This is a genomic window from Runella zeae DSM 19591 (genome assembly GCF_000423565.1).
In the GTDB taxonomy this organism is placed as follows: Bacteria; Bacteroidota; Bacteroidia; order Cytophagales; family Spirosomataceae; genus Runella; species Runella zeae.
Map to the genome: position 1 here is coordinate 57,672 of NZ_AUIF01000017.1, position 57,671 is coordinate 115,342.

Consider the following 57,671-nt stretch of genomic DNA (forward strand, 5'->3'; position numbering starts at 1 on the left):
TCGATTGAGTTTTCATGCACTGGGCGAATTTCCAGATATGCCCTACCGCAATGCAGGCTATCAAAAAGTAGCCCAAGATTGTGAATTAGTCAAAAACGAAATCCGACGCTTTGCCGGAGAAGCCGTCATGGGGCCTGTCACTACGATACATTGGGGTGAGGCAAACGTAGAAGGGTCGCGGGCTTTGCGCGATGCTGGTTATGTGGGTCAATTAGGCTACTTCAATGTCGACGACGACCTACCAGCGGTATCTTATTATCTGACTGTAGAGCAGCGCCGCCGTCTCAAAAAGCGTTTTGTATGGCACGATACCGCCGAAAACATCACGTTTATCAGAAGCAGTATTGTAGTGGATAAAAAAGAGCTAGACGAGATTGTTCCTTACCTCAATCATTACGAACAACTACCTTCGGGACAGCCTCCGTATGTGGATTTCTTGGTACATGAGCAATATTTCTATCCTTTTTATGAAGCCTATCAGCCCGATTTTCGTGAGCGGATTGTGGCGTGTGTCAAATGGGCCACTGACAAAGGATATACCCCCGCTTTTTTGGGAGATTGTATTCTGTAGGCAAAAAGAAAAACGACTATTTCTAAACACTCAAATTAGCCCCTTACAGAGTTAAAAACTTTGTAAGGGGTATCTAAAAACATGGAAAACAACCGTAGAAACTTCTTAAAAGCCGCAAGCGCTACAGGGTTGGGGCTGATGGCAGCCAATCCATTTTCTGCCTATGCCCACACCCCCGACGAATGGACCCAAGTCCACGAACAAGCCACTCGTACCCGTGTTCAAAAATTCAATATGAGTGGTTACGCAGCTCCTAAATTAGAGACGGTACGAGTGGGTTTTATTGGAATTGGTAATCGAGGAATGGGTGCTGTGGAGCGCATGAACAAAATTGAAGGTGTGGAGATAAAGGCACTCTGTGATTTAAGAGCCGAAAGGGTTGATAAAGCCAAAAAACTAGTCGAAGCCTCGGGACATCGCCCTGATACTTACGTAGGTACCCCCGAAATCTGGAAAAAACTCGCCGAACGTACCGATTTAGACCTTATTTATATCCTTACTCCTTGGGCTTTTCATACCCCAATGGCCGTATTTTCGATGGAACACGGCAAACACGTCTGCGTAGAAGTACCTGCCGCTAAAACCATAGAAGAGGCTTGGAAACTCGTAGAAACTTCAGAACGCACCAAAAAACACTGTATGATGGTCGAAAACTGTTGTTATGATTTTTCGGAGCTCCTTACCCTAAATCTCGCCCGCAATGGCTTTTTTGGGGAGATTGTGCACGGGGAAGCTGCCTATATCCACAATTTACAAGACTATGTATTTTCCAAAAATCATTTCTATCAACTTTGGGAGCTTCATGAAATGTATCAGCGCAAAGGCAACCTTTATCCCACACATGGTTTAGGGCCTATTTGTCAGGTAATGAATATCAACAGAGGCGACAAAATGGAATACCTGACTTCTATGTCGAGCAACGATTTTGTGCTAGGAAATTTGGCTAAAGAATTGGCGGCTAAAGATGATTTTTATAAACCTTATGTAGGAAAATCTTTCAATGGAAACATGAGTACGACCACCATCAAAACCAATAAAGGCCGTACTATCATGGTCCAATATGACGTATCTTCTCCTCGTCCTTACTCTCGGATTCAGCTTGTAAGTGGAACCAAGGCCGTGGGGCTCAAATATCCAGAACCTGCACGTTATTCTACGGGGCATGAATGGATGAGTGCGGAAGAATACAAGGCGTTGGAACAAAAGTACCTTCCGCCGATTGTGAAAAAAATGGGTGAAGTTGCCAAGAATGTAGGCGGACACGGAGGGATGGATTTCTTGATGGATTGGCGTACGGTCGATTGCTTACGCAATGGCCTTCCGCTCGACCAAGATGTGTATGATGCTGCCCTTTGGAGTTGTATTGCGCCTCTCAGTGGCTGGTCGGTTGCAAATCGTTCCAATTCCATTGACGTTCCAGATTTTACGGGTGGGTCTTGGAAAAACAATGCTCCCGTTGATATTTCAATGACCAAAGGCGGCACCACCAAAGCCAAAGTATAATCTCCGCTCAGCTCGTTTTGGAGACTAATTAGGTATTTTTGAAAAAGCGTTATATTTTTGAAGAAATAACGCTTTTTCAAAACATGTTATCTACATCTACCCGCCTTTTTACTTTTCTTATATTTTCTTTAAGCCTCTGCGTCACCGTATTTGCCCAAGTGCCTGATTCTTCTTTACGCAGACGCACTTTTCTTTTGGGCGAAGTTTCGGTGATTGGTCGCCGTGCTTCAGATACGCTTTTAGTGGCATCTTCTGCCCAAATGGAGGCTTTCAATCGCTTAGATGTAGGAAGAGCTTTGGCGCTTTTGCCAGGTGTCAATTTATCCAATGTAGGTGCTCGTAATGAGTCTATGGTGTATATAAGAGGTTTTGATTTGCGACAGGTTCCCGTATTTGTAGATGGTATTCCGGTATACGTACCCTATGATGGCTACGTAGATTTGGCAAGATTTACAACTTTTGATTTGGCCGAAATCAACATATCCAAAGGGTTTACTTCTGTTACTTATGGCCCCAATACCATGGGAGGTGCTATCAATTTAGTGTCGCGCCGTCCCCAAAAATCTTTAGAATTTGACGGAAAAGTAGGGGTGTTTAGCGGCAATGGCCGACGACTCAATCTCAATCTCGGTTCTAAATTGGGGCGTTTTTATATTCAAGGCTCCGCTTCTCAACTCAAACAAGATACCTACCCTCTTTCTGCCGATTTTGTGGCTAAAGCTCAAGAAGACGGCGGCGACCGCCAAAATGCTTTTCGGGATGATATTAAATATAGTGTGAAAGTAGGCTTTACTCCCAATGCCACTGATGAATATGCCCTCAGCTATATCAATCAACAAGGTACCAAAGGCACACCTCCCTATGTAGGAGATGATACCCGCCAAAATCCTCGTTTTTGGCAATGGCCTTATTGGGACAAAGAAAGTTGGTATTTTATCTCCAAAACTCGTATTACAGCCAAAAGCTATTTGAAAGCAAGGGTATATTATGACCGCTTCAAAAATCTCCTCAGTGCTTTTGACGACAATACTTACACCAAACAAACCCGTGGCTCTTCTTTCAATAGTTATTATAATGATGATACCAAAGGAGCTTCTCTTGAATTGGGTATTCAAGAATGGAACAAGCATACCCTCAAAGCCTCGGTGCATTATAAACACGACCATCATCGTGAAAACAACCTAGGCGAACCCGTACGGAATTTTATTGACCAAACTTACTCCATCGGTATCGAAGATGTAATCCGCCTTGGCAATAGCTTTACGCTCGTGCCGGGTTTGAGCTTTAATTCCCGACAAAGTGACAAAGCCGAAAATTATGCCTCTTCTACCAAAACGATTACCCTTTTTCCGAAAAACAATAGTCAGGCGTTCAATGCCCAAGCAGGGCTTTTTTATAGCCCCAATGCGGCTCGTCAATTAAGTTTTACGGTAGCGCGCCAAACCCGCTTTGCTACTATCAAAGACCGATATTCGTATCGAATGGGAGCAGCGATTCCTAATCCTGACTTGAAAGCCGAAGGAGCGTTGCACTTTGATGCAGGTTACAATGAGCAATTTGCCTCTTTTCTAAAACTTCAAGCCAATGTGTTTTACAGCCGCATTTCGGATGCCATTCAACAAGTCCACAATGTACAGCCTAATATTTACCAATTTCAGAACACAGGAAAAGCGGAATTTTATGGCACTGAAATCAGTCTAAATGCTTCTGCACACAATTGGCTGCAAGGCGGAATACAATACTCATATATCAGCCGCAAAAACCTCAGTAATCCTGATTTAAAATTCATCGATGTTCCCCCTCACAAACTTCTCATTTTTGCCCAAGCTCATTTGCTCAAAAGGATTTCGTGGCTTGCAAGTGTAGAATACAATGCCAAACGTTTCAGCACAAGCTATGGTACCGAAGCCGCTTCTTTTGTGGTAGCCAATACCAAATTGTCGGCAAAAGTGTGGCGTTTTATTCAGCTAGAAGGAGGAGTCAACAATATTTTTGATCGCAATTATGCCTTAGCAGAAGGCTTCCCAGAAGCGGGGCGAAATTATTTTATCAACCTAGTTTTCAATAATTTATAATCACAATGAAAATCTTAAGATTAATACATACTTGTTTTTTTATAGGCTGTGTTTTGGTGGGAAACTTCTCGGTAGTTGCCCAAACGCTTTCTATCACTGGCGAAGTAAAAACCCCGCTCACTTTGTCAATCAATGATCTGAAAGCAATGCCGCAAACTCAGGTAAAGGCCAAAGACCGTGATGGAAAAGAGCATGAGTACGGTGGCGTACGTTTAGTAGATTTGTTTCAAAAAGCAGGCGTGACACTTGGTGGTGAACTGCGTGGAGAAAACCTCACTAAGTATGTCATCGCAAGGGCTGCCGACGGCTATGAAGTTTTATTTTCTTTAGCAGAAATTGATGAAGAATTTAGCGGACGCACCATCTTACTAGCTCATACGGTAGATGGGCAAGCTTTGCCTCAAGGAATAGGCCCTTTTCGCCTTGTCGTTCCTGATGAAAGAAGACCCGCGCGGTGGATTCGTGAAATCAAAACCATTGAAATACGATTTGCCAAATGAAAATTTTAAGGGTTATCGTGAGTTTATTAGTGTTTTTAGGGGGATTGGCGGCTCTCAAGGCACCTCATGTTGCCCATTTGCGCCCTTATTCGTTGGTATATCCTTCTTCTTTTGGAAGTCGATTTACGATTCCTGAAAACAACCCTCTTACCGAAGAAGGAGTAGCATTGGGCAGAATGCTTTTTTATGAACCCTTGCTTTCCAAAACCAATACGGTTTCGTGTAGTAGCTGTCATCAGCAATCGCTTGCCTTTTCTGACAATCGTCGCCTGAGCATTGGTGTATCGGGCAAGCCTACTCGTCGCAATTCAATGTCGTTGGCTAATTTATTGTGGGTTAAAAACTTATTTTGGGATGGACGTGTCAGCGGGCTAGAAGCACAGGCGGCATTTCCACTTACCCATCCCCACGAAATGGGGCAAAGCCTTGAGATTTCGGCCAAAAAACTCTCAAAGACGCGGCTTTATCCTCCCCTATTCAAGGAGGTATTTGGAGGGGCGACGATTACGGGCGATCAAATCACCCAAGCATTGTCTCAATTTGAGCGCACACTCATCTCCGCCAATTCGCCTTATGACCGCTACTTGGAGGGCAAGTATCAACTCTCGGCTACCGAAAAGCGAGGCTTAGAGCTATTTATGCGTGGCCCCGCGCCTGAGCGTGGCGTAAGAGGAGCCAATTGTGCTCATTGCCACGGTGGTGTAAAGCTTTTTCAGGAAGTATTTCATAACAACGGCTTAGATAGTATTGCCGTACAAGACAAAGGGCGGCAAGAAATCACTGGAGAGGCATCAGACAATGGCCGTTTTAGAGTACCCACTTTAAGAAATATCGCCTTGACTGCACCTTACATGCACGACGGGCGTTTTGCCACCTTAGAAGAAGTGCTCGACCATTACAATGAAAGAATGTTTCACCCTTCCAACCTCAGCCACGAACTGCGCACGGCTACCAACGTAGAAGGCGGAAAAACGTTGGGGCTTACTTCGGCCGAAAAAAAGGACATCATTGCTTTTCTTCATTTATTGACGGATTCTACCTTCATTACCAATCCTGCTTTTGCCAATCCACACCCCAAAAACAAGCCCATTAGGTAGAATATCCGTTATTTTGTTTGCACTATATTCATAATTGGTATAAATTGTGAATCAGAATATGATTTTTTATTAAACACTAATAAACAAATGGCAAATCCAACCTTATCCGAAAAATCTTTCATCAAAGCAGCACAAGAAGGCGTCGGTCAGAGTGCTATGACAGTCCAAGGTACTGTCAATAAAATCATCATTATGGGTGCGCTTGTTATCGCATCAGCGGCGGCTAGCTGGTTTTTGCTTGTGGCCAATCCCGGGCTTATCATGCCTTTGGCAATTGGAGGCTCTATTGCAGGCCTTGTAGTGGCTTTGATTCTTGCATTCAAGCAACACCTTGCGCCTACTTTGGCACCTCTATATGCCGTAGTAGAAGGTGTTTTTGTGGGTGCGATTACTTTGGTATTTGAGCGTATGTATCCTGGCATTGGGATGTCGGCGGCATTGCTTACGTTTGCGATTTTGGCCGGAATGGTAGGTTTATACAAAGCAGGAGTCATTCGGGCTACTCCTACATTCAAAAGAGTCATTTTTGCGGCTACTGCGGGCGTGGCTATTTTTTATTTGGTGGCTATGGTACTTCGCATGTTTAGTATCGATGTACCCCTTATCTACGATTCAGGCTGGTTTGGCATTGGCTTTTCCTTGTTTGTGGTAGGTTTGGCTGCCTTCAACTTGGTGATTGATTTAGATACTATCGAACAAGGAGCCGCTTACGGTGCTCCCAAATACATGGAGTGGTATTGCGCCTTCGGTATGATTGTCACGATTGTTTGGCTATATGTAGAAGTGCTCCGTCTATTGGCCAAGCTTTCAAGCCGCGATTAAGCGATTTTATTTTTTACTCAAAGAGGCTGCTCTAATAAATTTAGGGCAGCCTCTTTTTTATGTGTTTTAAGGTGGTGGAAATATAAAAATAATTATATTTTTTAAAATAAAACAAAGTTGACTATTATATTTTGCAATATTTTATTCCATAAGTTTAAAAAATTCATAGATACTGTGGAGGAAAATTATAATTTCTCCAATAATTATTTTTAAATATTAAATTTTTGTAAAATTTAATTTGGATATGATATTTAATAAATCTAAAATTGCAGCGTCTGTTACCAAGCAATAACTCTTCTCCGTTCTTTTAAAATCAGGTTTTTGAATTCGAAATGGCCGCAAACTATTAAGATTCCAAGACGCTTTCTTACCAAAGAAATGCGTCTACAAAATTGGAAAAGTACAATTTTTATCCGATAACTTAATACTTACAATGCCCATGAGAAATTTTTTTACAAAAACCTGCTTTTTGGTCTTCACGCTTTTATGCTTTCATAGCTATGCACAAGACCGAACATTGAAAGGACGGGTGCTCTCCAAAGACGGCACAAGCCTCCCCGGTGCCAGCATTATAGTCAAAGGCTCTGACCGAGGTACAAGTGCCAACGCTACGGGAGAGTTTACACTCGCAGCCCCTGCCAATGCCACTCTTGTAGTCTCATTTATTGGTTATAAACCCCTAGAAATTGCAGTTGGCAATCAAACCTCCTTTGATATTTCGTTGGAAGAAGACGCTTCTATTCTTAATGAAGTAGTAGTGACCGCTCTCGGGATTGCCCGCGAGAAGAAAGCCTTGGGTTATTCTGTACAAGAAGTAAGCGGTAAGCAAATGACCCAAGCCCGCACCACCAACTTCGTCAATGCCTTATCAGGAAAAGTAGCAGGGGTACAAGTCACTGGTACCAATGGCGCTCCTGGGGCTTCGTCGCGTATACTAATTCGCGGAGCTAGCTCTATCGGTAGCAACAATCAGCCTTTGTTTGTGGTTGATGGTGTACCTATCGACAACGGTAACTATGGCTCAGGAACGGGCGTAGATTATGGTAACGGCGCCGCTTCTATCAACCCCGATGATATTGAAAATGTGAGTGTTTTGAAAGGACCAAGTGCCGCCGCTCTTTACGGTTCAAGAGGTGCCAATGGTGTGATTCTTATCACTACTAAAAGTGGAAAAGGTTCTAAAGGAATCGGCGTTTCGTTTAACTCAAATACCGCCTTTGATACTCCATTTCGCCTACCCGAATGGCAAGATGGCTATGGTCAGGGCAACAAAGGCCGTTTTTCGTTTGTGGATGGAACTGGTAAAGGTGTAAACGACGGGGTGGATGAAAGCTGGGGACCTAAAATGGACGGGCAGCTTATCCCGCAGTTTGATTCGCCTATCGCCGCAGATGGAACACGCACTCCTACGCCTTTTATCCCTCATCCTGATAACGTGTCCAATTTCTTTGAAACAGGAAAGACCTATACCAACAACATCGCTATCACGGGAGCCAATGAAAAAGGCGATTTTCGTCTTTCTTACACCGATTTGAATCAATCAGGCATTCTTCCTAACACTGACTACAAAAGACGTACTTTGTCGTTGAATGCGGGTTGGAACGTTACCAAAAAATTGAGCATCAGAGCTACTGGAAACTACGTAGTAGATGGTAGCGACAACCGTACCAACTGGGGACTTTACTTTATCTGGTTTGGTCGCCAAGTAGATATGGAAAAGTTGAAAGACTATCAAGCTCCGGGTAGTATTTATCAATACAACTGGAACTACAACTACTGGACCAATCCCTACTATGTGCTTAATTTGAGTACTAAATTTAATCAACGTGATAGGGTGTATGGCAATGTAGCTGCTACTTACAAATTTACAGATTGGCTTACGCTTACAGCACGTACCGGAACGGATGTGTATATTGACCGACGCAAAACCAAAAACGCTGCTCGTATCGACAACTTAAACGGTGCTAAACAATACGATAGCTACAACGAAGAGCAAATCTTTATCAGGGAATCTAATTCCGATTTCTTGTTGACTGCCACGCACAAATTTGGGGAGTTTGACTTAGCCGCCAACCTTGGAGCCAACCACCGTAGCAATTATTACCAACGCAACTACATGGGCGCTACCGAATTGGCGATTCCTCGCGTGTGGAATTTAGGTAACTCACGTCAAGCCAAAGTAGCTGAAAACTCTTTTACCGAAAAAGTAGTCAATAGTGTTTATGCCGCCGCTAATATTGGTTTTAGAAATTATTTATTTTTGGATTTGACCGCTCGCAACGACTGGTCGAGTGCCCTTCCATCTGACAACCGCTCTTATTTCTATCCTTCAGCCGCTTTGAGTGCCGTATTGACCGATATGCTCGGCATCAACTCACCCGTCTTGTCGTTTGCCAAAGTGAGAGCGGGTATTGCGCGTGTCGGAAACGATACGGATGCCTATCGCTTAATTCAAGCTTACAAATACGAGAACCCTTGGGGTAGCACGCCGTCGTTGTCTGAAAACAACGCCATGCTCAATGCCAACCTTAAGCCTGAGCTTACTAATTCATACGAGATTGGGGCAGAAGTAAAACTTTGGCGTAATCGCGTCGGATTGGATGTGACTTATTACAACAAACAATCTTTTAACCAGATTTTGGATGTTAATATTTCTCAATCTACTGGTTTTACATCTAAACTTCTTAACGCTGGTAAGCTTGAGAATAAAGGGGTTGAAATTCAATTAAGTGCAACGCCTGTCATCGCTGGACCTTTCCAATGGGATGTGTCTGTCAACTGGGCTCGCAATCAAAACAAAGTAATCGAACTAGCCGAAGGTCTTACCACTTATACTTTGGGTACAGTACGCGGTATGGCGATTGAGGCGCGTGTAGGTCAACCTTACGGAAACTTCTTCGGGCAAGGATTTGCACGTGACCCTAATGGCAATATCATCTATGACAAAAGCGGCTATCCTACTCTTAATCCTACCCGTCGTATCTTAGGCAATTTTACCCCCAAATGGATAGGTGGTCTTCAGAATACTTTTACGTATAAGAAATTGTCTTTGAGTACCTTGATTGATATGAAAAAAGGTGGAGATATTTTCTCTCAAAGTGTAAACATCGGTCGCTACACGGGAGTATTGAAAGAGACGCTCATGGGTAGAGAAGAAGGTATCGTAGGAGAAGGTGTAGTAAACACTGGTACCGCTACTGAGCCTGTGTATGTGCCTAATACTACACGCATTACGTCAGAAGAATGGCATCACAAATACTATGCCCTTACCAACAACGAAATGACGATTTTTGATGGTAGTTTCGTCAAACTTAGAGAAGTAAAACTCACTTATATGATTAGTGGTCAGGTATTTAGAAAATTGCCTTTCCGCGATATAGCTATCTCGGTGGTTGGTCGCAACTTACTATTGTTGCACAGCAATGTTCCACACATCGACCCCGAAACGAGCTATTATAACGATGGCAACCTACAAGGTATCGAAAATGGTCAAATCCCTACTACTCGTACCATGGGCTTTAATATTAGTTTTAATTTGTAAACAACCCTTGGCTACCACAAAATAGATAGCCAAAGTATTTACCTTAAAACAACATCTCAAAATTTTTGATGAATTATGAAACGTATTTTCTCTTCTCTCCGACATATATCCCTTATTGCGGCATTTACCCTTGGCGTATCTGCCTGTACCGATAAATTTGACGAAATCAACACCAACCCCAACGCACCTTCTACCGCAACGGCAGATTTGTTTTTGCCGCATGGTATCCAAAGTGCCGTAGATGCTTACTGGGGTGGGTCGCTTGGGATGGACATTGGTAACTTGATTTCGCAATATTGGGCTCGTATCCAATACACTGATATTGACCAATATCTCGTCTCTAGCGATGTATACAGTGGGGCTTGGCAAACTTTCCACATCGAAGCATTAGCTGACTATCAGCGTATTTATAAATTGGGCGTCGAAACCAAAAACCCCAATTACCAGGCTGTAGCGCTGATTATGCGTTCGTGGGTATTTTCTCTTATCACCGATATTTACGGTGACATTCCTTATAGCCAATCTATTCAGGGGTTAGAAGGTATCCTTCAACCCAAATATGATACCCAAAAAGAAGTGTATGCAGGTATCGTCAAAGAATTGAAGACAGCCAACGACCTCATAGATGCTACCGACAAAACAAAGGCCATTGCGGGAGATATTCTTTTTGCGAATGATTTGACCAAATGGAAAAAATTCGCCAACTCACTTAGCTTGCGTCTCCTCAATCGGATGTTGGACAAATCGGATGCGGGTATTGATGTAAAAGCCGAAATCAATCGTATTTTGAGCGATCCTACCAAGTATCCAGTGATTAGTTCGGTTTCGGACAATATCCAATTGAATTACATTGATGCTACCAACAACAACAACCCTATTAATCAAAATCGTAAAACCCGTGATGACCACCGCGTAAGTGCGACTTTGGTAAACAAACTAGCGGAAATGAAAGATGCGCGTTTGGCGGTATATGCCGATAAGCCTGCCGATGGTGGAGATTATAAAGGCGTGCCCAATGGTCTTTCAAATGCCGATGCCAATGCGCTAGGTTTGTCCAAAACCTCAAAAGTGGGTGCTTATTTTGTAGCCGCCACTGCTCCCGGAGTCATTATGAGCTATGCCGAGTTACTATTTATCAAAGCCGAATTGGCCTACAAAGGAATCACCGCTGCCGGAACTGCTGCTACCAACTATACTGCTGCTATCACGGCCTCTCATAGCCAATACAAATTGACGGTAAGCCCTGATTACTTAGCGGCCAATGCCCTCAAAACTGGCAGCGATGGCTATACGCAAATCATGGAGCAAAAGTGGATTGCGCTTTTCGGACAAGGGGTGGAAGCTTGGACGGAGTTTCGTCGTACTGGCATTCCGGCTCTCAAACCTTCCGTGATTAATGTAAATGGGGGTGTGATTCCAACCCGCTTGCCTTATCCTGGCTCGGAAGAATCCCTCAATTATGAAAATTTCAGTGCGGCTCTCAAACAACAAGGTGGAACCAACGATATGAAGCTCAAACTTTGGTTTGCCAAATAACCTCAGACGGGTAAGGAGTTTTGTCTCTTTACCCGCTTTTTATTTTATCATTTTCAAACTAAATCATTTCATGAAAACCCTTATCCGTTCTACACTCATTTCGTGCTTTGCCTTGAGTACCTCTGTAGTAATGAGTCAGGAAGCAGACAAAGCTTTGCTCAAAAAAGCAAAAAAAATCCACGAAAAAGCTTTCACTGTCGATACTCACGCTGATACGCCTATGTTGCTTTCACGTGGAGGATTTGATATTACCAAAGACAACGACGCCCGCACGACCAATAGCAAAGTAGACTATCCACGTATGAAGCGCGGTGGACTAGATGCTATCTTTTTTGCGGTTTATTTGGGTCAAGGCCCGCGTACTACTGAAGCACATGAGGCCGCTAAAAAACGCGCGTTGGATATTTTTGAAGCCGTCAATACTACGCTGAAAAATACGAGTTCAGAAGCGGAGTTGGCCACTACACCCGAAGAAGCTTACCGCATTGGAAAAACGGGTAAAAGAGTTATTTTCATTGGTGTTGAAAATGGCTATGCAATGGGTCATGATTTGAAAATGCTCCAAAAATTTTATGATTTGGGCGCACGCTACATGACACTTTGCCACTCTAGCAACAACGACATTTGTGACTCTTCTACCGACCCTAAAGGAGCCGAATATCAAGGTCTTAGCCCATTGGGGGAGCAAGTAGTAAAAGAAATGAATCGTTTGGGGATGATTATCGACGTATCGCACGTGTCTGATTCTACCTTCTATGATGCTATTCGCCTTTCTAAAGTTCCTATCGTAGCCACTCACTCAGGTGCTCGGGCTATCTGCAACCACCCCCGTAACCTCACCGATGATATGCTCAAAGCTCTGGCTAAAAATGGGGGCGTAATTCAATTGAATTTGTTGAGCGATTATATCAAAACGATTCCTCCTAGCCCCGAAAGAGAGGCTGCTATGAAGGGCCTTTATGAAAAATACAACATCAAAGACCGCCGTGGCATGGCTACTTTGTCGGAAGAGCAGCAGAAACAAGCCCGTGCTGAGTTTATGGAATTAAACAAAAAATATCCCGTCCAACTCGCTACTGTCAAAGATGCAATCGACCATATTGACCACATTGTCAAGCTCATTGGTATCGACCACGTAGGTATGGGGGCTGATTTTGACGGTGGTGGTGCGTTGGCCGACTGCTTTGACGTGAGCCAATACGAAAACATGACTATTGAATTGGTACGTAGGGGTTATTCCAAGAAAGACATCGAAAAGATTTGGAGCGGCAATTTTTTCCGTGTCATGAAAGCGGTCGAAAAAGGTAAAACCCAAGAAGTAAGCCTCAAATAAGGTTTATTGCTAATATAGAAGCATGAGTCATTAAGATTTAGATGATTCCTAAAAAAACCTTCTGATTTTTGTTCGAGTAGGTAAACGCTCAAATGTAAACAGAAGGTTTTTTTATGCGTATTAGGACTTGTTAGCTACAAACTTTGAGCCTCTCCGAGGCGAATTTGAGAATGCTATTGTGAAAAAAGGCTTGGGAGAAACTCAATCTTTGTAGTATTCTGAGAAGTTAAACCTAAACTTAGAAAGTTAATTTCCCAAACGAACCAAGTTTTATAACGTCGCTTTTTTGACCTCAAACGTCGCGGTTTTACTGCCAGCTTGACCGTCGTTTGTGAGTCCTTGCACCACTATTTTGTAAGTTCCGAGCTGTTCGGAAGCATAAAAATTCACCGAAGCTTTTCCTTCGGCATTGGTCATCAATTGCGGCGACCAATGGAGCAAATTTCTAAAATCTGGCACACGTGTTTTTTGGGCGGTTTCGGTATCATAGCGAGGAGCATAAAATTCTTTTTTGCCTTGCACTCCTTCGTAAGATAGCACCAAAGCGCGTGGGTCAATGGGAAACCCTGCCATATCACCTTTGTAAGTAGTATAGCTCACAATTCCCGAAAAAGACATGGTTCCTAAATAATAAAGCCCGTCTATCACTTCCAATTTTTTAACTTTCAAGGGGTCAAAAGCGATGATTTTGTCGGTATCAAACACCGGCACTCCGTCCATCAAAACCAGCGGTTCTTCCTCAAAAAGTACGTTGGGTTGCAATAAATCAACGACGCGAAAACGAAATTTGCCTTGTCTTTTCCGAACTACCACCCCTGGCACATATTCTCTCATTACTTCCTCCATCGTCGGGAATCGGGTATAGGCATCAAGCAAATACCTCTCATCGGGTTTGCCAAAAAACGCCAGTGTGTCCGTCTCTCCAGTGGTCATTTGTTGGGCCCATTTGGGCAAAAAAGCATTATAAGTCTGCATATTGATGCTTCGGGCCTGAAGGTTGTTTTTCCAAGTAGCATTCCACGCAAAAGACGGCAAAGTACGTACGCCAAATTTGTCGGAAAAAGGGCTTAAAATTTCGATGCGAGAAGTAGTGTCTACTTGGGTATTGGTCTGCACGACCACTTCTTGCGAACCAAAAAAATGTTTCATTTCAAAAGCGATTCTTCCTTGCGCATCGCTGGTAGATACAAACAACTGAGGTCGTTTGGAAGGCGCTGCAAGATAGGTATTAACCCACGGCACGGGTGCGCCCGTTTGGGGATTTACCACTTTGCCTCGTATAAAATGTCCTCCATTTTCGGGTATATAATCAAATGAAAGCTTTTGTTTTTCAAGTACTTCATCCCAATTAAAACGCCGCCATCCGTGGGTAAGCATCAGATTGTCAAGGGCAGTGTTGGCGGTTTCGTCGGTATTGTTGAAATAATATTGGGGCGATTCAACATTGCCTTTTAAGTCAGACGAAAGCCCAAGGTAGCTTTCAATCATGGGATGATTTTCGACAGGCAGCGAATCTACCAGATAAACCGACACCGACAAATCCGCTAAAGTAGGGGTATTTCCCTTGCCTGTGGTTCCCAAATCAAGTTCAATTTTTTGGCGAGGGGCGTATTGACTTTTGTCAGTTTTGGCACTAATACTCAGGTTTTGAGCGGGGCGTTTGAAGTAAAGGCGTTCGCACAACGGTTTTTGGAGTTCGTCAAAAAGTGTAATAGAAGTGATGCCATCGGCCAAGTCGCTCTTGTTGATTAAAAACACCGACTGCCCCTCCTTCAATATCTTTTTTTCAGCGTATTTGGGGCTTCCTTTGGTATGAGCCAAGATATAAACGGAAGCATTGGAAGAAGCATTGGACACTACCTCCACCTTGAGCCACCGCGCCGTAGAGTCGGTGACTTTCAGTAAAAATCCTTTTTCTTGAACCGTAGGAAGATTATAAACTAGCCATTTTTTTTGCGCATCTTTCAGTAATACGCGGTACTTTTCACCCATCTGAGGTTTGAATTGAAAAGAGCCAATCCCAAACTTTAAAGGCTCAAATCGCACTACAGTATCGTTTTGCTGATTGACTATGGTGCCATCAAATTTGATTCCTTTTCCTGCTATATCTGTAGCTCTAAATCCTACCTTGCTTTCTAGACCTTGCACCAACTGCCCTCCTTCGGGAAATAACTGCAAATCATAGGTTAAAGTAGGCGCTGCTGAAGGGATAAAGGTAGGCTTACTGAAAGGATTGGCAATGGTAATGGTGGTTTCAAAATAAAAATCAGGGCTAAAGTTTTTCATCCAGTTGGTATAACACCTTACAGAGTAATGTCCACTCTGCAAAAAAGGCGGGATGAAAAGCGAACCATTTCCTTTACCTTTTTCAAGAGCTATTTTGGTTTGTAAAACTGGGTTATGCTCTTTGTCCAATACATCAAGGTAAGCTACTTTGCTCATGTCTAATGGATGATGTAGCAAGGCATCTACACAAATGGCCTTAAACCAAATACTTTCTCCTACCACATAAAGGGGCCTATCAAGATGGACAAACATCTTTTCTTGCACAGCCCGCTGACTATGTTGGGTAAGCTTTTGGGGAAGATTTTGTTCTTGGCTTTTAGAGAGTGTTGGCATTCCTAAAAGGCTTAAAACCAACGCTATTTTGGCTTTCCAAGAGATATTTTTAAACGAAAAAAAAGTTTTCATAAAGAGCATTTTTATTGCCAAAAACTAGGTCTAATGATGGTGCCACCTCGCGTGCGGCAATCCGTGCAAGCATGGTCGCCTGTGATATACTGCGGGACTCTTGCTCCCTCAGGCCAATACTCCGACAAAAGAAGGTCGGGACTTTTGATAGCCTCTGCTGCACTGAGGGTATCTGTCGGCACGCACCATTCGTATCGCCCCAATGAAGGAGTGATAAATATCCGTTGCTCTTGAGGTGCAACAGCACTAAAAAAACCAAATATCAATTCTTGCGAATCACTAGTAGATTTGATATTGCCTGTGACTTGCGAAGGCTGCGGGTCAAACAAGCTGCCCGTAGTCTCGGTGGTTTTGGCGAGATTGGTCCAGTATTCAAACCCTTCTTGCGTAAGTCCGTATTGTTTTACCAAAATGCTATACTTAACAAGCATTTTATTGCTCGAAGTCGGGACATTGGTGATAGGAATATCTCGAATCAAATCTTGCGTAAGCTTTACAGTAGAAGCCAATAGAATCGTAGAAGGTTTTTCTGTACTCCAGCAAGTATTGATATTGTCGACTCGGTCTATGATGGCATTGTTTTTAACTTCATACAAAGAATAGAGCGACATCCGGTATTCCCAAGTTTCTTCAAACTTCCACCGATAAAAACGGGTTTTGGCGCGCGGGTCGTGGGTATTGATGTTGATTTGGACGGCGCTTTTGTCGGCAGCTATTTTGTAAGTAATGCTATCAATAGGTGGGGTTTGTTTGACCTCTACATACGATGAGACATATTCTTTACGAGTGGAAGTGCGGATACGAAGTCTAAACTGCTCGGCTTCATTAAAAGTCCTAGGAGCCAATCGATAAAGCCCTTTTCCTATTTCGGTAAAGTTATACACGCTTCCTTTATTTCCTTCTACAATTACTTGCGCTCCTACGGCAGCCGTAAAAGCGTTTTTGTTGGTCACGAGCTGTGTATAACTAAGCTGAATACGGCTACTGTCTTTTGCTCCTGTATTCAGAAATCCATCTACTACCAAAAACTTGTCAGCGGCCGTAACTTCAGGAGGTGAGAAGGGCACAATACAACCTTCTAATCCTAGCATCCCTATCAATACTGCCACAATCCCAAAAAAGGTTTTCATAAGCTCTAAAACTAAAATCTAAAATTATAAGTAATGGTTGGGATGGGTTGCCCAAAAATTGAAAGCATATATCCGTTTACGACTCCATTTTGGGTACGGAAATAAACAGACGAAGGATTTTTACGTCCCAATAAGTTAAACACGGCAAAGGTCCAGGAGCTATGCGCTAGTTTTTTGATTTTGTGATTTCCTTCCACATTCATTGAAAAATCGACCCTGAAATAATCAGGAATCCTGAATTGGTTGCGGTCGGCATAATAAATCCGTGGCACACCTTCAAGTACATATTTGCCAATCGGTGGGGTATAAGGGCGGCCACTGCTATAGGTCATATTGAACGAAAGACTAAAGCGGTGCGAAAACTTATAATTGCTCACCAGCGTAAAATCGTGCGGTTTGTCATAATTGCTTGGATAATATTCACCTTTGTTAGGTACATCTGAGGCGGTGGGGTCATCTGCTTTGAGCAGAGAGCGAGCATAGGTATAGCTTACCCATCCGTTGAGCTTACCCGTAAGTTTTTTCAGCATCAATTCTACCCCGTATGCTTTTCCGGTGGTAGAAATGACTGCCGTCTCAATACGATGGTTGAGAATCAACGAATCGCCTCCTTTATAATCCAGAAAATGCTGAATGTTTTTATAATATGCCTCAATAGAAATCTCTAGTTTGTTGCCCCTCATGTTGCGATAAAGCCCCAAAGCCCACTGACTTCCTACTTGGGGTTTGATATAAGGGTCGCTCAGTTTCCAAATGTCTGTTGGCGACATTACCATTGTATTGGTCAACAAATGAATGTACTGACGGGTGGTATTATAACTTACCTTGAGAGAGGTAGAATTATTCAGAAAATACCGCCCCGATACTCTCACCTCTGGTCCTTGGTAGGTTTTGATATTTTGGCCTGCTTTGTAAGTCTCGCTACCTGAGGCATAAGCCTTTTCGATAGGTAATCCTTCGGTATAAGTAGTGATGGTTTTGGGGCCTAAATAATTGAACATCGAAAAACGAATTCCACCCGCTAACGAGAGTCGAGGGCTTACATCAAACCTATCTTCGATATAAATCGCACTTTCGACGGCTTGCTCCGCCTCCATAACGTCGGGTATCAACAACGACTCCCCACCCGTCGGCTTGAGCGTGCCAGGGTGTAGTTTATAATGCGTAGAGGTAATCCCAAAATCGAGGGTATGCTGCCGATGCAAAAAGTAAGTAAAGTCTGCTTTTCCTTGAGTTTGGCTAATATCAAATTTCAAATTGAAGGCATTGATAGGAACCCTCTCACTGCCCACCGAATACTGATAATGGCTATACGCTCCTACGAAAACCCCATAAAGTTTAGAATTGAAAGTGTGCTTCCATTTGATAGATGCCAGATGATTTTGGTAACTATAGGCCGTATCCCCAAAAAGCTTGAATTGGTCTTTGCTCAGATAGCCCGTCAGAGAGATACTATTTTTCTCATTGATTTCGTGATTGACCTGGAGATTTATATCATAAAAAGAAGCAGTACTCTTATTAAAAGAATTGTTGTCTAATCTCCTAAACAACCAGTTTGAGTACGTAGTACGTCCTCCCAAAATAAAAGATGATTTTTCTTTGATAATGGGTCCCTCTACCGCAAACCGTCCTGTAAGGAGGCCTATTCCGCCGGAGCCCACAAACTTTTTCTTATTACCGTCGCGACTATTAATTTCCAATACCGACGATAGACGCCCGCCGTACTTGGAAGGAATGGTGCTTTTGTAGAGTTCAACTTCTTTAATCACGTCAGGATTAAAAGCGGAGAAAAAACCAAAAAGGTGAGAAGGGTTGTAAACGACTGCGTCGTTAAACAAAATCAGATTTTGATCCGTAGAGCCACCTCTTACGTTGAGTCCTACGCTACTTTCACTCACGGCCTTTACTCCCGGAAGGGTAAGGACTGTACGCAATAAGTCTGTTTCGCCAAAAGCCGTAGGAACCTGCTTCATGGTCTTGATATTGAGCTTTACTTGGCCCATTTGGGTACCTGCTACGTTGGCATCTTTTCCCGCCGTAATCGATACCTCTTTCAAAGCCATTACACTTTCTTGCATTTCAATATCAAGCTTGCCATCGCCATATAGCACAATACGCCGATAGGTATCTCTCATGCCTATACTTTTTACTTTAAGGGTATGCTTGCCGCGCGGAATTGTCAACGAAAACAGCCCTAGCGCATCTGTCGAAGCTCCTATTGAGGGTGATTCGATATATACAGAAGCTCCTATGACAGGCTCACCCGTTTGAGAATTTCTCACATATCCTGTAAGCGTAGATTTTCCTTCAATGATTCGTTGACGTTGCACGCCGATATTATACGTTTTGCTTTCTGCCGTAGACAGTAGCCTATCTTGCTCTTCGGTAGTAGGAGCTACGTACAGGTTTTTATCGGTTTCTTTTTCGGAGGTATTATTTTCAAACAAATCGGCGGGGAGCTCTGTAATAATCGCTTGGTCGGCTGTTACAAAAACCCGGTCTTTGTCATCAATCGAAAATTTGAAGTCAGTACCGTTGAATACCTGCAACAAGACCCTGACTAAAGGCTCATTATTGGCCGTTAGGGTTATTTTTAGACTATCAAGTTGCGAAGGGTCGTAATAGAAATAACAACCTGTTTGGGTTTCGGCTTCTTTGACAAACTGCTCAAATCGCACGTCATTGAAGCGTCCTGTTATGTGCTTTTCGGATTTTGACTGAGCAAAAACTAAAGCATACCCAAACACAAAAAATAAAGTAAGAATCGTATAACGTTGTTTCATGGGTGAAGTTTGTCGTACTGAGTGGCTATTTCGATAAGCGCAAGTTCTTTGGCTTTACGGTATTTTATTTTTTTGTCTCTCAAATGCCGTTTTAAAGCCCTTTTTTCCTCTTTCAATAGTCCCAAAACCGCTTGTTTAGAGCGTACGATATGATATTTGTCGTCTTTTTTGAGATAATAAAATGTTTTTTCTGGGAAGCTTACGGTCACTTTATTATTCTCTATTTGCTCCTGCCTTTGCTTGGTTCGGCGTACGATAAGCGCTGTTTTGCCACCGTACAGCAAATCATAAAAACCAGTTACACTGATTCCACTTTCCGGGTTTGCTTCTAATCTTACAAACTGATGCTCCAATACCCTAAAGCTTTTGATACGCTCACTTTGAAGCTGCACCAGACCGATTCTTTCTTGGTGACGGACTACCACTTTGTCTTTCACAATGTCGTAGAGCATATTTACAGGTTCATACAGCTGCCCGTCGTAGACTACTGAACCTTGCTCCCATGATTCGGTTTCAAAAAATTGATGGTCTTTAGAGCGACTGTCATAAATATGGTAGCGATTGCCATTATACAAATGAGGTGACAGGCGAGTTTCGGCCTTGTAAAGCGCCAGAGGAGTATCGGCGATTGTGGCAGAGGGTACATTTTGCCCCTTTAAAGAAAGCACTGCGCAAACAGAGTACCCTAAAAACAGTAGAGTTTTGTGCATAGAGTGTGAATAAAGCCGTTTTTTATTAAAAGTAGTAAAACTTTTATTTTACTTAGCTATAAATATAGTTGATTTTCAAAAACTTGAATATTTATTAGTGCTTACGCTTTCCAAGGGGAGGATGTTGCGTTTTTGTGTTTGTAAATAAGATTAAAATTTTAATTGATAATATTTTTTTACGCGGAGTTACATCGCGTTTTTTTTAATATTTCCTGTGAAACTCCGTTTCCGCTGTGGTTATAAGTATTGTTAAATAATTGCTTTTTTAAAAATACATACAAGTGATTAGGGGCTTAAAACACAATAGCGGTGGCTCTAAATAAAAGCCACCGCTGACGGTATAAACATTCTAACCTAAAACGCTCTTTTAAAACTCCCACCTACCTTTTTGGTAGAAGTCGATGATTTGCCGCTGTAGGGCATATTCATAACGCGACCGAATTTCGTTGGCCTGAGCTCGCGCCAAATTTGCCTTGGCCAAAGTATATTCAAAAACATTGGCCGTACCAGCCGCCAAACGGCTTTCGGCAGCGGCAAAGTTGGCCGTTAGCGATTCTACTTGACTTTTAGCCGCCGCATAGCGGTCAGTGGTAGCGGCTAGTTGTTGGGCTCCTTGCTCAATAGATTGACGTAGCACCTGCTTTACTACATCTACCTGATTACGTGCCAATTGCTGCTGGGCTTTCACTACATCCACCCTTGGCCTAATCTGCCAACGCCCCATGATAGGTATATTCAGACCTAAGCTCAAGGAGCCGTTACGGGTTGCATCTAGTTGTTTGAAATAACTTCTTTCCGAATTAGAAGAGGCATAAAAAGCGCCAAAACTAGCCGACAAATCCACCGAAGGAAGCGCCGCTGCTTTGACAGCCTTAATCTGACTGGCAAAGCTACTAAGGCGTAGCTCGCCACTTTTTACCTCTGGAAAAGTCTTAATAGCATCTTCATAAATAGCCTCGGCCGATGGGGGAGCACTCAAAGCGGTAGCCGCATCTTCTACGGGTTGGAAAACGGTGCTTTTATCGGGGGGCAAATTCATCAATTGAAAAAGAGTAAGACGAGCTATTTCTTCGTTGTTTCGAGCCGTCACTTCGTCAAACTTATCATTGGCTAGTTGAGCTTTGATTTCATAGAGGGTATTGAGTGCCACAGTGCCCGCATTTACTTGTTTTTCGACCCGCTCTACTTGTTGCTGCGACGATGCCACCTGCTCTTGCGCTGCTTCATAAAGTGCTTTTGTGGCCAACACTTGCACATAAGCTTGTAACAAGCGAATAATTTGCTGATTGAGGATAGCCTCTTGGTTTTTCAGCGCGGCATCTCGCAGCGCAATACCTTGCTGAATTTGGTGCTGAATCTGAAATCCTTGAAAAATAGGCATTTGCATTCCTACTCCTATCCCGTTGGTATTGTACACTTGGTCGATGTACGAATTAGTAAAACGATCAATACTACGACCAAAATTTAGGTTTTGACCGGCATTGAAACCTAGCTGGGGAAGCTGAAGCGATTTGGTCTGCTGCAACTGCGCCCCGGCACTTTGCGCCTGTAGCTGACTTTCGCGGTAAGTGAGGTTGTTTTTGGTTAACAATTCAACACACTCTTTGAGCGTCAAAGTCTTTTGTGCATAGCCACTCAAGGCTTGTAATAATGCACAACATAAAAGAATTTTAATTTTAGATGCTTTCATCATCCTGACAAATATACAATTAGACTACTACGTCATTTTTTAGGCAATCCAGCCATCTTTTAATCTTATCACCCGATTACCGTATTCGGCATTTACTTCTGAGTGAGTGACTTGTACAATCGAAACGCCATCTTTTTGATTAAGTTCTTTAAACAACTCCATGATTTCTTTGGCTTGTTCGGAATGCAAGTTGCCGGTAGGTTCATCAGCAAAAATGATTTTAGGCTCATGTACAATCGCTCTGGCAATACCCACAAGCTGCTGCTGCCCACCCGACAGCTGACTAGGGAACAAATCTTTTTTGGCAACGATATTGAAACGGTCGAGCAATTCGGCCACCCGACTTTTGCGCTCTGAGGAGGAGGTTCCTTTATACAACAAGGGCGTCTCTATGTTTTCATATACCGTGAGTTCATCAATCAAGTGATAAGCCTGAAACACAAATCCGATACGATGCCTGTGAAGCTCGGTACGTTTTTTTTCGCTAAGCCTATCTACTTTTTCGTCCATAAATAAGTACTGACCTTCGGAAGGCTCCTCCAACAAGCCCAAAATATGTAACAAAGTGGACTTGCCCGAACCAGACGGACCCATGATTGATACAAATTCTCCTTCTTGAATGTCTAGGTTAATATTTCGCAGTACGTACGTTTTACCGAAACCTGCGGGATAATGCTTTGAAATACCGTTTAACTGAATCATGAACCTTGCTGCTGAGTGATTAAAAATAATAATTAATAGTTTGCATGAGTTGTGCCAATAACGCATCGTGCTGATAAACAAATAGTTAATTTGAAGTAGCTTAACAAAAACGTCCGAAAACGGACAATATTTGTACGCCTTCGGACGGCTTATTGAAATCCTATACCTTAAAATGAAGACACAAAAAAAGCCCAAAAAATGGGCTTTTTCAATCACTAACACTAAAGTTTCTAACTTCTTAGTGTTTTAATTTTTCTTTAAATACCTTCCGAAATTTATCCACTTTAGGAGCTACCACAAAAGCACAGTATCCTTGAGTGGGATTGTTGGCAAAAAAGTTTTGGTGGTAGTCTTCGGCGGCATAAAATTTCACGGCTTTGGATACTTCCGTCACGATAGGTTTACTAAATGCCCCTGATGCATTGAGCTCTTTGATGGCTTTTTCGGCAAGGGCTTTTTGCTCGGCATCATGATAAAAAATTACTGACCGATACTGTGGGCCTACATCGTTGCCTTGGCGGTCTTTGGTTGTAGGGTCATGTACCCGAAAAAATACCTCCAACAACTCCACGTACGATACTTTTTTGGGGTCATATTTAACTTCCACGCACTCGGCATGACCCGTAGCTTTGCCACATACTTGCTCATAGGTGGGATTTTCAACAAACCCTCCCGAATAGCCTGATACTACCGATTCTACTCCTTCCATTTCTTGATATACTGCTTCGGTACACCAAAAACAGCCCGTTCCAAAAGTGGCCGTTGCCAAGCCTGTCATGGTTTTTGCTTTGTCTTCCATCTGTTCGATTTTTTTTGCTGACTGCTGCCCACAAGAGGTAAGAGCAGAAAAAGTCAACACACTTAAAAGGATTTTTTTGATGATTGTCTTCATATTATTTTAACAAAAAAGAAGTGATTAAGTTCTCAATAAAACGCTCCTAACTTTGCATCGAATCTGAGCACGTTTTGGGAGTACATACGGGAAAAGACTTTGATTTAACGAACTTTGCGTCAAAAAGTTTTGTAATGCAAATATGTGATTTATTGTTAATTGATTGATTATGAATGATAAAGATATGTGAAACTTGAAATTTACTTAAAAAGTATAACTTTTTGTTGTTATGCCTTTTAGAAGAACATTAAAAAAGGGCTGATTGTTGCAGCCCTTTTTTAATGATGTATGTTTAACTTGTTTTGAGTCCTAGGTATTCGCAAAAGTATTTCTTGTCATACCTATAGGGAAACCGTGTTTTGTGAAGATTTTCGCGTATCACCCAAAGACTAGGAAAACATAGGGTTTCAACTCCGTCCCTGTCTTCGTAAGTTGGCATTTTTAAGAAGGCATCAATTCCTGCGCACTGTTCCAGTTTAAAACGCTTGCTGTTAGATTCGTATTCTAGCATTTCGTGTAGATTTACAACTCTGGCGGCAGTGGCCATTTCTTTCTCCATAAGGATATTACAAAGTACGCGTAAATTTATGGGCTCGTTATACTCCTTTACAAGGAGAGTGAAGTTACTTCTTATCTCCTCTTCTGTGTCCATATAATCGCACGAAACCGAAACTCTACATCGAATGTTATTAGATTCCATTTCGTCTATAATGGATAAGATTATAGCGTAGTGGTGCATTGTGTTTATTGTGTCAACAAAATTAGGATGCGCGTATCTTATTTCTATGTTCTGAAATCTTATCGACTCTTCTTTGTTGGCTTCGTAGTTCACCATGCACTCAGGTTCACCCATTACATATCTATCTATGTCTGGATAATCGCCATATACATCATATTGCATATCTACCTGCTTAGGGGCAACAAAGTCCAACCCAATGGATTTTCGATAATCTAAAAACTTGGTTTCGTTGTCGCTCTTATTGCTTAGGTAGCTCTTTTGTATTTCTCTTGTTTCGTTGGCGTAATAGGGGCTTGTGAGAATGCTTTTGTGAGTTTTTATTTTCTCTGCAACCTCAATAGCGTATTGAAAAAATTCATCGGGGGTGTTGAAATGTTGAATTTTAATAGTCTTCATTTTTTGCAATTGTTTGATGTTTGACTTATACAAAGATAGTTTCAGATACTATCATTATCAAGCATTTTGATAAATATTTTTTCAAAACCACGTGATATATTGAATAAAAAAACAGGAACTTTTATTGTTCCTGTTTAAACTCTTTGATGGTGCTAATAACCACTATTTTGGGTAGTGTTTTAAAAATATAGACTCTGCTCTCTGAGAGATATTTTGTGGCATCCCTTTGGATATGCGAGTTGTAAATACGTGAAGAGGTGCAAGTCCAGCGGCCAAAAGTTTTGCCCCCTGAATTGTGGCGCGCGGAGAGATAATGACCCTTTCATTGGCAAGCTCTTTACGTATTTCTTGTACACACTTTGCAAGTTTGGCATCGCCACTTATTGCTACCTCTAAAGCTTCATCGTAACCAAATTCTATCATTGAAAATCTGTCTAAGGTTGCGGCATCCAATTGGTTCCTCCCAACGTATTGGCGGTCTGCACCTTGTCCAAAGGTGTTTGCGCAAGCGATTAACACAAAGTCGGTATGTTTTTTCACCATTTTATCAGCAAAAGCACAAATATCATTTGCCAGTGCCGAATTTAAAACTGCCAATACATTGGGGTTTCCTAAATCTATTTCATCGATCACGAACACTCCCCCAAACTCAAAGGCTTGACGAAATTCGGTAGAAACATATCTACCATTCGCGTCCATGTACCCCAAAAGTTCTGCTTTGCTAGTTTGAGCGCAAACCGATTTGCAGTAAAAATCAAGCTCAAGGATTTCGGCTACTTTTTCGCATGTAGTAGTTTTACCACTACCCGCTGGCCCCACCAACATGATATTGTCACGCACAGAAACGTGGATAAGGATTTTTTCAAACTCTTTATGTACAAGACCTGATGGTTTAACTGGTTGATTGTTTATTGATATATTAAGGGTCTTTGGGGTGATATTACTTATAATGCCTGAAACTTTATCAAGGGTGTCTTTTAGCTCGCTAATAGGTAGTTCTACCTCTTCTTTAATAAGTTCTCTTACTTTGGCTTCGTCAATCTCTGTTTTTGGAGCCTGAAACATCAAGGCTTTTAGCGCCGCTGCCATATTTTCGGCCACTTCATCAACGTTTGAAGGGGTTGCTACGTTTTGTGTAGACGTTGAGGGTGTTATTTGTTTCTGAGGAGCAACTGGCACCGGTTTGGGTTCAACAGTAGTTTGCACTGGATTAACTACAGGGGTAGAAGTTTTTGGAATTACTGGCATAGGAACAGAGGTGCTAATAGGTTGAGCTTTGCGCTTTACGGTTGCACCTGCCAAAATCTCAGATTCTTTGTCTAGTGCACGTCTAGCGTGATTATACCATTTGGTAATATCTACCTCCAGTAGTTCACATAGATCAGACCATTTTTTTACGGTATCCCAGCTAAGTGATTCGTCTAGGTGGCGGTATTTAGCCACATACTCAGATACATTTTGAAATTCTTTGGTAGAGAATACGAGTGCAGTTTTCATTTTTTAAGAAGTTTTGATGTTTGACTTGTTTTTTCGTCTGATGACATTGCAAATATAGTGTCTGAAACTATCATAAGTCAAGTATTTTGAATAATATTTTTTTCAAAAAGTATAAAATCTTTTAAAATCTCTTAAATATCATCAAAATTCACTTACGCGCGAAACAATTGATAGTTTCAAAAACTATTATATTTGTCCTGATGATAGTATTTGTAGTTTAATTGTTTCGTCAGACAACCATGAAAATTGTTATTTCAGAAGCTCTATCTAATCTGCCAGTAATCAATTCAAACGATGTAAAGCCGCTTCAAGGAAACCTAAAGGATTTAAGTAAAAAGGAGTACAAAAAGCTTAAGTCTAGCATTCAAAAGAAAGGTTTTTTTGTCCCTCTGTACGTTTGGTTTGATGAAGGTACAGACAATGCGTACACCTTAGACGGACACCAGCGCCTTAGGGTGATTCAAAAGGAAAGCCCCAAAGGGGTAAACTTACCCTTTGTGCGTATTGAGGCTAGTAATGTCAATGACGCTAAAGAGCGCCTACTTCTCATAGATAGCAAATACGGAGAGGTAACTAAAGAGGGTTTTGACGAGTTTACAGCCGACTTGCTAGATTTTGAGGAGTTTACTAAAGAGCTTACCACTTTTGATAACATGCTAGACGAGAGCTGGACGGGTGCGGTTTCGTCTGGAGAAGTTTCGTCTGGAAGCGAAGAAGGGCAGTCTAGTGAAATCAATCAAACCAGTACTTTACAGCCAAATCCGAATGTTGTTTCTATCGCCGAGTGTGTGGATAACATAGAATTCATGAAACGTTATCCAGACGGATTTTTTGACATAGCTGTAGTAGATCCGCCTTATGGTATCAATATAGCAGCAAAGCCTCATAGAAACAACCACAAACCTAAACAGTGGGATAAAAACATACCCACCAAAGAGTTTTTTGACGAACTATTCAGAGTTTCGAAGCAACAAATTATTTGGGGTGGCAACTATTTCATTGAGTTTTTAAGTAACACACAGTGTTTTATTTTTTGGTATAAACACAATCCGGCACCCTCCTTTTCGGACGGCGAAATGGCTTGGACGAGCTTCAAACGACCTGCTATTTGTTTTGATTATGAGTACTATGGAAACCATGAAAATGGCTCAGTGCGCAAAGAAAAGAGTATTCACCCTACCCAAAAACCTGTAGAGCTCTATGACTTTGTCTTTACTAGGTTTGCTGAACCGGGCTTTAAGATACTGGATACTCATTTGGGCTCTGGATCGTCCAGAATAAGTTCCTACAAAAACGGCCTTGACTTTTACGCCTGCGATAACGATATGGAGATTTTTGAAGACCAAGAAAAGCGCTTTAATGCGTTCGTAAACTCATTTAAACATGGAGAAGAACAATAGGCCCAAAAAAGAAAAGGGTACGCCCGGCGCAAAGAAGCTACCCATTGATTGGGATTTTGTAAAAGAGCGTCTAGCCTTGTTTGTTGAAAATGTGGACATAGCCGCTGAGTTAGGTATTCACTATACCACACTTGAGCAGCGCTGCAAAGAGCCGTTCAAGAAAAAGACTCCTGAGCTGGGTGGATTGGGAATGACATTGTCGGAGCTTCGTCAACAATGTCGCGCCCGGACTAAAAAGCAACTACTTGCTGCACAAATCAAAATGGCAATGGGTACGACTGTTATAACCGAAAAAAACAACAAAGGTGTACCAGTTAAGTTTAAGCACATTATGCCAGACGTAACCATGCTCATTCATTTAGGTAAAAACTTTTTGGATCAATCTGACAAGGTCAAGAATGAACACAGTTTTGCTGGATTTATCATCGAAGATGTGCAAAGTACAGGCGAATTCCTACCTCCAATGCTTGATGAATCACAAGGGGAGTTACCCCCAATGCTCAGTGATGACGAATGACACTAGCCAGCCAGAAGATACTACGCAAAAACAAAGATGGTCAACTCTTTCGGGTAATTCGTCCGCAAAGCAGTGATAGTTTGCTGCGTACGTATCATGCACTAAAAGCGGCCAACACTACATATATCGTGAATTATGGCGGCGGGGGCTCTGGCAAATCATACTCAACAGCTCTGCATATTGTACGCAAGTGTTTAGAATCAAATCAAAAGGTTCTTGTCATTCGCAAAGTTGCCAATTCTTTAAATGATAGTGTAGTTAGTCAGTTTCTGGAAGTGGCATTGCCATTTTGGGGAATGGAAAAAGGTACTGATTACTACTACAACAAGTCCAATCGGACGATTTTCTTCAAGAATTCGGAAAGTACAATTCGGTTTCGAGGTCTTGATAATCCTGAGAAAATGAAATCAATTCAGGGGATCACCGTTGTTTGGGTTGAAGAGGCTACAGAACTATCAGAGAGCGATTTTGATATACTTTCAGGCCGTATCCGTGGCCAGATTGAGCCCCAAATTATTCTTACCTACAACCCTATTAGTGAGCTGCATTGGCTCAAAAAGCGATTTCACTCAGACAAATTTGAAAAGAAAAAACCCAATCATGAGTTCTATTGGTACAAACATGATAGAGTAACAGTTATTTTTTCCACATACCTAATTAACCCATTCGTCGGACAAAAGTACATAGACGATATGGCATGGTATGCAGACAATGATGCACAATACTACCGAGTTTATGCGCGTGGCGAATGGGGGATTATTAAGCCGGACAATCCCTTTTTCAGTGCCTACAAAGAAAACGTAAACGTTGGACTACCAGAATACGATCCGGGTAGTCCTGTCTATCTTTCTTGGGATTTTAACAAGGTCAACACTTGTCTTGTAAGCCAACATTTTGACGCGGGAGGTTCTATCAATTATTTGGAGGTAATTCACGGTATAGGTGATTTGCGAGAGATGTGTCGCTATATTGTACAAACCTACGGACTTTGGAATCTTTACTATTTAACGGGTGATAGTACTGGACGCGGCGCAAGTGCATACTCAACAGGTAATAGGCCAGCATATGAAAGTATTAAGGCCTATCTTATTGAGTTCGGACTAAATCAACGATATATTGACAGCTCACGGCTAATTCTCAAAAACCCTAATACAAACGCTTCTAGGCACTTTGTTAATGCTCTTATCTTATACTTTGGCAGTCTCCTGTGTATACACAAAGAGAAGTGTAAACTCCTACTTGACGATCTATCAAAAACAAAAACTCTTTCTGATGGAAGCATTGACAAAAACGACTGTAATAAGTTAGATTACGGTCATGCGGGTGATGCGTTTCGATATGATTTGCACGCTTTCGAGAAAGATACATTTGAATATTTGCGGAAATCGGGAAAAGCCGTAATTTCGTCTCAAGATTGATAGTATTAGAACTTATCATTATGAACAATTTAATTCAAGGTGTCGGCTTTAGAGGTATAACTGAAGAACAGGGTGTTCTTTTTTGGGTGAACGATGTACCGGGTATGAGTGAAGAACTTGTAACGTCCGTCAACAATAGAGAGGATATTGTTGATTTTGTCACTCAGCTTCACGCTATCACAGCTCCAAAGTTTCGGCGCATGGTTATGGGTGTGCTTTCGAAATCTTGCGACTGGAAACAGGTGCTTTCGAAGTTTCCAAGAAGTAGTTTACCTGCAAAGCCAGAGTTTTATATACCGGAAAATGTTGTGTGTAGAATAAGCTGCGGCGCTGGTAGTAAATACACCATGGTGCGACTGACAGAGGTGGTGTTTAGTGCAAAAAGCGCCGGAAGTGCAACTTTGTATATTTTTAAACTCCCCTTTATGGAGCTTGTTCAAGAGGTTGAGGTAAATGTGTTGGTTGGAAAAAATAAAGTCTCTGTAAGTTTTCCCGATTGGTCAGACGAAATACTGCATCAGGGTATTGTATTGCAACTTGTGTCGCAGGACGTTCAGCTATACGCCTTAGAAAGGGAGAGTTTGGCTGGAAACCTAGAGGTTATAGATACCTTTATTAACAGAGAAGATGCCCCTGCTTTTCTTTTGTGTGATGCCCACATTGCATCTAATTTAGATGCCTTAATAGACGCGTACGCACTCGAACTATCGGAGGCATATGCCTATCTTCTTGCGGCCAATCTTTTGGAGTATAAACTATCCAGCTATAAACTAAGTCTCTTTACCAATTCAAAGAGACAAGACTCGGAATTTAGGTCTACACAGTACCCAAAAGAAGCGGAACTATCAATAAAAGCTATTTCAAACACTCTTTCTGACGAAATAACGAGTGCACAATTCGTGCCATATGAACCCGCGTCTACTTACAGTTTAGGAACTTTTAATGTATTTGAAGACAATGACTACTAATGCTTTGGAGGTCTTTACGGATATAGTAAAGCAGTTGCGCCGGATTGAAAACATAACTCCATACAATTTAGAGCAAGCGGCTGAAACAGCTCACTCTGACGTGATTCAAAGGATTGAAAACGGCATAAATAGCAGTGGGCAAACAATGGAGAGTGTGTCTACAGAAAAGTTAGGGCGGTACTCCCGTAGTCATGGACGTAGACGTGTCACAAAAGGACTGCCTATTGACCGCGTAACACTAAAATTCACAGGGGAAATGATACAGTCTTTTAAACTAATAGAAAGATTGCCACGTGAGGTTTCAGTTGGTTTTGATAGTGAAAAAGCAGCCGAAATAGCCAGCTATAATGCAGAGCGTTTTGGTGTAGCTTTTAATATGAATAACAGCGAAGAAAAAAGGGCAACAAACAGATTTATTCAACTTTTTAACGGATTCATTAAATGATTTTAGTTCCTACAGATCAGATTCCAGAATTAATTGACTTGGCCTTTGCGACCCGAGTCAATCCTTGTAACAACATAACTTTGCAAGCCTCTGGCTTTGTGAATGAGGTGTACAGTGAAGAAGAGAAGCGTACAGTTTTGTACGTAAACTCTTTAAAACAACAATGGAGTCTAGATGATTCTGCTCAGTACAATACTATTCACGTGGTTTTGTCTGGCACAAAAGACTCTGCCGAAGAATTTGGCACCTATGAAGAGGGAGTCTATTCTATTCAATGCATTTTTGGCGTTATCAACTTTGGTCCTGAAATACAATTCCTATCCGCCATTCAAGCTATCGAAAGTGTAGAAGGGCTAAAGGTTGTATCATTCAATTGTCAAACAATGAGTGTTTTACGAAACACATTTAAACTAAAGTTTGACGACAACTTCAATTTACCTCCTTACGCAACCGCCTTTACTGTCACCTACGAAATTAAAAACGTTGGATTTTATGAATAAGGAATTTAGAGATTTCCTATCGAACGGCTATTTGGAACCCGTCAAACTGCCCAGTGGAGAGCCGATGATTATCAATGATGTTCAGTACTATTGGCCTACCGAACAGGGGGCAAACTTGGCTATTGCTAGGTTTCATGCAATTACAGATTTGGCTCGCACACATGAAGCTTTTCGTGTATCTGAGAATCAAGTGCAAACCAGACAAAAGCTTGTTCAAGACCTAACACGTCGCGCACTACTCACATTAACCAGTGACCCCGAAACCGCTCTGGATTGTATTCAAGAAATTCAGCGCTTGAATGAAGCAGAAATTCAGCGTGCGAAATTCGGTAAAGACATTGTGCAAGTTTTTGAGGTAGCAGCGATTTGGATTATAAGCGAAGATGAGTCTCCCGGACGTATAGTGCCTGAAAAGCATAGAAAGAAAATTGAGACTTGGACGCAATATCCTGATTTGTATGCTTTTTTTTTGAATATGCCAGTAAACGCGCTTTATCCCTTGTCTCTGCACTTCGATCAAGACACCCTGACTTCTTCGGCGAATATAGCAACCAAAGAGCTCTTGGACTTGATGAAGACCTTAACGAACATAGAGAGCTTTGGCTTCAAGAGCGAAACGATACCCTATATCGCTTCACGCGCGGAGATATTGCGAAACGTAATTACCTCAACCTCTCAACAGTCGAGCGATACTTTGAAGAGTTAGATATAATTGTAAGGAATGAATTTAAACACCATACAGACTAATGCAAAAAATTTCTAAACCTCTCGATTATGACCTACTTCAACAGTATTTACTTCAAGTTCGCTTTGCAGACGGCCGTCTTACCGATGCCACTCTTGAAGATTTTTTGGACGATTTACTCTGTCAGTATCATACCTTTTTATTTCAAGAGGCCAATTTTTGGCAAATCTTCACACAAGATGCCGTTCGTTTCGTGACCGCTCATCGAGAAGAGTCTCGTGATGATGTGATGTGTTATTTGAAGTCTATGTCATTCAGGCTCAAAAACAAGTCGGTTGTCTTGAAGGCCAAAGAAAGAGAGTTAGCGCCTTAATAAGTATCTACAAACAGCCTATACAGCCATGGAAACAACAAATAAGTTGGTGCAATTTAAGTTTGCTGCCGACTCGGAGATGGGTGTCGTGATTAGCCAATTCGAGCGCCTTATTGCCCTAACAAAAGAGGGAACTACAATCTCTGGACAACACACGAAAGCTATTCAGGAGGGGGCCAAGGTGATTGTACAAAGTTTGGGTACTATCACACAATCTCAACAACAAACCAACGCAGCCATAACCCAAACAGTTGCCGCCGTCAACCAGCAAACGCAGGCAATTCGTCAGGGGACCGCACAACAAACACAGGCCATCAACCAAGTAAGCTCTTCGGTGGGTGTTCTTGGTAACAGCTTAAATGATGCAAAAAATTTAATCACAGGAGCTTTTGCACTTCATGAGATAAAGCAATTTGGGTTGGGGGTGATTGATGCTAAGTCAAAGATTGATGTTTTTCGTCTGGGGTTGACACAGATGCTTCAGTCGCAAAAGGACGTGTCTGAGTTATTTCCCAAATTACTTGAACTGGCCAAGGCTACCCCATTTCAAGTAGAAGGCTTGATGCAGACGACAATTCGCTTAAAGGCTATGGGGGTGGCCACAGAAGAATTAATACCAACCCTTGTAACCCTAGGAAATGCCGCTTCGGTGATTGGAACCGAAAAATTGCCACTCGTGGCAAAGGCGTATACGGATGTTATGAACAAGGGCAAATTGATGAAACAAGAGATCAACCAATTTGCTGAAAATGGAATCCCAATCTATGATTTATTGGCCGTTTCCATGGGAAAAACCAGGGCGGAGATTATTAAGCTTGCAGAAGACCACAAACTAGCCTTTTCGGATATTAAAAAGGCCCTTGAGGATGCCTCGTCGGAAGGTGGTAGGTATTACAATATGATGAATATTCAGGCACAGACCCTAGCTGGTAGAGTTTCCAACCTGAAAGATGCATATTTTATTGCAAAGGCAACGATAGGGGATTTCTTTGAGGGTACTATTTCCAAGGGCATAGATTTTACTCAGAAGCTTATAAAAGAAACCATAGGGTCGTCTGACGCACTTAATCGCACCTTAAATATTGTTAAATCGGCAGTGGCGGCGTGGACTACATATACCACAATTGTAAATCTAGCCCAAATTAGGACTACCGCACTCTCGGTTGCGGTTGCTGCAAAGGAGGTTGTTATGAAGGCAGCACAAATAGTTGCTGGAACGTACAACATTGCCATGCAAGCCCTAAACAATGTAATCAGCGTAAATTACAACGTTACAACCGCTTCTACCGCAGCCGCGCGCACTTTCTGGGCAACGCTTGCAAGCAATCCGCTTGGTCTTGTCATTGCGGCCGTAGGGGTTGCGACATCTGCGTATTACGCCTATAAAGCCGCAGCTACGGAGACTGCAACTAGCATCATGGAGCTTGCTAGGGAAAATAACAAGGAGATAGGGCAGTTGGAAGTGAAGAAACAAGCAATACTCCAAGCAGTTCTTGCAACTACGGCAATGAAGGAAGGAACGGAAGGCTATAAAAAATCTCTCGACACACTTATTAAAACCTACCCTGAGTACTTTGGCGAACTTAATAAGGAAGAGGCCAATAACAAGCGTATCTGGCAGATATACAGACAAGTAAACAGCGAGCTAGAGCGTAAAATTAGACTGATGACGCTTGAAGCTGTGCAGCAAGAAACGCAGAAAAAGGCCGTGGAAGTTGGGCAGGAGTTGTATAAAGTTCAGACACAACTCGTTGCGTTAGGGCTAAAAGGTATTGACGTCTACGATAAGACAAATATCGCCCTACAATTGCAAAATGAGTATCGAAAAGCGAACCAAGCGTCAATTGGCACAGATGTTCAGCAGTCAAGTCAGCAGATTGAACTTTTGAAAAAAGCGAACACTCTTAATGGGGATTATAACAAACTTATCTCCGACACAAACAAGGCTCTGCTCCAAACAAATACAGTTAGAAACGACGCCTATCGTCAAGAAATCGCGCGCTTGGACGGACTTCTAAAGGCAAATAAAATCACCAAGGAACAGTATGTTGAGCTTGAGCGTAAAGCACAAGAAGAGATACTGAATATCGTCGCAAAATCCAAGCAGGAAGAACTAAATATCGCTGACGATGGCAACAAAAAGAAGAAGGCAAAAGCAGTGCTTACCGCCAAGGAGATAGCGGTGCTGACAAAGGAAATTCAGCAGGATTCCTTCAAAGACCAGATTGCGCTCATTGACGCTCAAATGAAACTTGATATTGAAAGGGCGAATCACGTCAAGAAATCAAGGGCAGAGGTTGAAAAAGAGGTGATTCGTATCGTTGAGGCTGCGGAAGCTGAAAAGGCCGCGCTCCGTAAGAAGTATTCCGACATGATGCTTGCCTCGACAAAAGAGACCGACACCGATGTTGCAATCAGCTCCAAAGAGCTTGCTGAGATACTCAAGTTCGACATGAAGGAGGTTGAGAAGGAGAAGAAAAAGACTGAGGCGGAGAAGAGAAAGGAGAATAAGCAGACTCAGCAGGAATGGGAGCAGTATCAACGCGACATTCAGCGCATCACCAAAGAAACAGCAAAAGTCGAACAGGATGCGAGACGCGACGGCGTTCGCATGGCTATGGATTATCTTGCCGCGCAGGGTGGCGTATTTGGCGAACTTGGCCGCGTCGCTCGAAAAGCTTTCGACGACATTGATCTCATAAACGGAAAAACGGTAGATAGCTACGCAAAAACCCTGAAAGCGGCACAGGAAAACGCCGAAAGTACGGCTAGTATTTTCGGCGCCGGCAGTGAGCAATATAACCAGTCGCGCGTACAGGTTGCAGAAGCAAACAAGAACTTGACAGAGGCACAGGCTGCAATGGGAAAAGCAAAAGCCGGACTCATCATGATGGTTGCCGAGGTGATTGAGGGTTTGAAAAATATGTATTTTCAGGGCGTCATTGAAACAAACAAAGCGGTTGTTGATTCGATGCTCAGGACTAGAGATATTTTAAAAACCTACTACAACGACATTCTCACAGCTAATCGAGAGAACCTAAAAGCGGAGCTTGAAGCTTTCAGGGGTACCCACGAAGAAAAAATCCGCATGATTCGCGAGTTCTACACTGAACAAAAGAGGCTCTCCGAAAACAGGGATGCGATAGATAACCAAATCACCTTCAATGCTCGTATGCTCGAAATCAACACGGAGACAACGAGTAAAATATCATCAGCGTGGGATTTGTCCAAAGGCCCATTGGGTCCTCAGCAGCTGTTCAAAGTGTTGATGACGTGGAAGGAGCATAACGCCCAAATGGAAGCTGCCGAGTTACAGCGCGATGCTCGTGCGCAGCAATTGCGTCAACAGCGCATTCAAGAAGAGGTAGACGCGGCTCGTCAGATTAGGGATGCAAATATAGAAGCTATTCGGGAGCGTGCGGAAGCTGAACGTGATGCACTTGAAAAGCGTATTGACGAAATCCAGAAAGCTGCTGATGCCGAAGAAAAAATACTAAAAGACTCTATTGAATCATCAAAAGATGATTACAGAAAACAAGTTGACATAGTAAAACAAGCCTATAGCGACCAAGTTGATGCACTTAAAGAGAAGCACCGTTTGGAGCGAGACTCTTATAACGAACAAGTAGATGCAATAAAAGACGCTTATTCAAAGGAGCTTGATGCTCTTAGAGAAAAACAAAGTGCTGAAAAAACCGCACTGCAAGAGCTTTACGACTTCAAGCGCTCTCAACTAGAGCAAACCACAGCAGACGAAACCGAAGCCATTACAATAGTGGATAGACTTCGCAATGAAGCAGTTGAAAGGTACAGGGTTGATGAAGTTGCCAGACTAACTGCTACGCGCGATAGAATACTTGCAACGCTCACCGATGAATCTGAACGAGCCACTGTTACGGCAGAATACAACAGGCAAATACAGGCAGTTCATGACGAAGTAGAGCAAGCAAAGTTAGATAAAAGTAAAGGGGTTTTGCTTGCAACAAAACAGCTTCGCCAAGAAGAAAAAGACGAGTCAACAAGGTTAAAAAATGAAGAGAAAACCGAACTTGAGCGTCTTGATGATGAATATCAAGCAAAATTCAAGGAGCTTGCAGCCGAGCGCGATGCAAAACTGGAAGAAATGTCTCTAGCTAACAAGGAGCGCGAAAAAGAACAAAAAGCCGAACTTGCCAAACTTGAAGAAGAGCATGATGCCAAGCTAAAGAAAATGAGCGAGGATCAATATGCTCGTGAACAGTTTTTGCAAAAGCAAATAACTCAACTAGAAACCGATACAGCAACAAAAATCCAAATCCTAAAACAGGAGATAGCCAACAAGGACAAGCAGGCAAAGGATGCGATGACGTTTGAAAATCAAAAGTATCGCGACTTTGTCATTCAAGCCAACAAAGATATGCTTGAGTCTCAAAAAGCAATGTACATCGCACAATTACAGGCCGAAATTGCAATGCTAAAAGGCAAGAAAAACATTTTCAACTCGGGGAGGATTAATTCTGCGATTGGAGATTTAGAACAAGCTATTAGGGATATTGAGGGGGCAGGTTCTGGGGCGCAAGGACTAGGAGATTTCTTCACTGAAAAGATTAAAAATATCGTAATTGGAGAGCGCAAAGCCGCCAAAACACCGTTTAATTCAGAAACCTTAGCTCCTGTCACCGAAGCCTACGACCGCGATGGAAATTTGATTCAACTTACCTATGTCGATGAAGATAGGGAATTTATCGCTTATGACAAAAACAAAAATGCGTTCAAAATCCGCAATGCCACCGGTTTTGTCGAAAAAACGGGCGAAACCTTTTTCAAAGGTACGAACTACTTGGATTTAGGTGGAAACCCTAGTGGTGTTGATACCATACCAGCTATAGTAGGAGGTAGCAAGCTCGTTCATTTGGATGAAGGAGAGCGCATTTTGTCTCGCGAGGATAATGAAAAAATAGGTGGAAAGTCGGTTTCCAATCAGACGGTTGTGGAGGGATTCAAGGTGTTTGAGACGCTTTCAAAAAACTTTTCTATGGTGGATTTTAGCTCATTGGCGTCTGTAAAGCTGTCTATGCCTAAAAACATTAAACCCAAAGATGACCATGTAGATAAAAGACTTTTAGAAGAGATGAGAGCAATTAGACAGGAGCTTGCCAATGGCTTGGTCAAAATAAATATCGACTCTGATGCCGTTAGCGTAGAGCGGGTCTCTGGCCAATTGACTCAAAAATATTACAACCAGTTTAAAAACAGTTAACATGGAATATTATTTAAATGGAACCAGAATCAAGGAGCCGGGTGGTATGGCCGGGTTTTATCTTGAAAAGCAATATTCTAATTTTTTTGAGGGATTTGTTAGGCGAAGCATTGGTCATGCGCGTGTACAAGGAGTTGGTAATATTTCATTTGATGAGCCGCTTGCTGTTTTATTGCTGGATAATGCGAGAAAACAATCAATTCTTGACGAGGATGTTATTTTTGAGATGCGAGACAAGGGACAGGTGGTCAGTAGAGCTAACATTGATTTTGCTACATTCTCAAAAAACAAGAATGTGCGCCAAGTGGGTGTGATTGACAAACTTGGAGATATTTTAGAGATTCAAGTGGCGGAGGAGATTTCTATTCTTCCTTTTCGTAAAATAAGAATTCCGGCCACTACACTTGCATCAAGAGTGTCTTGGAAAATAGACGCAGACGGTAGTTTTGCGATTATAGAAAAGCGGAACCAATCTCAATACATAAACCACAATATCCCCTTTAAGCTTGATAGCAAAGAAACGTTGGCCAACGGCTCAGTGTACTCTATAACCTCTGATAGTTCTATTTTGTATTCAAACACTACTTCACAGCAAAAAAGTGTAGAGATAGAGTGTTTCATAAGTTTTTTTGCCCAAACCAACACTCCAACAACATGCATATCTGCACTGTATTTGGCGGATAAAAATGGGCTTTTGGTTCGTAAGATTGCGGATGTTGTCTATGATATAGATTCTGAAATGAAAGAGTTTACTGGTGGTGTAAGTCAAAAGTTACAAATTAATCCAGACTGTTCTATCCTTTTGAAAATGGAGAGCACGAACAGTGTAGATAGCCACACCTTTAAATATAAAACAGAATCCTACTTTCGATTGTCGGACGATGATGTGTCAGACAGTGAAGTATGGTGCCTAAGTGCCTATGACGCAATGAGCGCTCTTTTAACTAAAATTGATAGCAACTTAACACTCACACCGTCTTCAAAGGCTTTTTTAGAAGCCTCTGGATTGTATTTTACTAATGGATTCAACCTAAGAGGCTTTAAAAAACCAATCTCTACCTCTTTACAAGTGATTTTCAATGATTTAAAGGTTCTAACCAACGCAACACTCAATCTACTAGAAACCAATCAGGTTTCGGTGGAGGGGTATAAAAAAAACTCAGCAACCACATTTATTAAAGATATATATAGCATTGAGTACCAGCCCGATATGGGCTCTATATATAATGAGATTAAGGTTGGGTACAAAAACTTTGAATCATCATCTGCTAGCGGCAATTTAGAAAAGAACTCCCTATTGACGTATCACACCAAAGTAAAAAGAGGCAGGGCGGGGCTTGAGTTGATTTGCAATTCAATTGCTAGTTCTAAGAGTATAGAAAGTATTCGTCGTATTAGATTTGACCAACAGATTACACCATCGTCTGACATTTCAACAGACGGAAAGTTGTTTGTTATTAGTGCCAAAGCCGGGGTTGCCACTATAAAGGGAGATCAACTTAATGGTAATTTACTGCCAGAAACAATACTATTTGGGCACCAAGAAAAATGGAGTCACCTTGCTCCGCTCACACTTACAAACTCCACAAGCTCCTATTATGATAGTAGGATTGGAGAAAACACAAAACCCACTCAAGGTGCAGAATACAACGGGGATGTGGCGATTATTGCGGCGAATATAACAACCAGAGAGTTTTCGCAACTTTCTAAGTGTATTATATTTCACGACGGCCCCAACGAGATTATTGCAAGAGTTACAAATGCTAGTCACCGACCCTTTCGTCGCGAATCCGGTTACAACACTATAATAACTGCCAAAGTACAACAGTCATGAAATTTCAAAACTTTCTTCGCTTTCGCGCATTAGGCGAACAGCCCACAAATTTATACACATCAAAAGTTGACAGTTTTATAAAAACTGTGCAAGGGGAAAGGTATTGTGCTTTAGTGCCGCGCTCAGACCTTTATGGTAGAGAAATAGAAGATGTTGCCGTTGTGTTGTGTGAACAAAGCAACGGCAATGGATACAGCCCCATTGTACCAAACGAACTAGAGCCAACCGCTAGTCAGATTGCGGGCGAAATTAAGCCTCAGCGCTCAGAAGCCTATACACTACTTCGTTTTCTTGTGGGCGAAATCCCAAATGGAGAGATGAGGTATTTTGCTGTAAGTAGAAAAAATGGACAAAAAGTATTTGGGACGTTTGAATCTAATGCGACATCTAAAACCGAACTTCTTGGTCAGATAAAATCTCATTTTGAGTCTTTGTCTTCAGCACCGGTAAGGGTAGAATTAAAAGGCAGTGTTTTAGAGGTTCGCATTTATCATACTAACTTTTTCTACTTGGCAGACGAAGAGTTGCAGATCGAGCTTGGAAAGTCTTTTTATAATAAAAACAATCCAACTTTGGGTTATAGTCTTATTGAAAGCAATGTTTCAATTCCTGAAATGATAGAATATGAAATAGTTGTGTCTCAATCAATTTCCGAGGGAAATATCTTTTATTTAGGCAGTAAATTATATACAGCAAAACTAGGAGATAATTCAGAGGATATACTACTAAACCTCACAGGAGGGGAAATTACAATAACAAGGCCAAGTTCAGAAACAATAATATGTGCGGCTCAGAAAGGCAGTAGGAGTATTCAAAATAGCGAGACCGCAAATGCTTATAGTGTCTACCAAGCAACAGAAGGAGGATGGGACTTCTATAGAATTAATGTCACTAGCTTTGTTGAAGGGAATTACATTGAAATATCCGGAGCGGGAGCGACAACTATTCGTTACACAGTTGCCACAGGAGACACAAGAAGTATTATTGAAGCGGTTTTAAATCCAGCCGATTATAGCGGTAGATTTCGCGTAACATCTGGCGCTTCGGTGAGTATAATTGTTTTGTCTGGAAAAAGGACAATTGGAAACACAAACGCACCAAGTATAACCCTTAAAAAAAAGGCAATATATCCTGCAAAAAACGTAGACAAATACCAAGTAATTGTAGGAGGCGATATTCAAGCAAATAATATCTTTACTTTGGGAGATAACGTGTATGTTGCTACAGAAGAAGATACAGACGCTAGTGTCGCCAACGGTTTAGGTTACCCAGCGCCTGTTTTTGTAGTTTCGGTAGATACAGGAACCCACCTAATAGCATACGCAAAACCCGGGTTAGAGCCAGGACTAGAAAAAGTATTGGATATATCTATTATTGAGGGACCAATCGTTAGAAAATCTAGTCAGATAGTACTTAATTTCTATATAGAAGGCTCTCAAAAAGATTACGTACTTGGGCTTTTGGATAAAACCAACAATGAAATTTTTGCAATATCCAACACACTTAGACACTATTCTGTAGTGCCAAACAATACCATTTTGCTTGAAGTGTCAGACTATGGTCAAGTGTATTGTTATGATTATGCCGAAGATTCGTTATACCAGTCTATTCGGATTCCAGCAGCTCTTTCTATGCCAATAAATAGCATTGAAGAGCAGAGTGTTACAATGCTTGATGGAAGTGTGCAAAAGGGAAATACTAGATTGTTTCAAAAACAATCCCTTGTAACGAGGCAGATTTCATCCGAACATGCATTAGCACTGGCCTATTGGCTACAACACAGATATGTGGTGATAGACAGAATTGCCTATTTAGCAAGCGGAGGCTATAGGGATATGCCCGTAAGTTTGATTATGCAGTCAAAACAGGTAAAATGCGATTTATTAGTTCAAGGTCATGCAACTAACTATGAAAACTTTTTTGAGTTCTCTAATCAACAACTTTATGGTAAAATTGTCGTCAATCGCCCATCGTATGGAGCAAAATTGTTTCTTACTAATGGATTTGAAATATCGACACTGATAGACGGGGAGCAGTCATTCAAAGTAGGGGAGTATAATTTAGAAATATATACAGAATCCTCTATGGTAGAGGTACTCATTTTTTCAGATGGTCTTTTTTTGACGAAATGCCTAATTCCAGCCTATTCACGAGGTTTTCTTAGAGATGAATTAATTCGCGTCAATTCAAATATGATGATAGTTTTTGATATTATCAAAATAACAAATAATATTGTAGTTGAAACAGTTGATACAACAACTTATCTACTTCCTGAAGAAATTCAGTATATGAATGAGTACAGACAAAATACTGACGAAATATCCTTCAACAGCGACTTTAGTGAGGATTTTGCCAACTAGCCATACAGCCATGAAAAAGATACTTTTTTTAATTTTACTTCCAAGCTTATCTTGGTCTCAAGCTACAATCACACAGATACGAACCAAGGTAAACACCTACTACGCAACCAATAACGCAAAGCAGATAACGGCCGCAAAGTCAAGGGAGATATTTCACGACATACTGGATAACATCCAATCCCAGTCATCATCTTATGATACAATATCGGGAACAAACCCTAAGCTTTTATGGTACTGGCCGTCAACTTCAAGCTTTTTGCTCGGTATATACGGAAGTAATACCTCTACGTCTCGATTTTCAATTTACAGCAACGCCGATGGTGCAGAGAAGTTCTCTGTGTACTACAATCAGGGCTATTCGCGCTTCGCGACGCGTTTGCTTGTCAATAAATCTGTTGACTCTGGAGAGCAACTTCAGGTTGATGGAACCTCTAGGTTAAACGGAAACACAGTGATAAGAGTCAACGGCGAAGATGTTATTTTCGATGGCTCAAAGGGTATCTCAAGATACGTAAATGACCTTATAATTAGAAATTTTGATTCTGGTACGGGCGGTAGGATTGTGATGCAAAACAATAGTCTATCCAAGGTATGGTTCCATGCGACGAATAACGGTGTAAATATTGGGGCAGATGCGGATGTGCACGCATCGGCTGAGTTTCAGGTCACTACGACCACAAAAGGCTTTTTACTTCCACGCCTAACAACGACGCAGGTTAATGCAATTTCCAGTCCCGCCGCCGGATTGATGGTTTACAATACAACCCTCAACAAAGTGTGTTATTATAATGGTTCTTCTTGGCGGCAAGTCACCGATTCTGCAATGTAATTTCTCCGACTTAATACACATGAAAACTCTAGTTTCAATTTTATTGCTTGCGCTGGGAGTGGTGGCAGCAATTCAAAAACCGACAACGGTACCACAATCTACTAATGGTGGCAATCTTATTTTTCTTTGCAAGCCCAAGTACTTTTCCTCCCCACGAATACCGAACGGTTACAACGTGGTTGGTATAAGCGCCAAGGTGCTCAATTATACATTGGGGGACACCTCGGCGGCATTTTGCTACTTCGAGTTCTACCGAAAAAATCCAGAGGATACCATGCAACTTATTGTAGCGGAGACGCAAAACGACTACCTGCCAGCATCGCTATTACCTTTGCTTTTCTCCCGTAACAAGCAGAACATATTTTTTGCTGCTAAGACCTTTGCAACTGCACAGGGGTATGTGTTAGACACTATAACTTCGCAAACTCACCTTAACGCACTATACCCTTAATGGCATACGAGGATTTGGCATATATCACAGATGGAGCTGTAAATGGAAGTACACAAGTAAAGGTTTCGACTCAACAACCAAACGGAACCACTGTGCTTTTGTATAGTTTTTACGAGTTTTTAGGTAGCGATATTATCACAGACGGAGTTGTTACAATTGAAACAAACAGACCTCTGGAGTACCTTGAAGTTATTCAGGCGTTTGTTGGAGGTTTTGGCGAAAAATCAGGGCCCGCAACAACTGTTCAGCTTAGCGACACAGAACTGACTGGATGGCAAAACCCAACAACGGTCAATGGGCAATCGTATCAAGATTGGCTGACAGAGGGAAACCCCCCAATACCATCCCTATACATCCCTAACATATTAAATAGGGTATTGCACGAAAGACAAAACACTCTAAACCAGATTGAAGACCCTAAAATAATATTTCAACTGGTATTAGATTGCTCGTATGGCGTTGGTGGTGCTCCGCAAGTTGTAGCCACTGTTAAAAATGTAAGTGGAAGTCCGTCAGGTGGTGTTATGTATAGATTTGATGAAGGAGTAATGGGTAATATACCTTCAAAAACCTATATGGCCAATGGAAGCAAAAAAGTAGAGGTGATTGACTCGGAAGACACCAACATAAGTACAGAGTTAGAATTTGATGTAGTTATGCCAGCCGATGCCCCAGACCCTTCAGGTGTGAACGAGGATATTGTGTCAGTTGGATGGACAACAGAAAGATACAATCCGTCCTCAAATGGAGGCTTAGGCAATTTTCTTTGGCCGCAGATTGTGGCAACTGGCGATACAGAGGTTAGTGTTGATGGAGTAACATCCTACACAAATCTGCCTACCATGATTAACCCTCCATGGGTTAAAACAAACAATAACGGAGGTAATCCCGCCCATGGACTTATCTTTCAGTACACTTGGCTGTACGGGGTACCTAACGGAGAAGGCGTTTTAAGGGTGCGTCTAGTAGGACAGCCCTCTACGGCAATTTATACTACTTTTTACATGTAAAACCTATATAGTCATGGAAAATAAAGAAGAGGTTAAAATCTCAAAAACAAAAAAAACAGAAACGGTCAAGCTAATTGATCAAAATTCAAGACAATTCATTTTTGATACCAAAGATGCGATTGGAAAAACTTTAAAGGTTTCATTGGATAATTCCGAACCAACAGAAATCCCCATTTCAGACGAAATTACTATCTGGAATACTAAAGCACTTATTCCAGATAGTTATACATTACATTACTCCGTAGTTTAAACTTTCAAACTAATACACACAGTCATGCTCGTCGATTTCATTGAATCACAAAACAGGGTTTTACCCGGCGCCAGAGTTGGTGACAGAAGCCCTCGAACCAAAGGCGCATACATTGCAATGGCCTACTTCAACTCTGGTGCCTTGGGTGGTATAGGGGCCTCATATACCATGGGTGCTAATACAGAGGTAACTATTACAGAAAAAAATCTGCCAGACGTATTGGTAGACTTGGCTTTCAAGGGCGGTGCGTTCTGTTTTTTTAATCCCTCAATATCTGGCTCAAAAGACAAGGCTAACCGCATTAAATTACCAGAGCTAATGGGAACTCAAGCGGTGGCAGAAGAATCTGGAGAGGTAACAGAGCGGTTTATGATTAAAGTGCGCGATTACTACAAAAACGTCGAGCATTTTAATGCTTTAGCCTATAAATCCGGCGAAATGGATGTAATACTATTTACAAACAATGGCTTCCAATGGCTAAAAGCTAGAGAGCACCAGCCTGTATTTACGGACATGTCTTATGCTATTCAAGGGGATGCTAATCAGCCTATTTCTGCCGGTGATTTCGCTATCAATACTAGTTCTGCTGGAGAAATCCCAATAAAATTCGGGATTGTACTCTCAAAACTAGCAGCATCTAGGCTCAAATTTACTTGGGCAGCCGTAGGAAGTCTTGTCAATTTGACCGCTCAACCCTGTGAGTCTGGCGGATTGAGTGTATTTTCTCGTACCGCCTCCGCAACAGCGTGCACACTCCCCAGAGCCGTAAATGAAACAGCTACCTGTATTCAATACAGTATTAAGCAGTTGAACATAAATGATGCCGGCACAAATGATGTATCACAATATGTAACCATTGGCTCCACCACTGGCATTATTACTTTAGCGTCTGCATTAACTGCTGGCATTTTTGATTTTATCGTTGTAGCTGAAACTCCAAACGGTATTTGGGGTTCTTGGGAGTTTCGTATCAAAGCTTCTTAATCGCTTCTTTACCCTTCTTTCTTTTTCACAAAGCCCCTCCCGAAAACGGGCAGGGGTTTTTTAATAATTACAACAATGCTTACTTATCAAAAAATAGCCCCATACCTGACAACTGGAAAGCCAGAGTCAAAACACATTCATCAGTACTACCAAGAGTCAATCGATCTTAAAGAGCTTTTAAAGGAAGTGTTCGGAGATAAGTATCCTTCATATATGGACATAAACCGTCCGGGCGAAAAGAAAACGCATAAGACTCATAGAAAGAAGATATACACAAACCCTTTTCGTTCAATGCCTCGTCGAATTAGCGAGGTTTTGGACTATATCAGACAGGCAGATGATTATAGTATAACATTTCCAGCTGAAATTCCCAAAGGAATAAAGCCTGAGGAGTCACTAAAGTCTTATACAGAAAATAAGGCACTAACAGCAGAGGGGGATTTTGAAACCTTCTTTTTCAAGAAGGTGATTCCTCAATATGTGAGAGATCCCAATGCGGTGCTTGTGTGCATTCCCAAAAAACAACCGACAAGCAAATACGAGTTCGTTGAGCCTGTACCTATACTCTTTCCGTGCGAAAACGTGTTGATGCATAGAAAAGGGGAATTTGCGGCTCTTGTAGCGCCCTTTAAAAATAAATTCATAGACCAATATGGCAGAGAACAGGAAGGGGTCGTAATGATTTTTCTTGACCACGAAAGTTACAGCGTTGCTCGTCAAGTGGCCAAAACAAATATCTCAACTGGTCAAATGCAAATAGAATGGGAGATTGACGGGATGTACACACAAGTACTAGACAATGGGGAAACTGTAAACATCTTTCAGCCTCCATACCATTATTGCAAAAAAATGCCTGCCCAAAAAATCGGCAAAATTGTTGCAAAAGAGAACGATTATGGCGAAACGTATTGCGAATCAATTTTATCCGACTCGATACCATTTATTAAAGGCGGACAGCAAACTTGGAATGATAAGGAGATAGAAAAAAACCAACACCTCTCTTCGCAAGAGTACAGATATGTAAACAAAAAATGCAACCAAGAAGGGTGTCACAATGGAACAATCATCGAAAGAAACAAGGCAGGAAAAATAGTTGGAGAAAAAGAGTGCCCAAAATGCAAAGGTAGTGGCCTTATGCCTTCCGGATCTGGTTTGGATATATGGCTAATCGACTCTTCGGTAGAGGCGGGAGATGGCAAAAGTCCAGCATCTGGAGTCCCGGGCGGATTTATTCCGCGAAGTATTGAGCCTTATATACAGCTCTCAAAAGACTACGACAACTTAAAGAAAGAGGTGTTGACTACATTGAATATGCAATACGTAATCAATACAAATACCGACGCCTCTGGAACCTCAAAAAGATACGATAGAGAAGAAGGGTATAGAGAGGTGAACACACAAGGGGCTCACCTGCTTGATGTGATGAGTCAACAGTATGAGACGATTGAAAATATGCGCTACGGAGTAATTAAAAGATCAAACGAAAGTCAGGTTCCTAGTATAATTGTCCCAATACGTTTGAATTTGGAAAATGCAGAACTTACCAGAGAAGAGCTTAAGGATGCCAAAAGCAACAACTTTGACCCTGCTATTGTGGAAGCGCTTGAGCGAAAACTTATTCAATACAATGTAGGCGAAAATTCGGACATTTTTAAGAGATACGAGACTAAGGTGATGTTAGACCCATTTAGGTCGCTATCGCTCGACCAAAAAAACATGGCGATTGGCTTGACATACTCTGTAATGAAGGATAGTCCAGAGCGAACTAGCGCCATTAAAGAGCTGCTTTTTAGTGTATTTTTCGATTCGCTAATAGTAATATGTACAAGCAAAAGCGATGGATTTTATAAGTTGGATGTAAAGGGGCGCAATGAAATTATTAGAAAAGAGTTTGAATTAATGTTCTCTGAACTACACGCCGGTAATGTATTAAATGTCAACTCTGTAAACATCAAACCAGCCGCAAATCTTCAAGACGAAAATCAAACCGTCTGAAATGAAAATCAAACCGTCTGAAATTAGGAAATTTGTATACAAGTCAATATGTTTGCATTGATAGTTTCAGACATTATATTTTTGTACAAAATCTTTTCAAGATGGCATCGAAAAACAAAGACGAAAAACAGCTTAAGACACTAGAGTCCCCCAAGACCTATGAAGAGCTGTTTGACTATGATCAAATCGTAGTACAGGTAGGCCCTCGTTATGAGCTTAAAAACAACAAACCGGTTGTGGTGGAAGAGGCTAGACTAACCACTATGACCAAGGGTAGCTATGAGTTAATGGAGCGGGATTCCGACGGAGACACGAAGGTGATTCCAGTAAAAGCTTTAGGTCATCCTGATATAAAAATCGAAGATGACCCACGTTCGCCGGGAGGTAAAAAGAAAACCCTCGACTATATTCCTTTTGCGGTGATTGCAGACGAAATTCCCGACACAGAGAAATCGGATCAAAACCCGCCTCAATAATTTTTTACCGATAGTATCTTAACTTATTTTTCTAATGAAACGGAGAGATTTTCTCAAAAAACTGGGTCTTAAAAGTGGTCTTGACCAAACTGAACTTGACGATATTCTCAACAATCTTGATGGCGACGAGATAGATGATATCAAAGCCGATGCCGCCATAAAAGCAGTATACACCTCAGACGAAGCCCTAGGAAACGATGACCTTTTTAAAAAGGTAACAAGCAAAGCAAAGGCCGAAGCCTTAAATCCTATCGACACGATACTTAAAGCTTTCGAGTCCAAATTAAAGGCCGAGGAAAAGGCAGAGTACAATAAACTTGACACCTCTCACAAAAAATACAATTACATGTTAAAGGTATTTGCTGAGCGGGAAACACCTACCGGAGACGCCAATTACGATTCACTTAAAAGCGAGTACGAAACCCTTAAAAGTGATGTGGATACCAAATATGTCAAAAAAGAAGATTACGAGACGGTCAGTCAAAAAGCGACGAAGGCAATGCAGGGGGCATTTAAAACCAAGCTCTCAATCGCAGCCGCAAAAAAAATCGGAGACGCCGCTAACGCCAGACACTTTGAAGAAAACTTCTTTAACGACGCCAGTGAGCTAGTTGCTACTACTGGAATTGGCAAATCAAAGGTAAAGGGAGTTATCGACTATGAGACGGGCAAAATCATGCGAGCAGACTCTCCAGACCAGCCTATAATGCTAGATGGAAAGGTAGTTACCATTGCAGATTTGGCAGACTTAACCATTGAGCATTTCGAGTACAAGGCTCCAGTGTCTAACCCAGCTTCTGCCGGTAGAATAGTAATAACAGGACAGACTGACGATGCCACTAAGGACTCAAACGCATCGGCACGAACAAGGAATCTTGATATGGATTCTGAATAAAAAAGCCTTTCAATTTTAACCTTTTATAACAGCCATGAAAGTTCAAATGACCAACGCCCTAATCGCGAAAGTAGCAATAATGTTACTTCAAGATTGTGGGCGTCGGTTCCCTTCTTTGGGAGCCATGCAATCGCAGAGAGCACCACAAAAACAGGCTCTTATTAATGCAACGTCGCCAGTGGTGGCAGAGTCAGAGAAGCGCATGTCCATTCGTCAAGATGGAAGCGGAAACCCCGAAGCTGCTATAACACTAGATTATAACCCCAAACGTCAGGTTGCTGGCGGCGCTATTCGAACAGCGAGAGGTGTAGTAAATGGAGAGGCTACCACGGACAAAGTTTCCGTAACAACTGGATTTGGCATTCATAGGGAGTATACAAAGAATTTTACAACCTATGATATGATTAAGCTTACAGCAGAAACAGAGGCTTACCTAAAATCCGTTAATGCGGGAAATGTAAATTTTGATTTGGCCAACTTTCCAGCCCTTGCCATTATTGGAGACGAAATACTGACAACTATTGAGAGTATCCTAACTCCAATAAATCAGCAGATTGTCGCCTCTTTGATTGCACACGTAGGCCACAATTTTGTTACAGGGGATGCGCTGTCTCCAGATATTTTGCTCTATAACGCAGAGGGAATGATGCGTACCGATTTCTGGGACTTCATAAACGCAATCAAGCGTCGTCATAACTACAGTGGACGCCTTATTATTATTGGAGGCGACACCATGGCTGGCTACCTCGACAAAAGAAACATTGTAGCGGTCAACAACTTGGGATTAAATCAACAAGCAATGCTTAACACAATTGCGGCTGACTTCTTTTACGATCCAGAGATAGAGGCACAGTTGGGTACTGGCGAGGTGATTATCCAAGAGGCAAACGCGTCATGCTTCCAGACGATTTTGGAGCACGCCTACATGATTAAGCAAAAGCGAATGGCGAATACTAGTTATGGAAAAATGGCCATAAACTTGGGACAGTACAGCGCCCCAACCTTTAATCTTGACATGGACTTGCGTGCACGCGAAAACGATACAGCTTGGCCTACGTTAGACGTAACTCCTTCCATACATGGAGGGGTATTCTTGCGGCCAGCGGGATACCTCGCCAACTACGGCGGCTGGCAAAACGTGACTGGCACTTGGAGAGCCAAGCTCATCGCCTAGGGTTTCAAAACAATCCGACAATGCAACTACTGTTGCATTGTCTTCTTTTTACCTTATTCAATAGCCATGAAAAAGATACTTTTTTTATTATGTAGCTCAATGCTACTGCTTCATTCTTTTGTATTTGCTCAGGTAACTATCGAAGGCAATGGAAAGAAGTTTGTGCTTCCAAGTGGAGAGTACAAGCTAACCATTGGTACCGAAACAGATGCAGGGAGCAAGCCTATTGTTGATTTAACTTCACCTCTGGTTGATTGCGGATGCGGTCAAGCGGATTTTGCCACTTCGGTTCGACACAAAGGGGGTAGTACTTACGAGGTGTCATTTGATGCCTGCAACGTCAACCCTTTGCGCTGGGCGGTGAAGAAAAAAGAGACAAACCCCTTGTTTGGGCTGTCTTTTTCCGTACGGCGCGAATTTATCCCCCAATCTGGCACTTTTGAAATTGACCTAAGTAGTTACGAAGAAGGTGAGTATGAGCTTGAGATAACCTCGCCAAAGTGCAAGGGTCGCGCTCTTACAACGTTTCGCATTGGGTCAGACCCTCCGCAAATCAACGATAGCAATATCACCGTCAATAACGAAGGTGTACACGTAGGCGCATTCCAAAAAGCCAAAGTCGTCTATTTCAACTATGACGACACAGGTGAAAAACTAGATGCAATCAACTTGGTTGCGTCGCGTAGTTCGGACGGTAAAATTTATCTCTCAGATGAAGGAAAAGCGCATCATCGGGCCTACTACAGTATCAATGGCTCGGTTAACCGCTTAAATGCGTCTGAACTTAAAAACTACCCAATTGAAGCAAACACTTGGATTCACCTAGTAAAATTCGTCACTGAGGTTGAAAACGTAAACACAGATGCGTGGCGCACTTCGACTCAGTACAATGGACAGCGTAACCTCAAGTATGCGGCGTCGTATGAGTGTACTTTTTATGTCGAAGGATTGAACGCACCGCGAACACCTTACACATTGCCGCTTTGGAATGCAGACCCTTTAAGAAATGGACTTAATTTGTCCACAGGCACAGGGTTCAAGCTTAATTCAAAACAATACGGCAGTGAATCAATACCTGCCGAAAGCGCAGACAGATTGAAGCAAATCTCCTGGGCGCAGGGTGCGGACAAATACCAGCTCCTCTACGCAAACGAGGTACAAAACCTTACCTCGGCACTTGGCAAGGGGATTACCGATTTAAGTGACTCTGAGCTTGACAGAGCGGCGGATATGCTTGCAAACATGAGTACGAGCAAGTATTTCGCAGTGGATTTCGAGCCTCACAACCCTGCGGCTGACGAATGGCGTTGGAATTTCAACGCGCCAAACTTCCGCGAAGTGATGAAAAAGCTTTCGCAAAAGGTCTATGACCGAAGTGGAAAGTATTTCTATTCGTGGATTGGAAAAGGAAATCGGTTTGCCTTTCGAGGTAAACAATTTGAGTTGGATGGTCCAGCAAACGATTCGTGGGGCAATGAGCAGCTTGACACATACATTGCCTTGCACGAAAACCCTAGCGAAATTCAGGGAATTGACATTGCTACACCTGTACTCACTCAAGTCGGATTTGGCTATAGTTCTACAGTGATTGGTGGCGACGCAAGCAAAGGTAGTCAATGGGTTGCACCTCAGTTGTGGTACTTACGCGCGCTCGACGTGCTAAATGTACAAACACTCATAACACCTAAGGACGAAAAGTTGTTGTTGTTCATTTGGCCGTTCGAGGATAAGCCTAGCGATGCAAAGCGCACCCCAATGACGCGTATGAAGCTAGGAGAAGGGCATATCAAGCAGGTTGATAACAGGGTGCAATATCCGCACAATCTTGTGCGTGACGCGATTCTGACCTATCTCTGTAATCCTAAACATCAGTACACTCAGTACTGGATTTTTGGCGAAAGTTACGACCCTTACGACCTACTTTATTGGTCGAAAATAAACGGTCAACTCTCGTGTCACTCCCAAAACGCGGGAGGGTTCTACGTCACCGAATACAGCGGCTCCAATAATCCGCCCTGCCCCCAAAGCAATAAGGGCTACATCGGCAAAGATGCCCTTAGCGTCTCGGCTATGATTCAGGCGCACGAGTGGTTTGCAAAGGAGGGCATTCAGGATGTTTGCGACGGCACGCAGGTGCGCGATTTTGATATTTCTTTTGATTCGTTTACGCGCTCAGTTGCGATTTACAACCCTGTTTTCCGCGCAGATACAGGAGAGTTTGCGCGTTCTTATAAGTACAATCAGCCGTGGATTCAGGTTTGGAAAAACCCTAAAACCGGCAAACGCGTACTACTCTACCAAGACCCTTTTGCGGATGCTTTTGAGCAGGGGTATTTTACGGCCACGGTGAACGGACAGAAAATCACCAAACAGGTTACAGGCAACAACTTACTAGCTATTGTACTGTGAAAGCACAAAGAATTATGTACCTGTTAAGCGCATCGCTGCTTATGCTTACCGCGCTCAGTATTGGCCTTGCTCTGAAAAGCTGCAAGCTAAGTGAAGAGGAGAAAACCCAAAAAAGCATCCAACAAAATGAAAAGAAACTTGAAGATATTCAGGCTCGCCGCGCTGCAAACAATAGTACTGCTATTCCTTTCGCTAACGATAGTGTGCGCTCAAAAGTCATCGATTCAGTCAACAAAAAGCATGGATTCAAGCTACGCGTCGCTAGAGGGGACGCAAAGCGAGATTGATTCGGTCTTGAAAATCCTCAACGATTATCCTGACTTGAAAGAGGAGCTTGCGACAGTCCGACAAACCCTAAAGGATGAGCGCAAATTAACCTCAATCCATAAGGAAACGATAATGAAAGCTCTTGATATGGATGTTTGGAGTCTTTCGGAAGTACAGAAGAGGATTAGGCGCATGAATCGTCGGCTCTTTTGGAAACCCATCCTTTGGGGTGTACTTGGCGCATCAGTTGGCGCAACTCTATCGAGACTTTTTTAACGACGTGCTACACACTTTACACTACACTCGTTAACCCTATGAATACCACGACAATGATTAAATCACTCGCAATTTGGACAACTGAACTGTTGCTCACCTTTACAATCTTCAATTTTAATTTGTCGATTGGTAGTACTTTTTACAACTGGTTTGCCGGTTTGCTTGGTGGCTTTATTTTCTTCTGGTTCATGTATTTTGACGAGGAAGTCAATAACAAAGCCGCATTCAAAATGTCTCTTATTGGCCCTTCGCTATCCGTATTCTTTGGAAAATGGATTTGCGAAAAATACAATATACCCTTAGACTCCTCCAGCGCATCGATTATCTACCTTTTAGTTGCGTTTTTTAGCTTATCGGCGGCAAAGGTCGCTTACGGTTTCTCTCGAAACGCAGAGAAAGAACTTCCTGCAATGCTCTGGAAGTACTTGCGCAAGAAACTAGGACTACGAAACGAAAAATAACCCTACTACCATGTCGGACTTAATTACAATACAGAGATACAACCCGAAATCCGATTGGACGATTTCGCGTGTATTCATAGATGGGGTATTGGACGGATTCGCAGTTGAGGATGAAATACGCGAAAAAAAGCTGAAAGGCGAAACCGCAATCTGGTACGGACGTTACAAGCTTGGTCACAGATATAGCCCTAAGTTTTCTAAGTACTTTCTATGGAGCGAAAAAGCACAAAAGCTTATCCCTAACCCTAAGTATAACAAAAAATATAACGAAAAAGGGTTTCGGGAGCTACACAAAAAGTATGACGACTGGAAAGAGCATCAACTCATTTGGGTACTCAACGTGCCTCAATTTGAGTTTATCCTCATTCACTGGGGTAACACTGATTTGGATTCGGATGGCTGCATCATTATCGGACGCGGCCTAGGCGTTGTTAAAGGTCGCGAAGGCGTTTTGTTTTCACAATCCTACTACATAGAGTTCTACGAAAAAGTATTCCCTCTCGTTGCGAAAGGAGAGCAATACATCAACATTGAAGCTGCTTAAGATGAAAAAAATATTGTTATTGGCGTTTTTTGCGCTGTCTACAACACTTAACTTACTTGCTCAGACTGTCACAAGTCGAAAGATTTTTGCGAACCCTGATTGTAATTGTGTCACAATTGTGTCGATTGCGGACACCAATGCTGTGCATGACATTGATGCCCGTGCGATACTGAGTATTCGCAGGATTGGAACCTCTAATGTGGAGCTTACTACTCAGTCTGGAGCGGTCTTTGTTTTCAATCACGTCAACACTTTCACGAAGGATAGTGTAAGGATTGCTACTACATCGTTTGGCCTTCAAAAGGCAATCAGGGCAATTGTTAAGAGCCTAAAGGTTATTCTTGCCAAGTCCAACGCAAGCGGATACAATGCAACTTTTGATGCATCTGGACTAACCGCTAACCGAACTTACACCCTGCCTGACCAAGACGCAACTCTTGGCTCAGGCGGCGGTGGCGGTTCTTATGTGCCACTCACTGGCAGTTCTTCGCTCTCTGGTGACTTTGTGCCGACGACTGCGAATACAAGCAATTTGGGTAGTAGCGCAAACAGATTTCTTGGCGTCTACTCAAGTAACCTGTACGCATCTGGAAAGGCTTTTGTGGGGCCAATCACCTCAAGCGCCTATACTGGCCTAACTGTGGATGTTGGATTGACAAGTTTCTTGGGCGGCACAACAACGCTCAATGGTGCGCTGCTTCCTAATGTTGGTGGGCTTAGTTTGGGCGGGGTTAGTTCTGGGCAGCACTGGGGGAATGTTTTTGCAACCACAATAAACAATCAGGTAGGAACCCTTAACTTACAGTCTGGAGGTGCTAATCGTGTAAGTTTATTGTCTTCACGTGTAGAAATATCTCCTTCTCTAACTGTATTTAACACTGGAACTAATACTGGGCAACTTATGCTTGGTATTGGAAATGGGGGGATTTTGTATGGAAATACAAATCTTGTTTTTCAAACAGGTGTGGTTGCTAGTGAAGCAGCTCGCATTCATTCTGACGGAAATTTTTCGGTTGGAAGTAGTACGAATGCTGGGTTTAAGTTCGATGTCAACGGGACTGCAAGGATTCAGGGCGATGCTACTTTTTCTAGTGCTATCTATATACCAACAGGTGCAACAACAATTAGAACAACCGTCAATTCCAATGGTTTTGGGTTTGACGGTTCTAATCAGCCCTTTATAGTCAGCTCGGGTAATATTGTGACGAACGGCAACTTAAATAGTCAATACTCAGACCTATATAACATAGGTTCAGGTAATAGATTTAGAAGTATTGGCATAACTAGGCAAGTTGCTGTAGGCAATTATACTTTCACTAGTAGCAGTGGAAATGATAGCAACATCCTGCTAACTGCTAACTTCAACACAACAGGTACAGCAGCTTCTAACTTAATTTACGGAGGTGCCTACTATCAAGCCACTGGGTCGGGGGTGCAGAACCTGATTAATCTAGGGGAGTTTTCGGCGGCCAATGGTGGCGGTGTTTTTACAAGTAAATTTTCTGTAGACAAGACAGGCAAGACCCTTGCGGCATCCTACAATCTTTCTGCACTCAACACTGCACCCGCAAGCGCAAGCGACACAGGTACGGCAGGGGAAATAAGAGTAACAGCTAATTATATATATGTATGCACTGCCACGAATACGTGGGTAAGAAGTGCATTGTCAACTTGGCCATGACGACCTATCCAGACATTAGATTCAAAAAGGTGGAGGGGGTTGGATATGATCTCTTCGAGGTGACAGAGGATTGTTTTGTACCCTCAATTCAGACAATCATTCCAAAAGGCCAAACTACCGATTTTGCAAGCATACCGCGCATTTTTTGGGCTTTCATTCCACCATACGGACGCGCCACGAACCCCTCAATTCCTCATGACTTTCTGTACGAGAAGTCGAAAACAATGAGCAGGATTGAGGTTGATAAACTATTCTTAGTCGACTTAATACGCGCAGACGTTCCAATCTGGCAATGTGTGCTAATGTACACAGCAGTACGCTGGTTTGGAGAAAAGGCTTGGCGTAAACATAGATTTTAATTTATTTTTTCACTTTTAATCTCAAAACAGCCATGAAAAAGATTCTTTTAATGGGGGCTATTTTAGTCGTATCGACTTGTATCACAAAGCCAACTTGCAGCCAAACACTTGGAAAATCCCAGCTCCTAAAAACTGCCACTACCCCACCGTTAGACACCCTAAAACTGTCAAATGGCGCAACCGGGAGCTTTGCCTCTGCTACATTCTTCAATAAACCCTCCGCTGCCAGCGTTCAGGTCGATGTGACGAAAAATACGGGCACATATAGCTCAGGCTCCTATATCTATTTAATGAAAAGTAATAACGGTAAAACCTTTGTAAAAACTGACAGCGTGGCCATACCTACTACCCACGCGGGTACCGTTACCTATTTTATCAATAAAAAGGGAGAGGATATTAATTCACCCTATTGGAAGGTAGTTGTCAAGCAGGTGGGTACCGTCACCTCGTCAATCATGGCGTGGGTCTTTGGTGGATAAGTTTTTGCCTTTTGTATAATTAGTTAGGGTTTCTTAAAACCAGTCGGTAGATACTGACTGGTTTTTTTGTAAAAGTTGTCAATAAAACGTTTGACTAAATTTTTTTGGAAATTTTTTGGAAATTTTTCGAAAAAATTTTGGAGGCTTTTGAAAACACACACACAAAATCAAAACTTTGGCCTCTATTGTCTTCTATTTTTGACTTTGGTTGTTGTAAGCGCTATTCAAAGGTTTTAACCTAACTCGTTTGTCACAAGGGATTTTTGGGGTGTTTTTCAGAAGAATGAGACGCGAAGAGAGACCCCTACCCAAATTCGCATGATTTGGAATTGAAATGTTTGTATATTATCTTTGAAGTAGGGTAAAGGAAAAGAACCGAGGCACCTTTCGGAGAGGTAGCCCCGGCCTTACAAAGTTACTTTGGCAAGTCAAAAGCTATTGCTTTGACTTCCACTTACCTCGGGGAACGAGAAAAACGTAGAATCCTCCTTTCGGATGGTAAAACCTACGGCCTTTTCGGGTTACCCATGGCGTGATAACTTTGACGAAATTCTCTTCGTCGTAGTCATCGTACGAGGTACACATTTTACTTTCAGACATAGTTCGAGCTATGTTTTGAAACTATACCGTTTAGCGAGCTGGTAACTCGTTAGACGGTTTTTTTTGTCTTCACCTTTGAAGACGTAACAAATTTACTTGTTCTATGCCTAACAAACAAGAAAAAAAAAGTACGCAAGACTGTTTTTATGATTGAACTGTTTTTTTGAAATTTTTATGAGTTTGGTATTTGTATCACTTTTCTGAGACACTTAAATATCAGAATAAACTCATTCATAATAAGTTAACCCTATTAGTAAATTTTTATTTTGTGTAGAAGATTTTCTGACTTTCCAAATATTTTTTAAAAATATTTACCATTATTAGGTAAAATAAATTTTGCATATTTCTTCTTTTCTAATTTTTCATCCTTGTTATAGGTTAAATTTTGACGGTTTTTGTACTAGTAGCAACCTAGTCCAACAGAAACTTTTCATAGTCTTAACAAAAAGCCACCGCCCACTATTAATGAATCAATAGCGGGCGGGTAAATATCAAAACAGCAGCTAAAATTTGATTAAAAGTATACAATATTGCCAGCAAGTCCCTTTGTAAACCAAGATTGAAAATCCTTTAGATTGTCAATT

General features: G+C 42.1%; 48 protein-coding genes (2 of these 48 cut by a window edge). 37 read left to right on the forward strand and 11 right to left on the reverse strand.

What is annotated here, in order from left to right:
* From G563_RS0105270 to G563_RS0105310, 9 genes are all read left to right on the forward strand, one after another.
* Nucleotides 1-571, forward strand: the 3' portion of a protein-coding gene (locus tag G563_RS0105270) for a hypothetical protein (RefSeq protein ID WP_037325967.1). Its footprint begins 503 nt before the window's first position; 571 of the gene's 1,074 nt are visible here — the last part of the coding sequence; its start codon lies beyond the left edge, outside the window; the stop codon is at nt 569-571.
* Nucleotides 572-652: 81 nt separating this feature from the next.
* Nucleotides 653-2,074, forward strand: coding sequence for a Gfo/Idh/MocA family oxidoreductase (locus G563_RS0105275; protein ID WP_028664389.1), 1,422 nt, complete (start codon nt 653-655; stop codon nt 2,072-2,074).
* 83 nt (nt 2,075-2,157) lie between these two features.
* Nucleotides 2,158-4,149, forward strand: a complete 1,992-nt coding sequence (locus tag G563_RS0105280; protein ID WP_037325969.1) for a TonB-dependent receptor plug domain-containing protein — start codon at nt 2,158-2,160, stop codon at nt 4,147-4,149.
* A gap of 5 nt (nt 4,150-4,154) precedes the next feature.
* Nucleotides 4,155-4,649: a molybdopterin-dependent oxidoreductase gene (locus G563_RS0105285; protein WP_028664391.1), complete on the forward strand. Its 495-nt coding sequence runs from the start codon at nt 4,155-4,157 to the stop codon at nt 4,647-4,649.
* Complete coding sequence (locus G563_RS0105290; RefSeq protein WP_028664392.1) at nt 4,646-5,746, forward strand: cytochrome-c peroxidase; 1,101 nt, start codon at nt 4,646-4,648, stop codon at nt 5,744-5,746. The genes G563_RS0105285 and G563_RS0105290 overlap by 4 nt, the downstream gene beginning before the upstream one ends.
* A gap of 87 nt (nt 5,747-5,833) precedes the next feature.
* A complete protein-coding gene (locus tag G563_RS0105295; RefSeq protein ID WP_028664393.1) occupies nt 5,834-6,568 on the forward strand; it encodes a Bax inhibitor-1/YccA family protein in 735 nt (244 codons plus the stop codon).
* Nucleotides 6,569-7,007: 439 nt separating this feature from the next.
* Entirely contained in the window at nt 7,008-10,109 is a 3,102-nt protein-coding gene (locus tag G563_RS0105300) for a SusC/RagA family TonB-linked outer membrane protein (protein ID WP_028664394.1), read from the forward strand.
* Between the two features lie 75 nt (nt 10,110-10,184).
* Nucleotides 10,185-11,645, forward strand: a complete 1,461-nt coding sequence (locus G563_RS0105305; protein WP_028664395.1) for a SusD/RagB family nutrient-binding outer membrane lipoprotein — start codon at nt 10,185-10,187, stop codon at nt 11,643-11,645.
* A 70-nt stretch (nt 11,646-11,715) separates the two neighbouring features.
* Nucleotides 11,716-12,978, forward strand: a complete 1,263-nt coding sequence (locus tag G563_RS0105310; RefSeq protein WP_028664396.1) for a dipeptidase — start codon at nt 11,716-11,718, stop codon at nt 12,976-12,978.
* Nucleotides 12,979-13,248: 270 nt separating this feature from the next.
* On the opposite strand, the gene G563_RS0105320 is transcribed toward G563_RS0105310, so the two are convergent.
* From G563_RS0105320 to G563_RS36740, 9 genes are all read right to left on the reverse strand, one after another.
* Complete coding sequence (locus tag G563_RS0105320) at nt 13,249-15,669, reverse strand: hypothetical protein (RefSeq protein WP_051210794.1); 2,421 nt, start codon at nt 15,667-15,669, stop codon at nt 13,249-13,251.
* Between the two features lie 11 nt (nt 15,670-15,680).
* Nucleotides 15,681-16,799, reverse strand: coding sequence for a DUF4249 domain-containing protein (locus G563_RS0105325; RefSeq protein ID WP_028664398.1), 1,119 nt, complete (start codon nt 16,797-16,799; stop codon nt 15,681-15,683).
* Nucleotides 16,800-16,810: 11 nt separating this feature from the next.
* Nucleotides 16,811-19,582 carry a TonB-dependent receptor gene (locus G563_RS0105330; protein ID WP_028664399.1) on the reverse strand — a complete coding sequence of 924 codons (2,772 nt, stop codon included), beginning with the start codon at nt 19,580-19,582 and terminating at the stop codon, nt 16,811-16,813.
* Entirely contained in the window at nt 19,579-20,292 is a 714-nt protein-coding gene (locus tag G563_RS0105335) for a hypothetical protein (RefSeq protein ID WP_028664400.1), read from the reverse strand. The genes G563_RS0105330 and G563_RS0105335 overlap by 4 nt, the downstream gene beginning before the upstream one ends.
* Before the next feature lie 367 nt (nt 20,293-20,659).
* Nucleotides 20,660-21,985, reverse strand: coding sequence for a TolC family protein (locus tag G563_RS0105340; protein WP_028664401.1), 1,326 nt, complete (start codon nt 21,983-21,985; stop codon nt 20,660-20,662).
* Nucleotides 21,986-22,021: 36 nt separating this feature from the next.
* Nucleotides 22,022-22,684, reverse strand: a complete 663-nt coding sequence (locus tag G563_RS0105345; RefSeq protein WP_028664402.1) for an ABC transporter ATP-binding protein — start codon at nt 22,682-22,684, stop codon at nt 22,022-22,024.
* 238 nt (nt 22,685-22,922) lie between these two features.
* A complete protein-coding gene (gene msrA, locus G563_RS0105350) occupies nt 22,923-23,576 on the reverse strand; it encodes a peptide-methionine (S)-S-oxide reductase MsrA (protein ID WP_028664403.1) in 654 nt (217 codons plus the stop codon).
* Between the two features lie 292 nt (nt 23,577-23,868).
* Nucleotides 23,869-24,711, reverse strand: a complete 843-nt coding sequence (locus tag G563_RS0105355; RefSeq protein WP_028664404.1) for a DUF7192 family protein — start codon at nt 24,709-24,711, stop codon at nt 23,869-23,871.
* A gap of 162 nt (nt 24,712-24,873) precedes the next feature.
* On the reverse strand, nt 24,874-26,208 hold the full coding sequence (locus G563_RS36740; protein WP_051210775.1) for an AAA family ATPase: 1,335 nt from the start codon (nt 26,206-26,208) through the stop codon (nt 24,874-24,876).
* A gap of 239 nt (nt 26,209-26,447) precedes the next feature.
* Between G563_RS36740 and G563_RS38605 the strand changes: the two genes are divergently transcribed.
* The 25 genes from G563_RS38605 (at nt 26,448) to G563_RS33780 (ending at nt 53,968) form a co-directional block, all read left to right on the forward strand.
* The gene (locus G563_RS38605; RefSeq protein ID WP_051210776.1) at nt 26,448-27,608 is read left to right on the forward strand and encodes a DNA methyltransferase; all 1,161 of its coding nucleotides are present in this window, start codon (nt 26,448-26,450) and stop codon (nt 27,606-27,608) included.
* Nucleotides 27,592-28,125 carry a hypothetical protein gene (locus G563_RS0105370; RefSeq protein WP_028664405.1) on the forward strand — a complete coding sequence of 178 codons (534 nt, stop codon included), beginning with the start codon at nt 27,592-27,594 and terminating at the stop codon, nt 28,123-28,125. The genes G563_RS38605 and G563_RS0105370 overlap by 17 nt, the downstream gene beginning before the upstream one ends.
* Nucleotides 28,122-29,543 (forward strand): PBSX family phage terminase large subunit, encoded by a 1,422-nt coding sequence (locus tag G563_RS36750; protein ID WP_051210777.1) that lies wholly within the window; start codon nt 28,122-28,124, stop codon nt 29,541-29,543. Before G563_RS0105370 ends, G563_RS36750 begins: the two co-directional genes overlap by 4 nt.
* A 20-nt stretch (nt 29,544-29,563) precedes the next feature.
* Complete coding sequence (locus G563_RS0105380) at nt 29,564-30,511, forward strand: hypothetical protein (RefSeq protein ID WP_157585086.1); 948 nt, start codon at nt 29,564-29,566, stop codon at nt 30,509-30,511.
* Complete coding sequence (locus G563_RS0105385; protein WP_028664407.1) at nt 30,501-30,956, forward strand: hypothetical protein; 456 nt, start codon at nt 30,501-30,503, stop codon at nt 30,954-30,956. Before G563_RS0105380 ends, G563_RS0105385 begins: the two co-directional genes overlap by 11 nt.
* A complete protein-coding gene (locus tag G563_RS0105390; RefSeq protein WP_028664408.1) occupies nt 30,953-31,456 on the forward strand; it encodes a hypothetical protein in 504 nt (167 codons plus the stop codon). The genes G563_RS0105385 and G563_RS0105390 overlap by 4 nt, the downstream gene beginning before the upstream one ends.
* Complete coding sequence (locus G563_RS0105395) at nt 31,449-32,162, forward strand: hypothetical protein (RefSeq protein WP_028664409.1); 714 nt, start codon at nt 31,449-31,451, stop codon at nt 32,160-32,162. The genes G563_RS0105390 and G563_RS0105395 overlap by 8 nt, the downstream gene beginning before the upstream one ends.
* Nucleotides 32,163-32,202: 40 nt before the next feature.
* Entirely contained in the window at nt 32,203-32,514 is a 312-nt protein-coding gene (locus tag G563_RS0105400; protein ID WP_028664410.1) for a hypothetical protein, read from the forward strand.
* Between the two features lie 28 nt (nt 32,515-32,542).
* Complete coding sequence (locus G563_RS0105405) at nt 32,543-37,753, forward strand: tape measure protein (RefSeq protein WP_028664411.1); 5,211 nt, start codon at nt 32,543-32,545, stop codon at nt 37,751-37,753.
* Nucleotide 37,754: 1 nt separating this feature from the next.
* The gene (locus tag G563_RS0105410; protein ID WP_028664412.1) at nt 37,755-39,587 is read left to right on the forward strand and encodes a hypothetical protein; all 1,833 of its coding nucleotides are present in this window, start codon (nt 37,755-37,757) and stop codon (nt 39,585-39,587) included.
* Nucleotides 39,584-41,947, forward strand: a complete 2,364-nt coding sequence (locus G563_RS0105415; RefSeq protein ID WP_028664413.1) for a hypothetical protein — start codon at nt 39,584-39,586, stop codon at nt 41,945-41,947. Before G563_RS0105410 ends, G563_RS0105415 begins: the two co-directional genes overlap by 4 nt.
* A 256-nt stretch (nt 41,948-42,203) precedes the next feature.
* Nucleotides 42,204-42,776, forward strand: a complete 573-nt coding sequence (locus G563_RS0105420; protein WP_157585088.1) for a phage tail-like protein — start codon at nt 42,204-42,206, stop codon at nt 42,774-42,776.
* 19 nt (nt 42,777-42,795) lie between these two features.
* Nucleotides 42,796-43,227, forward strand: coding sequence for a hypothetical protein (locus G563_RS0105425; RefSeq protein WP_028664415.1), 432 nt, complete (start codon nt 42,796-42,798; stop codon nt 43,225-43,227).
* Nucleotides 43,227-44,237 (forward strand): hypothetical protein, encoded by a 1,011-nt coding sequence (locus tag G563_RS0105430; RefSeq protein ID WP_028664416.1) that lies wholly within the window; start codon nt 43,227-43,229, stop codon nt 44,235-44,237. Before G563_RS0105425 ends, G563_RS0105430 begins: the two co-directional genes overlap by 1 nt.
* Nucleotides 44,238-44,250: 13 nt before the next feature.
* The gene (locus G563_RS0105435) at nt 44,251-44,487 is read left to right on the forward strand and encodes a hypothetical protein (RefSeq protein ID WP_028664417.1); all 237 of its coding nucleotides are present in this window, start codon (nt 44,251-44,253) and stop codon (nt 44,485-44,487) included.
* 24 nt (nt 44,488-44,511) lie between these two features.
* Complete coding sequence (locus G563_RS0105440) at nt 44,512-45,471, forward strand: hypothetical protein (protein ID WP_028664418.1); 960 nt, start codon at nt 44,512-44,514, stop codon at nt 45,469-45,471.
* Nucleotides 45,472-45,546: 75 nt separating this feature from the next.
* Nucleotides 45,547-47,466, forward strand: a complete 1,920-nt coding sequence (locus G563_RS0105445) for a hypothetical protein (protein WP_028664419.1) — start codon at nt 45,547-45,549, stop codon at nt 47,464-47,466.
* Between the two features lie 101 nt (nt 47,467-47,567).
* Nucleotides 47,568-47,942 (forward strand): hypothetical protein, encoded by a 375-nt coding sequence (locus tag G563_RS0105450; protein WP_028664420.1) that lies wholly within the window; start codon nt 47,568-47,570, stop codon nt 47,940-47,942.
* A 34-nt stretch (nt 47,943-47,976) separates the two neighbouring features.
* Nucleotides 47,977-48,837, forward strand: coding sequence for a hypothetical protein (locus tag G563_RS0105455; RefSeq protein WP_028664421.1), 861 nt, complete (start codon nt 47,977-47,979; stop codon nt 48,835-48,837).
* A gap of 202 nt (nt 48,838-49,039) precedes the next feature.
* Entirely contained in the window at nt 49,040-50,011 is a 972-nt protein-coding gene (locus tag G563_RS0105460; protein WP_157585090.1) for a hypothetical protein, read from the forward strand.
* 66 nt (nt 50,012-50,077) lie between these two features.
* A complete protein-coding gene (locus G563_RS0105465) occupies nt 50,078-52,420 on the forward strand; it encodes a hypothetical protein (RefSeq protein ID WP_157585092.1) in 2,343 nt (780 codons plus the stop codon).
* A gap of 14 nt (nt 52,421-52,434) precedes the next feature.
* A complete protein-coding gene (locus G563_RS0105470; RefSeq protein ID WP_028664424.1) occupies nt 52,435-52,707 on the forward strand; it encodes a hypothetical protein in 273 nt (90 codons plus the stop codon).
* Nucleotides 52,661-52,963 (forward strand): hypothetical protein, encoded by a 303-nt coding sequence (locus G563_RS38395; protein WP_169579717.1) that lies wholly within the window; start codon nt 52,661-52,663, stop codon nt 52,961-52,963. Before G563_RS0105470 ends, G563_RS38395 begins: the two co-directional genes overlap by 47 nt.
* A gap of 38 nt (nt 52,964-53,001) precedes the next feature.
* Nucleotides 53,002-53,424 (forward strand): hypothetical protein, encoded by a 423-nt coding sequence (locus G563_RS0105480; protein ID WP_157585094.1) that lies wholly within the window; start codon nt 53,002-53,004, stop codon nt 53,422-53,424.
* 10 nt (nt 53,425-53,434) lie between these two features.
* Nucleotides 53,435-53,968 carry a DUF5675 family protein gene (locus G563_RS33780; RefSeq protein ID WP_157585096.1) on the forward strand — a complete coding sequence of 178 codons (534 nt, stop codon included), beginning with the start codon at nt 53,435-53,437 and terminating at the stop codon, nt 53,966-53,968.
* 52 nt (nt 53,969-54,020) lie between these two features.
* On the opposite strand, the gene G563_RS38400 is transcribed toward G563_RS33780, so the two are convergent.
* The gene (locus G563_RS38400) at nt 54,021-54,269 is read right to left on the reverse strand and encodes a hypothetical protein (protein ID WP_169579718.1); all 249 of its coding nucleotides are present in this window, start codon (nt 54,267-54,269) and stop codon (nt 54,021-54,023) included.
* A 351-nt stretch (nt 54,270-54,620) separates the two neighbouring features.
* Between G563_RS38400 and G563_RS36755 the strand changes: the two genes are divergently transcribed.
* Genes G563_RS36755 through G563_RS0105500 form a run of 3 tightly spaced genes read left to right on the forward strand, consistent with a single transcriptional unit; the run spans nt 54,621 to nt 56,487 of the window.
* Nucleotides 54,621-55,649 (forward strand): hypothetical protein, encoded by a 1,029-nt coding sequence (locus G563_RS36755; protein ID WP_169579719.1) that lies wholly within the window; start codon nt 54,621-54,623, stop codon nt 55,647-55,649.
* Complete coding sequence (locus tag G563_RS39180; RefSeq protein ID WP_051210779.1) at nt 55,646-56,008, forward strand: DUF1353 domain-containing protein; 363 nt, start codon at nt 55,646-55,648, stop codon at nt 56,006-56,008. The genes G563_RS36755 and G563_RS39180 overlap by 4 nt, the downstream gene beginning before the upstream one ends.
* A gap of 32 nt (nt 56,009-56,040) precedes the next feature.
* A complete protein-coding gene (locus G563_RS0105500) occupies nt 56,041-56,487 on the forward strand; it encodes a hypothetical protein (protein WP_028664428.1) in 447 nt (148 codons plus the stop codon).
* Between the two features lie 1,114 nt (nt 56,488-57,601).
* Here G563_RS0105500 and G563_RS0105510 read toward each other — a convergent pair.
* Nucleotides 57,602-57,671: the final stretch of a hypothetical protein gene (locus tag G563_RS0105510; RefSeq protein ID WP_028664429.1), read on the reverse strand. It continues 455 nt past the right edge of the window; 70 of the gene's 525 nt are visible here — the last part of the coding sequence; its start codon lies off the right edge, out of view; it ends in the stop codon at nt 57,602-57,604.

Bases quoted from the DNA above. Each gene is read 5' to 3' on its own strand.
- G563_RS0105275 (WP_028664389.1), top strand. From the start codon at position 653: ATGGAAAACAACCGTAGAAACTTCTTAAAAGCCGCAAGCGCTACAGGG.
- G563_RS0105280 (WP_037325969.1), top strand. From the start codon at position 2,158: ATGTTATCTACATCTACCCGCCTTTTTACTTTTCTTATATTTTCTTTA.
- G563_RS0105285 (WP_028664391.1), top strand. From the start codon at position 4,155: ATGAAAATCTTAAGATTAATACATACTTGTTTTTTTATAGGCTGTGTT.
- G563_RS0105290 (WP_028664392.1), top strand. From the start codon at position 4,646: ATGAAAATTTTAAGGGTTATCGTGAGTTTATTAGTGTTTTTAGGGGGA.
- G563_RS0105295 (WP_028664393.1), top strand. From the start codon at position 5,834: ATGGCAAATCCAACCTTATCCGAAAAATCTTTCATCAAAGCAGCACAA.
- G563_RS0105300 (WP_028664394.1), top strand. From the start codon at position 7,008: ATGAGAAATTTTTTTACAAAAACCTGCTTTTTGGTCTTCACGCTTTTA.
- G563_RS0105305 (WP_028664395.1), top strand. From the start codon at position 10,185: ATGAAACGTATTTTCTCTTCTCTCCGACATATATCCCTTATTGCGGCA.
- G563_RS0105310 (WP_028664396.1), top strand. From the start codon at position 11,716: ATGAAAACCCTTATCCGTTCTACACTCATTTCGTGCTTTGCCTTGAGT.
- G563_RS0105320 (WP_051210794.1), bottom strand. From the start codon at position 15,669: ATGAAAACTTTTTTTTCGTTTAAAAATATCTCTTGGAAAGCCAAAATA.
- G563_RS0105325 (WP_028664398.1), bottom strand. From the start codon at position 16,799: ATGAAAACCTTTTTTGGGATTGTGGCAGTATTGATAGGGATGCTAGGA.
- G563_RS0105330 (WP_028664399.1), bottom strand. From the start codon at position 19,582: ATGAAACAACGTTATACGATTCTTACTTTATTTTTTGTGTTTGGGTAT.
- G563_RS0105335 (WP_028664400.1), bottom strand. From the start codon at position 20,292: ATGCACAAAACTCTACTGTTTTTAGGGTACTCTGTTTGCGCAGTGCTT.
- G563_RS0105340 (WP_028664401.1), bottom strand. From the start codon at position 21,985: ATGATGAAAGCATCTAAAATTAAAATTCTTTTATGTTGTGCATTATTA.
- G563_RS0105345 (WP_028664402.1), bottom strand. From the start codon at position 22,684: ATGATTCAGTTAAACGGTATTTCAAAGCATTATCCCGCAGGTTTCGGT.
- msrA (WP_028664403.1), bottom strand. From the start codon at position 23,576: ATGAAGACAATCATCAAAAAAATCCTTTTAAGTGTGTTGACTTTTTCT.
- G563_RS0105355 (WP_028664404.1), bottom strand. From the start codon at position 24,711: ATGAAGACTATTAAAATTCAACATTTCAACACCCCCGATGAATTTTTT.
- G563_RS36740 (WP_051210775.1), bottom strand. From the start codon at position 26,208: ATGAAAACTGCACTCGTATTCTCTACCAAAGAATTTCAAAATGTATCT.
- G563_RS38605 (WP_051210776.1), top strand. From the start codon at position 26,448: ATGAAAATTGTTATTTCAGAAGCTCTATCTAATCTGCCAGTAATCAAT.
- G563_RS0105370 (WP_028664405.1), top strand. From the start codon at position 27,592: ATGGAGAAGAACAATAGGCCCAAAAAAGAAAAGGGTACGCCCGGCGCA.
- G563_RS36750 (WP_051210777.1), top strand. From the start codon at position 28,122: ATGACACTAGCCAGCCAGAAGATACTACGCAAAAACAAAGATGGTCAA.
- G563_RS0105380 (WP_157585086.1), top strand. From the start codon at position 29,564: ATGAACAATTTAATTCAAGGTGTCGGCTTTAGAGGTATAACTGAAGAA.
- G563_RS0105385 (WP_028664407.1), top strand. From the start codon at position 30,501: ATGACTACTAATGCTTTGGAGGTCTTTACGGATATAGTAAAGCAGTTG.
- G563_RS0105390 (WP_028664408.1), top strand. From the start codon at position 30,953: ATGATTTTAGTTCCTACAGATCAGATTCCAGAATTAATTGACTTGGCC.
- G563_RS0105395 (WP_028664409.1), top strand. From the start codon at position 31,449: ATGAATAAGGAATTTAGAGATTTCCTATCGAACGGCTATTTGGAACCC.
- G563_RS0105400 (WP_028664410.1), top strand. From the start codon at position 32,203: ATGCAAAAAATTTCTAAACCTCTCGATTATGACCTACTTCAACAGTAT.
- G563_RS0105405 (WP_028664411.1), top strand. From the start codon at position 32,543: ATGGAAACAACAAATAAGTTGGTGCAATTTAAGTTTGCTGCCGACTCG.
- G563_RS0105410 (WP_028664412.1), top strand. From the start codon at position 37,755: ATGGAATATTATTTAAATGGAACCAGAATCAAGGAGCCGGGTGGTATG.
- G563_RS0105415 (WP_028664413.1), top strand. From the start codon at position 39,584: ATGAAATTTCAAAACTTTCTTCGCTTTCGCGCATTAGGCGAACAGCCC.
- G563_RS0105425 (WP_028664415.1), top strand. From the start codon at position 42,796: ATGAAAACTCTAGTTTCAATTTTATTGCTTGCGCTGGGAGTGGTGGCA.
- G563_RS0105430 (WP_028664416.1), top strand. From the start codon at position 43,227: ATGGCATACGAGGATTTGGCATATATCACAGATGGAGCTGTAAATGGA.
- G563_RS0105435 (WP_028664417.1), top strand. From the start codon at position 44,251: ATGGAAAATAAAGAAGAGGTTAAAATCTCAAAAACAAAAAAAACAGAA.
- G563_RS0105440 (WP_028664418.1), top strand. From the start codon at position 44,512: ATGCTCGTCGATTTCATTGAATCACAAAACAGGGTTTTACCCGGCGCC.
- G563_RS0105445 (WP_028664419.1), top strand. From the start codon at position 45,547: ATGCTTACTTATCAAAAAATAGCCCCATACCTGACAACTGGAAAGCCA.
- G563_RS0105450 (WP_028664420.1), top strand. From the start codon at position 47,568: ATGGCATCGAAAAACAAAGACGAAAAACAGCTTAAGACACTAGAGTCC.
- G563_RS0105455 (WP_028664421.1), top strand. From the start codon at position 47,977: ATGAAACGGAGAGATTTTCTCAAAAAACTGGGTCTTAAAAGTGGTCTT.
- G563_RS0105460 (WP_157585090.1), top strand. From the start codon at position 49,040: ATGTCCATTCGTCAAGATGGAAGCGGAAACCCCGAAGCTGCTATAACA.
- G563_RS0105465 (WP_157585092.1), top strand. From the start codon at position 50,078: ATGAAAAAGATACTTTTTTTATTATGTAGCTCAATGCTACTGCTTCAT.
- G563_RS0105470 (WP_028664424.1), top strand. From the start codon at position 52,435: ATGTACCTGTTAAGCGCATCGCTGCTTATGCTTACCGCGCTCAGTATT.
- G563_RS38395 (WP_169579717.1), top strand. From the start codon at position 52,661: ATGGATTCAAGCTACGCGTCGCTAGAGGGGACGCAAAGCGAGATTGAT.
- G563_RS0105480 (WP_157585094.1), top strand. From the start codon at position 53,002: ATGAATACCACGACAATGATTAAATCACTCGCAATTTGGACAACTGAA.
- G563_RS33780 (WP_157585096.1), top strand. From the start codon at position 53,435: ATGTCGGACTTAATTACAATACAGAGATACAACCCGAAATCCGATTGG.
- G563_RS39180 (WP_051210779.1), top strand. From the start codon at position 55,646: ATGACGACCTATCCAGACATTAGATTCAAAAAGGTGGAGGGGGTTGGA.
- G563_RS0105500 (WP_028664428.1), top strand. From the start codon at position 56,041: ATGAAAAAGATTCTTTTAATGGGGGCTATTTTAGTCGTATCGACTTGT.